The organism is Paenibacillus tianmuensis, from assembly GCF_900100345.1.
GTDB classification, from domain to species: domain Bacteria; phylum Bacillota; class Bacilli; order Paenibacillales; family NBRC-103111; genus Paenibacillus_G; species Paenibacillus_G tianmuensis.
In genome coordinates, this window is the sequence record NZ_FMTT01000006.1 from 115,105 (window position 1) to 156,783 (window position 41,679).

Annotated in this window: 39 protein-coding genes (1 of these 39 only partly in view); all 39 read right to left on the bottom strand. The window is 53.1% G+C overall.

Annotation, left to right across the window (positions count from 1 at the left end):
• Positions 1-50, bottom strand: partial view of a 2-oxoacid:ferredoxin oxidoreductase subunit beta gene (locus BLO51_RS06310; protein ID WP_090668492.1) — the start only. Its footprint begins 817 nt before the window's first position; 50 of the gene's 867 nt are visible here — the first part of the coding sequence; its start codon is at positions 48-50; its stop codon lies off the left edge, out of view.
• Positions 38-1,789, bottom strand: coding sequence for a 2-oxoacid:acceptor oxidoreductase subunit alpha (locus tag BLO51_RS06315; RefSeq protein WP_090668498.1), 1,752 nt, complete (start codon positions 1,787-1,789; stop codon positions 38-40). The genes BLO51_RS06310 and BLO51_RS06315 overlap by 13 nt, the downstream gene beginning before the upstream one ends.
• Before the next feature lie 220 nt (positions 1,790-2,009).
• Positions 2,010-2,954: a dipeptidase gene (locus BLO51_RS06320; RefSeq protein ID WP_090668501.1), complete on the bottom strand. Its 945-nt coding sequence runs from the start codon at positions 2,952-2,954 to the stop codon at positions 2,010-2,012.
• 116 nt (positions 2,955-3,070) lie between these two features.
• Positions 3,071-3,331, bottom strand: a complete 261-nt coding sequence (locus tag BLO51_RS06325; RefSeq protein WP_006286829.1) for a stage V sporulation protein S — start codon at positions 3,329-3,331, stop codon at positions 3,071-3,073.
• Positions 3,332-3,450: 119 nt separating this feature from the next.
• Positions 3,451-4,245, bottom strand: coding sequence for a TIGR00282 family metallophosphoesterase (locus tag BLO51_RS06330; protein WP_090668504.1), 795 nt, complete (start codon positions 4,243-4,245; stop codon positions 3,451-3,453).
• Positions 4,246-4,343: 98 nt separating this feature from the next.
• Positions 4,344-5,888, bottom strand: coding sequence for a ribonuclease Y (gene rny, locus BLO51_RS06335; RefSeq protein WP_090668507.1), 1,545 nt, complete (start codon positions 5,886-5,888; stop codon positions 4,344-4,346).
• A 253-nt stretch (positions 5,889-6,141) separates the two neighbouring features.
• Positions 6,142-6,849, bottom strand: a complete 708-nt coding sequence (locus tag BLO51_RS06340; RefSeq protein WP_090668510.1) for a RecX family transcriptional regulator — start codon at positions 6,847-6,849, stop codon at positions 6,142-6,144.
• A 67-nt stretch (positions 6,850-6,916) separates the two neighbouring features.
• The gene (gene recA, locus BLO51_RS06345; protein WP_090668513.1) at positions 6,917-7,972 is read right to left on the bottom strand and encodes a recombinase RecA; all 1,056 of its coding nucleotides are present in this window, start codon (positions 7,970-7,972) and stop codon (positions 6,917-6,919) included.
• Positions 7,973-8,157: 185 nt separating this feature from the next.
• Positions 8,158-9,405 carry a competence/damage-inducible protein A gene (locus BLO51_RS06350; protein WP_090668516.1) on the bottom strand — a complete coding sequence of 416 codons (1,248 nt, stop codon included), beginning with the start codon at positions 9,403-9,405 and terminating at the stop codon, positions 8,158-8,160.
• Positions 9,406-9,443: 38 nt separating this feature from the next.
• Positions 9,444-10,031 (bottom strand): CDP-diacylglycerol--glycerol-3-phosphate 3-phosphatidyltransferase, encoded by a 588-nt coding sequence (gene pgsA / locus BLO51_RS06355; protein ID WP_010491195.1) that lies wholly within the window; start codon positions 10,029-10,031, stop codon positions 9,444-9,446.
• Positions 10,028-11,356, bottom strand: a complete 1,329-nt coding sequence (gene rimO, locus BLO51_RS06360) for a 30S ribosomal protein S12 methylthiotransferase RimO (protein ID WP_090668518.1) — start codon at positions 11,354-11,356, stop codon at positions 10,028-10,030. Before rimO ends, pgsA begins: the two co-directional genes overlap by 4 nt.
• A 141-nt stretch (positions 11,357-11,497) precedes the next feature.
• Positions 11,498-11,989, bottom strand: a complete 492-nt coding sequence (locus tag BLO51_RS06365) for a YajQ family cyclic di-GMP-binding protein (RefSeq protein WP_090668521.1) — start codon at positions 11,987-11,989, stop codon at positions 11,498-11,500.
• 222 nt (positions 11,990-12,211) lie between these two features.
• Positions 12,212-13,096, bottom strand: a complete 885-nt coding sequence (locus BLO51_RS06370) for a helix-turn-helix domain-containing protein (RefSeq protein WP_090668525.1) — start codon at positions 13,094-13,096, stop codon at positions 12,212-12,214.
• A gap of 40 nt (positions 13,097-13,136) precedes the next feature.
• Positions 13,137-13,916, bottom strand: a complete 780-nt coding sequence (locus BLO51_RS06375; RefSeq protein ID WP_010491203.1) for a DUF3388 domain-containing protein — start codon at positions 13,914-13,916, stop codon at positions 13,137-13,139.
• A gap of 87 nt (positions 13,917-14,003) precedes the next feature.
• Positions 14,004-14,933, bottom strand: a complete 930-nt coding sequence (locus tag BLO51_RS06380) for a hypothetical protein (protein ID WP_245719546.1) — start codon at positions 14,931-14,933, stop codon at positions 14,004-14,006.
• 46 nt (positions 14,934-14,979) lie between these two features.
• Positions 14,980-15,234, bottom strand: coding sequence for a DUF3243 domain-containing protein (locus BLO51_RS06385; protein WP_090668528.1), 255 nt, complete (start codon positions 15,232-15,234; stop codon positions 14,980-14,982).
• A gap of 76 nt (positions 15,235-15,310) precedes the next feature.
• Complete coding sequence (ymfI, locus tag BLO51_RS06390; RefSeq protein WP_090668531.1) at positions 15,311-16,072, bottom strand: elongation factor P 5-aminopentanone reductase; 762 nt, start codon at positions 16,070-16,072, stop codon at positions 15,311-15,313.
• Complete coding sequence (gene yfmH / locus BLO51_RS06395) at positions 16,062-17,354, bottom strand: EF-P 5-aminopentanol modification-associated protein YfmH (protein ID WP_090668534.1); 1,293 nt, start codon at positions 17,352-17,354, stop codon at positions 16,062-16,064. The genes ymfI and yfmH overlap by 11 nt, the downstream gene beginning before the upstream one ends.
• Positions 17,355-18,659 (bottom strand): EF-P 5-aminopentanol modification-associated protein YfmF, encoded by a 1,305-nt coding sequence (gene yfmF / locus BLO51_RS06400; protein ID WP_090668761.1) that lies wholly within the window; start codon positions 18,657-18,659, stop codon positions 17,355-17,357.
• Positions 18,660-18,756: 97 nt separating this feature from the next.
• Entirely contained in the window at positions 18,757-19,563 is an 807-nt protein-coding gene (gene sleB, locus BLO51_RS06405) for a spore cortex-lytic enzyme (protein WP_090668537.1), read from the bottom strand.
• Between the two features lie 127 nt (positions 19,564-19,690).
• A complete protein-coding gene (locus BLO51_RS06410; protein ID WP_090668540.1) occupies positions 19,691-22,264 on the bottom strand; it encodes an FtsK/SpoIIIE family DNA translocase in 2,574 nt (857 codons plus the stop codon).
• 126 nt (positions 22,265-22,390) lie between these two features.
• Entirely contained in the window at positions 22,391-22,627 is a 237-nt protein-coding gene (locus BLO51_RS06415) for a YlzJ-like family protein (protein ID WP_090668543.1), read from the bottom strand.
• On the bottom strand, positions 22,624-23,376 hold the full coding sequence (locus BLO51_RS06420; protein WP_090668547.1) for a ClpP family protease: 753 nt from the start codon (positions 23,374-23,376) through the stop codon (positions 22,624-22,626). Before BLO51_RS06420 ends, BLO51_RS06415 begins: the two co-directional genes overlap by 4 nt.
• Positions 23,377-23,576: 200 nt before the next feature.
• Positions 23,577-25,253, bottom strand: coding sequence for a ribonuclease J (locus BLO51_RS06425; protein WP_090668550.1), 1,677 nt, complete (start codon positions 25,251-25,253; stop codon positions 23,577-23,579).
• 208 nt (positions 25,254-25,461) lie between these two features.
• Positions 25,462-26,337 carry a 4-hydroxy-tetrahydrodipicolinate synthase gene (gene dapA, locus BLO51_RS06430; RefSeq protein ID WP_090668553.1) on the bottom strand — a complete coding sequence of 292 codons (876 nt, stop codon included), beginning with the start codon at positions 26,335-26,337 and terminating at the stop codon, positions 25,462-25,464.
• A gap of 28 nt (positions 26,338-26,365) precedes the next feature.
• Complete coding sequence (dapG, locus tag BLO51_RS06435; RefSeq protein ID WP_090668555.1) at positions 26,366-27,583, bottom strand: aspartate kinase; 1,218 nt, start codon at positions 27,581-27,583, stop codon at positions 26,366-26,368.
• Positions 27,584-27,667: 84 nt separating this feature from the next.
• Positions 27,668-28,708 (bottom strand): aspartate-semialdehyde dehydrogenase, encoded by a 1,041-nt coding sequence (locus tag BLO51_RS06440; RefSeq protein WP_090668556.1) that lies wholly within the window; start codon positions 28,706-28,708, stop codon positions 27,668-27,670.
• Positions 28,709-28,752: 44 nt separating this feature from the next.
• Positions 28,753-29,346, bottom strand: a complete 594-nt coding sequence (locus tag BLO51_RS06445; protein WP_090668559.1) for a dipicolinate synthase subunit B — start codon at positions 29,344-29,346, stop codon at positions 28,753-28,755.
• On the bottom strand, positions 29,343-30,242 hold the full coding sequence (gene dpsA / locus BLO51_RS06450; protein WP_090668563.1) for a dipicolinate synthase subunit DpsA: 900 nt from the start codon (positions 30,240-30,242) through the stop codon (positions 29,343-29,345). Before dpsA ends, BLO51_RS06445 begins: the two co-directional genes overlap by 4 nt.
• 184 nt (positions 30,243-30,426) lie before the next feature.
• Positions 30,427-30,882: a dUTP diphosphatase gene (dut, locus tag BLO51_RS06455; RefSeq protein WP_245719547.1), complete on the bottom strand. Its 456-nt coding sequence runs from the start codon at positions 30,880-30,882 to the stop codon at positions 30,427-30,429.
• Positions 30,875-32,125, bottom strand: a complete 1,251-nt coding sequence (locus BLO51_RS06460) for a M16 family metallopeptidase (RefSeq protein ID WP_090668570.1) — start codon at positions 32,123-32,125, stop codon at positions 30,875-30,877. The genes dut and BLO51_RS06460 overlap by 8 nt, the downstream gene beginning before the upstream one ends.
• Before the next feature lie 70 nt (positions 32,126-32,195).
• Complete coding sequence (locus tag BLO51_RS06465) at positions 32,196-33,236, bottom strand: polysaccharide deacetylase family protein (protein WP_090668573.1); 1,041 nt, start codon at positions 33,234-33,236, stop codon at positions 32,196-32,198.
• 167 nt (positions 33,237-33,403) lie between these two features.
• Positions 33,404-35,506, bottom strand: a complete 2,103-nt coding sequence (gene pnp / locus BLO51_RS06470) for a polyribonucleotide nucleotidyltransferase (RefSeq protein WP_090668576.1) — start codon at positions 35,504-35,506, stop codon at positions 33,404-33,406.
• 353 nt (positions 35,507-35,859) lie between these two features.
• Complete coding sequence (rpsO, locus tag BLO51_RS06475) at positions 35,860-36,129, bottom strand: 30S ribosomal protein S15 (protein WP_010491237.1); 270 nt, start codon at positions 36,127-36,129, stop codon at positions 35,860-35,862.
• Between the two features lie 173 nt (positions 36,130-36,302).
• Positions 36,303-37,262, bottom strand: coding sequence for a bifunctional riboflavin kinase/FAD synthetase (locus BLO51_RS06480; protein ID WP_090668579.1), 960 nt, complete (start codon positions 37,260-37,262; stop codon positions 36,303-36,305).
• A gap of 48 nt (positions 37,263-37,310) precedes the next feature.
• Positions 37,311-38,252, bottom strand: a complete 942-nt coding sequence (gene truB / locus BLO51_RS06485) for a tRNA pseudouridine(55) synthase TruB (protein WP_090668583.1) — start codon at positions 38,250-38,252, stop codon at positions 37,311-37,313.
• Positions 38,249-39,235, bottom strand: a complete 987-nt coding sequence (locus tag BLO51_RS06490; protein WP_090668586.1) for a DHH family phosphoesterase — start codon at positions 39,233-39,235, stop codon at positions 38,249-38,251. The genes truB and BLO51_RS06490 overlap by 4 nt, the downstream gene beginning before the upstream one ends.
• Entirely contained in the window at positions 39,232-39,588 is a 357-nt protein-coding gene (gene rbfA, locus BLO51_RS06495; RefSeq protein ID WP_090668589.1) for a 30S ribosome-binding factor RbfA, read from the bottom strand. Before rbfA ends, BLO51_RS06490 begins: the two co-directional genes overlap by 4 nt.
• A 6-nt stretch (positions 39,589-39,594) precedes the next feature.
• Positions 39,595-41,679 (bottom strand): translation initiation factor IF-2 (infB, locus tag BLO51_RS06500; protein ID WP_090668592.1); only part of this gene is annotated, 2,085 nt, incomplete at its 5' end.

Genomic DNA, 41,679 nt, shown 5'->3' on the forward strand with positions numbered 1-41,679 from the left:
GGGCACCAGTTCGGTTTGATATTGTTACGGAAATCTTTTAACGTTGCCATACAAGGTTCAACTCCTGACAGTATTTAGTGATTTCGGCAGGCAAGAACGGATTACCGTCATATTTCAACATGCTCTTAATTTTATCGGCGTAGCCAACGTTCAGCTTAATCAAGGAAGCAAGCTGACCCGTAGCATTGTTTTCAAGAACAACGACCGTTTTCGCTTTTTCCAGGTACGGCTTGATCTCTTCCACCGGGAACGGATGCAGCAAACGAACGGTGATGTGGTTCGTTTTCATACCTTTGTCGGCCAGACGGCGTCTTGCTTCGTCAATCGTGCCGCCCGTGGAGCCCATACCGATAATGAGCAGATCCGGCTCTTCATGAGGAGCGTCAACCAGAATCGGATTGGTGACTTTCATGTGCTTCATTTTGCCCAAACGTTTGTCCATCATTTTCTTGCGGTTAACCGGGCTTTCCGACGGACGTCCGTCTTCAGAGTGCTCAACCCCGGTTACATGGTGGATGCCGTATTTTTGACCCGGCAGCGAACGCTTGGAAATCCCGTTCTCGGTGAATTCGTAGCGTTTAAACATTTGGTTCTCGCCCGGAGCAGGCAGTTCGCCGGTTTGCAGCTCGCCGCGTTTAATCTGGATTTTATTGTAATCGAGCAATTCGCTTGATTGTTTACCCAAGGAAAGCTGCAGGTCCGTCAGCAAAATAACTGGTACCTGATATTCTTCTGCCAAGTTGAACGCTTCGATCGTGTCGTAGAAGCATTCTTCGATGGTCGAAGGCGACAGAACGATTTTCGGAATTTCACCGTGCGTTCCGTGAATCATAGCAAGCACGTCGGATTGCTCCTGCTTCGTCGGAAGTCCCGTACTCGGACCGCCGCGCTGCGTATCGACGATAACGACAGGCGTTTCCGTCATACCGGCCAAGCCGATCGCTTCCATCATCAAGGAAAGACCAGGGCCTGCGGAAGCCGTCAGGGTGCGAACGCCGCCGTAGTTGGCCCCAATGGCCATCGTACATGCTGCGATCTCATCTTCGGTTTGGATAACCGTCCCGCCGAATTTCGGCAGCGTCTTGATCAGGTATTCCATAATTTCGGAAGCCGGCGTGATCGGGTAGGCAGGCATGAAGCGGCAGCCTGCGGCGACTGCGCCGAGAGCGATAGCGTCGTTGCCGATCATGAAAAGCTTTTGCTTGCCGTCGGCAGGCTCCAGTTGGAATTCAGGCAGCGGACCGCCCGTCAATTCGAGAACGAACTCGGCAGCTTTGCGAACCGCTTCCACGTTTTTCTCCACCACGGCAGCGCCTTTACGGCCAAACTCTTCTTCTACTGCTTTATTAAACACTTCAAGCGGCAAACCAAGCAAAGCCCAAGATGCGCCGGAAGCAGCCATATTCTTAAACAAGGAAGTGCCAAGCTCTTCCGCAATCGCCGTAATCGGCACCGGGAACAGTCTTGCTTTCACGCCTTCCGGAACGACCGGATTAACCTTTGCGTCGGCGATGATTACACCGTTCTCGCGCAGCTCGTGCGCATTCACATCAATCGTTTCTTGGTCAAAGGCCACGAGAATGTCCAAATCGTCGGAAATGGAGCGAATCGGCATCGTACTGATTCTGATTTTATTGTTTGTGTGGCCGCCTTTGATCCGCGAGGAAAAATGACGGTACCCGTACAAGTAGTACCCCAGTCTGGTCAATGCCGTGGAAAAGATTTTGTCGGTACTTTCCACGCCTTCCCCCTGTTGTCCTCCGACCTTCCAAGATAATTGGCTAATCAACGTTGTCCACTCCTTTTAAATTCGCTGACATGCAGCAAAACCATAAACTGTAAAGATTTCATATAAAAAAAATCTTTCAGTTGTCTCATCAAATTCTATGACTAATACACGTAAAAAGCAAGGGTTTTCGACAAAATGCATAGATAGCTTTTTTAGATCAAATCCATATCGATTAGAGAATAATTTAGTTGTCTTGTATCTATAAATCAGATGTTAACTTTTAATGAATCGGCAAGTGACGATGAAGGAACGTAAACCAGTTGCGGTACATGAACCCTCTCACCAGCTCCTCCGGAAACTGTCTAAGCAAAGCTTCCGTCAGATACGGGATCTTCCCCGCATGCTCCAGTCCCGGGATCCATTGATCGATGCCGTCAAAATCCGATCCGAACACAAGCTGACCGCCGCCCCCCAGCGAGCAAATATGCTCAACATGCTGCAGGACGCCGTCAATAGAAGCTTGACGGCCTTGGTGTACGAACCAGGGAACGAATGTTACACCGATGCGTCCGTCCTGCCGGACAATTTCCCGGATCTGCCCGTCGTTCAGATTTCTCGGATGGCCGCACACGGCCCTTGCATTGGAATGCGTCGCCACGAACGGCTTGGCCGAAGCCGCCGCCAAATCCCAGAACGCCGCCTCGGACAAATGGGACGCATCCAATAGCATACCCAAATCGTTGCAGTCTTTAATAAACGTTTTGCCGCGCTGCGTAAATCCGCCCTGCCTTGGCTCAAGCACCCCATCTGCCGCCCAATTGGCGTAATTCCATGTCGCTCCGATCATTCGGACGCCCAGATGGTATAACGTCCGAAGATATAAAGGGTTTCCCTGCAATGCATCCGCGCCTTCGAGCGTGAGCATCGCTCCGGTCTGATTGCCCGTCAGGACCGCTTCCAAATCAGCGCGGTTTTTTACCTGCCGCATGCGCGGGTCCCGCATCACTTTCTGATAAAAAATATTTATATATTCCAAGTAATGGTCAAAATGCGGCTGAGTTATACGTTCAGGCAAGTAAATCGCAAAAAATTGCAGTTTTACGCCCCCTTGCGCCATTTTCGCATAAGATACGTCCAATGCGTTCGCATGAGGATCGAAGAAATCAATGGCCGGGTTCTCAACCATCTTGAGCAAAGCATCACAATGCCCGTCGATAACATACATCAGCTATCCCCTCCTCGGGAGTAGGCTTGGCTGGGCCAAAATGAAACAAAACCAAAAAAACCTGTCTACAAAAGTAAACAGGCGCTTTGGTCATTCGGTTATAAGCTGCAAAGCCATTATCTCGGTTCTACAATCAGCTTAATGGCTGTCCGGTCTTCGCCGTCGATGACAATATCGGTAAATGCTGGTATGCAGATCAAATCAACCCCGCTGGGAGCCACAAATCCTCGCGCGATGGCTACGGCTTTGATCGCTTGGTTGAGGGCCCCTGCCCCGATGGCCTGGAGCTCAGCAGCCCCGCGTTCACGCAATACTCCAGCCAACGCGCCTGCGACGGAATTTGGGTTGGATTTTGCTGACACTTTTAATACTTCCATGAAAAGTACCTCCTCGGGAATGATGATTGCTTCCAGTACTAATCATATTCTAGGAATTTGCGGTTAATTCCTTCTACCCGAAGATGGTATTTTCAAAAAAATTTGAATTGTCCGTCAATTTAATCAAACAAGATCGTTTCTTCATCCATGCGAATCAATTGAATCTTTTTTCCGAGCCCTGTAGCCAGGTCCAATTCCATGCTGACGGCATGAAAATGCCATTTGCCTTCATCTACGACAAAGCGGACGGGAAGCTGGGTTTTAAATTTTTGCAGCACGGCGTTCCGCTCCATCCCGAGAATACCGTCCCGCGGGCCGACCATGCCTACATCCGTCACATAAGCCGTGCCTTGGGGCAGCAGCCGTTCGTCGTTCGTCTGTACGTGTGTATGTGTCCCGACGACGGCGGATACTTTGCCGTCCAAATGCCAGCCCATCGCCAGCTTCTCCGAAGTCGCTTCAGCATGGAAATCCACAAAGACGTACTTCGTTCTCTTTTTAGCTTGCTCTACCAGCTCATTCGCTTTCTCAAACGGACAGTCGAGCGGAGGCAAAAAGGTGCGTCCCTGCAAATTGATGAGGGCTAGCTCGATGTCTTTTACTTTGATAAACGTCATCCCTTTTCCGGGCGTTCCCTTCGGGAAATTGGCCGGCCGAACCATTCGGTCTTCCTTGTCGATAAAATCGAAGATTTCTTTCTGGTCCCACGTATGATTGCCCATCGTGATCCCGTGCACGCCAAGCTCGAAGAAGTCTTTGGCGATAGCAGCCGTGATGCCCCGCCCTGCTGCCGCGTTCTCTCCGTTCGCGATGATCCAATGCGGGTTATATTTATTTTTGAGGGTCGGTAAGCACGTTTTCAACGCTTTGCGGCCGACCGAACCGACAATATCTCCAATGAACAGTATTTTCATCGGACTCTCCCCCTACCTCACTTTAAATTTACTGCAACTTTCCGCTGAATTAGAGAGGGAAGTGGCAAAATCGCCACTTCCCTCTGTCGTGTATGCAATTATTTGGCGTATTCTACAGCACGCGTTTCCCGAATGACCGTGACCTTGATGTGACCCGGATAATCGAGCTCGCTTTCGATTTTCTTCGTAATGTCTCTTGCCAGTCGGAATGCCTCGGTATCGTCCACCTTCTCAGGTTGAACCATTACGCGCACTTCGCGTCCGGCTTGGATCGCATACGATTTCTCGACGCCTTCGAACGATTCGGAGATCTCTTCGAGCTTCTCGAGCCTTTTGATGTACGTTTCGAGCGTTTCCCGGCGCGCGCCCGGTCTTGCTGCAGACAGCGCATCAGCCGCGCCGACCAGCATAGCGATGACCGAAGTCGCCTCACAGTCGCCGTGATGCGAAGCGATACTGTTAATGACCACCGGATGCTCCTTGTACTTCTTGGCGATCTCAACGCCGATCTCGACGTGAGAGCCCTCCACTTCGTGATCCAGTGCTTTCCCGATGTCATGAAGGAGACCGGCACGTTTCGCCAATGTCACGTCTACTCCGAGTTCTCCTGCCATCAGTCCGGCGAGGTAAGCCACTTCCATGGAATGCTTGAGCACGTTTTGACCGTAGCTTGTACGGAATTTGAGTCGGCCCAAAATTTTGATCAAGTCGGGGTGAAGACCATGTACGCCGGTTTCGAACGTTGCTTGCTCCCCGTATTCGCGGATCCGCTCGTCGACTTCCTTTCGGGACTTCTCGACCATTTCTTCAATGCGGGCCGGATGGATTCGTCCGTCCGCTACAAGCTTCTCAAGGGAAGTTCGGGCGATTTCCCGACGAATCGGGTCAAACCCGGACAAAATGACGGCTTCCGGCGTGTCGTCGATGATCAAATCGATACCGGTGAGCGTCTCCAAGGCCCGGATATTGCGGCCTTCGCGGCCGATAATCCGGCCTTTCATCTCCTCATTCGGAAGCGCTACGACTGATACGGTCGTTTCGGCCACATGATCGGCCGCGCAGCGTTGAATGGCGAGTGTGATGACTTCTCTAGCCTTTTTGTCGCCTTCTTCTTTGGCTTGCTGTTCGATTTCCTTGATCAATTGAGCGGTTTCATGGCGAACTTCCTGTTCTACGTTGGTCAAAATGATTTGTTTGGCTTCGTCCATCGTCAACGCAGAAATTCGCTCCAGCTCGGCAACTTGATCTTTATAAATCTGATCAATTTGCGCTTGGGTTTCTTCGATTCGTTTCTCCTTGTTGGCGACCTGCTCCTCTTTTTTCTCAAGAGATTCTAATTTTTTATCCAGCGATTCCTCTTTTTGCAACAATCGTCTCTCTTGTCGTTGAGTTTCATTTCGACGGTCACGAATGTCTTTTTCAGCTTCGGTTCTGAGCTTGTGAATCTCGTCTTTCGCCTCCAGAACCGCTTCTTTCTTCAGTGCTTCTGCCTCTTTACGGGCATTTTCCTTGATCTGCTCGGCAGCATGTTCAGCACTGGAAATCTTCGCCTCTGCAAGGGACTTGCGGATAAAATAACCGATCCCGAAGCATAGAACACCAACAACGAGAACGACTATGATCCAGATGACTGTCGTAGGCATCCAGTTCACCTCCTCGTTGTTTCTCCAAGGGGTAAGCTTGGGATAATCAGGTTGTTTAATCCATTCTACAAGCGCTAGTAAAAAGTAAAAATTGGCGATTTTACTTTGTTCGAATCTTCCTCAGGCTGCTCAGGAAGATTCTGTGTATCGCATTCACATAATTATTTTATCTTTTGATAAAGAAGCTTGTCAAGGTGTTGGGTCCGAATGAGTCGATATTCCGTCCGTCGCTTGATTACGTTTTCCATATTTGCTAGAATTGCTCTTCTTCCGGGAACATCTCTTCGTCCCAATCCCCTTCCGGTCCTTTTCGAGGCAAACGCGCCAGCACTTTGCTAACAACCTTCCCCGGATAACCCCGGCGCTGAAGGAAGCCGGCAATTTTCCGCCTGGCCTTCACCGGATCCTTCTCCAGCTCTGAACGATACCGTTTCGAGGCAAGACTGTACGCCATCGCAAATTCCGTTTCTTCGTCCACCTGCTCCATCGCCGCTAGAATATGATCTTTGCGAATCCCTTTTTGCTGCAGCTCCTGCTTGATCCAATGCCGCCCTTTTTTTTGCGATTCAAGACGCTGCTTGGCGAGCTGCTCGGCAAATTGCTCGTCGTTCAAGTAGCCTTCCTTCGCTAAACGCTCGACCGTCGATGCCGTGATTTCCGGCGTATACCCTTTTTGCTTCAGCCGGGCCTTCATTTCGTGTTCGGACCGGAGCCGGCTGGACAGCAGACGGATTGCGTCCAAATAAGCTTTTTGCGCCTCGTCTTCGGCCAAAATCTGCTCAAGCCGCGCCGCTTCAACGGCTTCGCCTTTGAGCAGCCTGTGCTTGATCATCAAATCCTCATGGACCGAGAACGCAAAGGTCTCGTCGATATAAATGTTATAACGGTGCGGCCCCTTGCGCTGCCGTTCCACCTTCGTAATCAGCCCCGATTGAAGCTGCGGCCTTTCCTGCTCGGTCATGAATCCAAGTACCTCCCTTGAAAATGGCAAAAGGCACCTTTAATCTGGATTAAAGGTGCCGGAACGTTTATTCTTTCTCTTCAAGCAGCGCCAATTCTTCCTCTTCGTCCTCATCGTCCGAATTCGGCCCGATCACCGGAGCCAGGTTGCAGTTCTCACGAATTTTCTTCTCGATGGTGTCGGCAATGTGCGGGTTTTCCTTCAGGAACTGCTTCGCATTTTCACGTCCTTGGCCGAGGCGATCGTTATTGTAGGAGTACCACGCACCGCTCTTTTGGATGATATCCATCTCGCTAGCAATATCGACGATACTGCCTTCTTTGGAGATGCCTTCGCCGTACATAATATCGATATCCGCTTGCTTGAACGGAGGCGCTACTTTGTTCTTGACGACTTTGATCCGGGTCCGGTTACCGACCATATCATTGCCTTGCTTAATCGTCTCTACGCGGCGTACATCAAGCCGGACGGACGAATAAAACTTGAGCGCGCGGCCCCCTGGAGTCGTTTCCGGGTTGCCGAACATGACGCCGACCTTCTCGCGCAATTGGTTGATAAAGATAGCGATTGTTTTGGACTTGTTGATCGCCCCGGACAGCTTCCGCAGTGCCTGCGACATAAGGCGGGCTTGCAAGCCGACGTGGGCATCGCCCATCTCGCCTTCGATTTCGGCCTTCGGTACGAGAGCCGCAACCGAGTCGATGACGATGATATCGACCGCGCCGCTGCGCACCAGCGCTTCCGCAATTTCCAGCGCCTGCTCGCCCGTATCGGGCTGGGAAAGCAGCAGCTCGTCGATGTTGATGCCGAGCTTGCTCGCATACAGCGGGTCCAGCGCGTGCTCCGCATCGATGAACGCCGCGGTGCCGCCGGCTCTCTGAACTTCGGCGATCGCGTGAAGCGCTACCGTCGTTTTACCGGACGATTCCGGTCCGTATACCTCTATAATTCTACCTCGCGGAAATCCGCCGATGCCCAGAGCGATATCCAAGGCCAGCGATCCGCTTGGGATCGTCTCTACCTGCATATGGGTCGATTCGCCCAATTTCATGATCGAACCTTTCCCGAATTGCTTTTCAATTTGACGAAGGGCATTTTCCAAGGCTGCGCGCCGATCTGACAAAAGAATCACGTCCTTTTTGATTTATCTGTTGATACCATATTACCGTGTTTTGAATCGGCTGACAAGCATTTTTCCGAACATACATTCGCTTGCTTGGCAAAAGAAAAACCGTAACACGTTTGGTTCAAAAATGTTACGGTTCTTCCGCTAACATCTATTATACTTTATTTTGGGTCTTCTGGCAACTATGATTTTATCGATTTCCACAAATGATAGAGTGCGCTTTTCGCTGCCCGAAGCTTGATCGTTTCGCGGTTGCCGGACAGCTGGAGCTTGACGGCGAAGACTTGACCGTTCCGGCGCGCGAGACCTACGTAGACCAAGCCGACCGGCTTGCCTTCCGACTCGCCGGGCCCTGCGACGCCAGTAATCGATACAGCAACGTCCGCATCCAGCAGACGAAGCGTATTGCGCGCAAGCTCCGCCGCGGTCTCCTCGCTGACAGCGCCGGGCGCCCCCGGACCTTCCAGCAGCTCCATCGGCACGCCGAGCAACTTATGCTTTAACGCCACGGAGTAGCAAATGACGCCTCCCAGAAACGATTGCGAGCTCCCTGGAACAGCTGTCAGCAAATCGCTGAGCAGGCCCCCCGTGCAGCTCTCGGCTACGGCAAGCTTTTGCCCGCTTTCCGCAAGCATACGCAGCACCTGCTGCTCCAGAGTGAGGTCCTCCGCCGCGTAAATATGCTCGTCCAGCCGGCTACGGATTTCCGCTTCCAGCGGACGCAGTCTGGCCATCGCCTCGTCAGCTGAAAAGGCGCGCGTCGTAAGCCGGATCGCCACCTCGCCCTCCTTGGCATAAGGGGCAATGGTCGGGTCCGTCTGGGCTTCGATTAAATCAATCACGGCATGCTCCAGCGCCGACTCTCCGATCCCTGCGAACTTCAGCATGACCGAGTAAAGCGGCTGCACGTCATCCATCTTGGATTCAATCCAAGGCTTGGCATACCGGTCGAACATCGGCTTCATCTCTTTGGGCGGGCCGGGAAGCAAAATGTAATGCGTACCCTCGTACGTTACCGCTACGCCAACCGCCAGCCCCGTGTCGTTCGGCAGCGGATCGCTATGCTCGGGCATCAGCGCCTGCCGCGCATTGCTTTCCACCATCGGGATGCCCCGCTGCTGGAACATCTCGGTCATTTTGTTCATCGAAGGTTCATGAATGACAAGCTTTTGCCCGAGCACCTCGCCCAGTACGTCCTTCGTCAAATCGTCCTGCGTCGGTCCGAGTCCGCCCGTGCAAATAATGAGATCCGCGCGGCCCTTGGCGATATGCAGCGATTCTTTGATCCGCGAGACGTTGTCGCCGACGACTGTCTGGAAATAAACGCCCACGCCGATATCCGCAAGGCCTTTGGCCAGGTACTGCGCATTCGTATTTACGATTTGTCCCATCAGCAGCTCAGTGCCGACGGCTATGATCTCAGCTCTCACGGTACGCCTCCAAACAGCACAAAAACAATAGGCTGTCCCTACTGTTTTTGATCGCTAAAATTAATGACATGTTTGTTTTTGATAAAATAGTCGAAGCCCGAATAAATCGTAATGATAGCGGCAATCCAACTGGCCACGATGTCGAAGCGGAAGTTGATGAACGCAAACGGAAAATTGTTGATAAGCAGTGCGATAATGGCCGTAATCTGCGCCGCCGTCTTCCATTTCCCCCATTTGCTGGCCGCTATGACGGACCCTTCGAGCAAAGCGATCTGCCGCAAGCCGGTGACGGCGAACTCGCGGCTGATGATCACGATGACGATCCAAGCGTCAACCTTGTTCATTTCAACGAGCGAGATCAATACGGCAGACACCAAAAGCTTGTCGGCCAGCGGATCCAGAAGCTTGCCCAGATTGGTGACAAGCTTCCGTTTTCTGGCGATATACCCGTCCAAACTGTCGGTACTGGCGGCTATGATAAAGATCAGCGCCGCAATGATCTGGTTGTACGTAATGCTGAACTGCTCGATGCGAATGTGCGGAAACTTAACGTTGACGAGCAGAAATAACATGATGATCGGAACCAGAAATATTCTCGCCAGAGTGATCCGGTTGGCCAGATTCATGCCACGACCTCCCCGGACAAGTCAAACTCGAAGGAGTGCGTGATGCGAACCTTGGCAATTTCGCCGATTTTGAGCTGCCCGCCGCCGACAAACACTTCGCCGTCGATCTCGGGAGCATCGTATTGCGAACGGCCGACATAGACGTCGTTGTGCCCGTCGTATTTTTCGATCAAAACGTCGATCACTTGACCGATCCGCTCGCCGTTGCGTTCGTTTGCAATCTCACGCTGCAGCTCCATGAGTACGTTCGAGCGGTACTCTTTAACATCGTCCGGCACTTGGTCCGGCAGACGGGAAGCCGGCGTATCTTCTTCCTTGGAATAAGTGAACACGCCTAGACGGTCGAATTTCATTTCTCGGATAAACGATTTCAGATTCTCGAAATCTTCCTCCGTTTCCCCCGGAAAACCGACAATAATCGACGTGCGAAGCGATACGCCTGGAATGCGGTCGCGAATTTTGCGGATCAGCTCCCGTGCGTCCCGCTGACGTCCCGGACGCCGCATCCGCTTCAAAATGCTGTCTTCGCTGTGCTGCAAAGGCATATCGACGTATTTGCACACTTTAGGGTTGTTCGCGATGACGTCGATCAGCTCGTCCGTAAAGAAGCCGGGATACGCGTAATGCAGCCGCACCCATTCGATGCCCGGCACGGCGCTTACCCGGTTCATCAGCTCCGGCAGCATAAACGTATCGTACAGATCCGTCCCGTAGTTGGTCGAATCCTGCGCAATCAGGCTGATTTCACGGACGCCCTGCGAAGCCAGCTGGGCCACCTCGTCCAGAATTGATTCGATGGAACGACTGCGGAACTTGCCACGCATGATCGGAATGCTGCAGAACGTACAGGCGTTGTCGCAGCCCTCCGCAATTTTCACATACGCCGTATAGCGCGGAGTCGCCATTCGTCTCGGCAGCTTCTGCTCGTAGTTGAACACCGGATTGCCGACCATCACAGGCTTGCGGCCGACCAGCGCTTGGTCGACAATGTCGTTAATGTTGTGGAAATCCCCGGTTCCGACGATTCCGTCGATCTCCGGCATCTCCTTCATCAATTCTTCCTTATACCGCTGGGTCAAGCACCCTGATACGATCAGCGCCTTAAGATTGGCCGTCTGCTTCAACTCCGCCAAATCGAGAATCGTATTGACCGATTCCTCTTTGGCCGCATCGATAAATCCGCATGTATTTACAATAATGACGGTCGCTTCTTCTTTATCGTTAACCAAAGAATACCCGCGCTCATGCACGAGTCCGGACATGATCTCCGAATCGACCAGGTTTTTCTCACATCCTAAGGTAACCACTTTCACTTTCTCTGTCATGTCAAAATCCTCCACCATGGTTAGTACCTTTTACTACTAAACGGTTGCTTCAAGTATAATATACCGTATGAAAAGGTGTCAAAAGCAGTAAAAATACCTTACAGGCCCGTTTCCGTAAGGCAGCCGAACCGTTCTTTGGCCTTACCTGAAATTGATAAACTGAAGATCGAGCGAAAGATCCGCCTTCCGGAGCAGCGCCATAACCTGCTGCAGGTCGTCTTTGCTTTTTCCCGTTACGCGAATTTGGTCCCCCTGGATCTGGCTTTTTACCTTCAGCTTGGAATCGCGGATAAGCACGTTGATTTTTTTTGAGTTGTCTTGGTCGACCCCCTGCTTAACTTTAATGCGTTGACGCACCGTACTGCCCGCAGCAGGCTCGACTTTGCCGTAATCCAAATTTTTAAGCGATATGCCGCGCTTCGCCATCTTGGACTGCAAAATGTCCAATACGTTTTGAAGCTTGAAATCGTCGTCGGAGATGACCACCAGCTCTTCTTTTTCCAACGAGATACTGCTTTTGCTTCCTTTGAAATCAAAGCGTGTCGCGATCTCCTTTTCCGCCTGGTTAATGGCGTTGTTCATCTCCTGAAGATCCAGCTTCGATACGATATCAAACGAGTTTTCACTGCTCACAAAATCCGCTCCCCTTTCATATCTAAATTCCACGCCCTCTATTGTAACAAAAAAGACACCCTCAGCACAAAGCTTTCGCGTGTCTTGAAGCCGTATTGTTCAAATGCGCCAGAAATTTAAGCATTATCGCTGTCGGCCGACCGGCAAAACATGTCAGTCCTTCAAGCGAAAATGAACGAGATGCATACGTTGTCCAGTATTTCCGTTTTTCCGGCGGCTATGCTATGACTTTTGAATATCGACTTGAATTTTTTTCACGTTCGGCTGATCGCCTACGACAACCGGCGAGCCGTTAACGCTCAACTCGACCGCATTGGCTTTTCCGAAAATCAAGAAAGCCGTATCAGTCAAATCCCACGTTTTCGTTTCCCCGTTTTTGAACGTCATGGAATCGATCACCGTTTTATTCGGGCCAGGCGGCGAATCGACTTCGACCCAGCAGGAATCCCCGGTCACTTTCATCTCGATTTTCAGCTTATCCGTCCCCGTAACCGTGTAATAATCGGTTCCCCGTTCGCTTTTGACCAGCTTAACCTCCGTTGTCGGAGTCGGCGCCGGGGGCGGCGTAGGCACCTGCTGAACCGGCTTATTATCCGCAAGCGCTCCATTCGTTCCGTTAGTTCCATTCGCTCCGGTATTTCCGGGATCGGGCGTCTTAGCGGCAGGCTCGACCTTTTCGGTAATTTTCTTCGGCAAATCTTTGGTCGCATCATTCGTTCTGCCGCTATAGTTTTGGCTTACGTAGTAGTAGATGACCCCAAGAATAAGCACGACGAAGGAAATAACCATTACATTGGACGCCCATTTTCCGAGCCATTCCGTATTGCGGGTCGTCCGTTTGGTGCGAACCGGTTCGATTTGCTCCGGCTCCGGTTGCGGGATGACATTCTGATACATGTTCAACACTTCGTTCGGATCCATCCCGACCGCTTCGGCATAGCTCTTTATAAAAGCCCGGACGTAAAAATTCCCGGGCAGCACTTTGTAGTTGCCATCCTCAATCGCTTCCAGATACCGTTTGCGAATCTTGGTTGTTTCCTGCAGGTCATCGAGAGATATTTTCTTTTCAATTCTGGCTTTTTTTAGCAATTGACCGAGATCGGACACGTGGTCACCCCTTTCCGACGCTCAGAACCTGGACAGGGCATTAATATTCGTCAAATCCGGCCGTGAACGTCTCGTATGTAATTTCTTCGTCCGGTGTATTTCTAAGCTCCACGATGCAGTCAAAATGATCGTAGGTATACTGCGATTCCCGGATGAAAATATCCGGATGCTCGATCACCTTGGTGGAAGGCATCGCCATAATTTCCTGCAGCAGCATATGATGCTTCTCGTTGGAACGGAGCGTCGAGACGATCCCGTCGATAATAAATACGTTATTCGGATTCATTTCATCCTCGGAAAGCTGGCTGCGCACGGTCTGGCGGAGCAAGGTTGAGGAGACAAATGTCCAGCGCTTGTTGGAGCAGACGCTCCCGGCAATAATCGACTCAGTCTTGCCGACGCGCGGCATCCCGCGCAGCCCGACGACATGGTTGCCGTCACGTTTGAACAGCTCGCCCAGAAAATCGACCAGAAGTCCCAGTTCGTCCCTGGTGAAGCGGAACGTTTTCCGGTCGTCGGAGTCCCGCTCGATATAGCGGCCGTGACGGACGGCAAGAATATCGACCAGCTTGGGCGGACGCAATGCCGTTATAGTTATATTATCCACTTTTTTCAACATTTTACCCATTAATTCAACTTTTTCTTCATCGTTCGTCTGCAAAAGCATGCCGCGGGTACGGTTATCCACCCCGTTGATGGTGACGATATTGATATCGAGCATCCCCATCAGGGAGGCGATGTCCCCGAGAAGCCCCGGACGGTTTTTGTGGATCCGGTATTCCATGTACCACTGCTTGATTTCATTTGTTTCCGCTATCATCCGTCGTTCTCCGATCCTAGGTTTGTGATGGGCTACAAAAGAATTCTACAATATTCGATAAAATCCTCCCCGTTTCAGGGCATAAAGTCACAAATTTTTATTGATTTTCGCTTCGGCGTTCGAATACGGCTGAATCCCCGGCGTCCAAGCTTTTTTAGCCATCATATCTTCAATGGATGCAAATATGCCTCCCCACTGCAGCTCGATGCTGGTGGAAGCCATGTTAATCACCGGAACCTGCATGGTCTTCAGTCTTTGTAATTGCGCCGCTTCCAGCGGGGCGAATACCGCGATCCACAACGGCCCGTGACTGCGTACCTGGAATTGAAACTGCGTATACCAGCCTTCGGCGTCGGCCAGATTGATATACTCCGCTTCTTCGGAAGGCGCCCATTCGGACGGAATCGGATAAGCGGATGTCGTCACCCATTCGATCGCCCGGCCATTATCAAGCTGCTGCCCTACCCAATCGTTCCATTCCTGCCGGAACCGGTCCTCCGGGACCAGCTTCACCATGATGTTGCTGCCGCTAACAACAGGGGACTGTCGCGCCAGCCGGTCGTCCAGCATCACCCATTTGCGTTCCGGGATGTTCGCTGCGGCGGGAAGCATATTTTGTACTAAATTATGTCCGGCAACAAGGATATAGTCATAAGATCTGGTTTTAATTTTGGTCAGCTGTTCTTCGGTCAGTGTGGTCGTGTTGTCCATCCACTCGAAGGTCGTCTGCTTTTTATCGCGCCAATTGACTAGTGTCGTTTGCAGAGCGGCTTTTACATTGTCCGGCATTTCCTGTCCCGTTACGACGAGAATCGACGATTTTGCTTCAAGCAAGACAGGATCGATCGCTGGGATGTTTTTGCCGCAGCCGCTAAGCAAACCTAGAATGCCTATTCCTACAAACAAACGTTTCAGCTTCTTCACTTGCGGTTCAACCTCTTTCTCCCGTTCGTCTATACCAGTATATAAGAAAACTGGGCGCGAAGCCAATTCGACAAGCGACGGTGCGGGAAACAAAAGAAAAGCCTCCCTGAACAGGAGGCTCGTGTACAATGCCGGATAATTATTGATGTGCTTTAGCCAATTTGACCATGACCCGGGCCATGACCTTGCGCTCCTCTTCATCGCATACGTCCCACAGATCTTTCAGCACGCGTTCTTCTTTATTTTCCGGATCGACTTTGTCAGACAAAAATTCACCGATTTGAAAAGCGAGCTGCGAGATCGTTTCTTCCGTCATCCCTGCCCGTTCCGCTTGCTCCACACGGTCTCCCAAAAATTCTTTCCAACGATCGAACACTTTAAGCATCGTAGCCATGTATGCATCCTCCTTATCGAAATGAATGTCGTTACGACGTTAATGTTTGCATTTCGGTAAGGATTTATACGGGCCGTCAGGTCAGCCAGCCTCCGTTGGGACTGATGATTTGACCTGTGATGTAGCCGGATTCGGGAAGCGCAAGGAAATAGACGAGCGACGCAATCTCATCGGGCTTGCCGAAGCGGCCGACGGGAATATCATTCTCGATCATCTCTTTCTCCCGCTTGTCAAAGCCTGCCATCATCAACGTATCGACCGCGCCGGGAGCGACGGCGTTCACGGTGACCCCGGACGGGGCAAGCTCCTTCGCCAACGCCTTCGTAAAAGCATTGATGCCTCCCTTGGCGGTCGAATAGGCAACCTCGCAGGAAGCGCCGGAGATGCCCCAGATCGAGGATACGTTGATGATTCTGCCGTACTTCTGACGGATCATCGCCGGCATAAATTGACGTGTCATCAGAAACGCGCCCTTCAAGTTAATGTCCATAATTTCGTCCCACTGAGCCTCCTCCAGATCGGAGAACAGGCCGTAATGCGAAATGCCCGCATTGTTGACCAAAATATCCGGAACGAAGTCATGCTGCGCCAGCTTCTCCTGCATCCGCTCGATCTGTTCCCTCGACCGCAGATCTGCCGTTACCGTTAACACGCGGCTCCCCATCTTCATGCAGCTGCGGGCCGTTTCATTGGCCCCTTCATGCGAATTCAGGTAATGAATGACCACATTCATGCCCACCGAAGCGAAACGGCTGGCGATCGCGGCGCCAATCCCGCGGCTCGCCCCCGTGACGAGCACCGTTTGCTCCGGAAACGGCTTGCTGTGACTAGGTTCCATTCGCTTCACTTGTCACAATCGAAGCCGCCAGACGGCTCCAATCGAAATGCGCTCGCAGCCGCTCGTTGACATCCGCCAAGGTCAGCTCTTCATACACCGGCAGAATATCGAATAAATCGATGCCCTTAAACCGGTATTTCGTAAATTCATTGGCGATCGCTTCAGGCGAGTTGAGCTGGCGCAGGAAAGCGCCGATTTTTTTCTTCTTGCTGCGCTCGAAATCGGCGGAGGCAACGCTGTCCGCTTTGACCCGGTCGATTTCTTCCTGCACGCGGCCGATCAAGCGTTCGGGGTCCTTCGTATCTCCACCGATCACGGTGAACGCATAATTTTCGGCAATATTGTACTCGGAGCCGAAGCTGTCGGAAATCAGCTGCTCGTCGTACAGCTTCTGATAAATGGCCGAGCTGGGGCTTACCAGCACGTCAAGCAGCACCTTCATGGTCAGCTCCCGCTTCAGCAGCTCCCGCCCCTGCAAAGGCTGATCCGGCTCCTTGCAGCCGAACAAGCACTTGGGCAGCGAGACTGGCAGCACCGTCACTTTGCGCGCGGACTTCACATGGTGCGGCTCGTCTTCAAAATAACGGTTGATCGTTCCCTGCGGCTTGAACGTTTTCCCCGCTTGGTTCCGTTTAACGAGTTCCATAATTTCCTGCGGGTTAACCCCACCTACGACAAACAAGCTCATATTGCGCGGATGATAAAACGTATGGTAGCACTCGTACAACATTTCTTTCGTAATTTCACCGATGGATTCGATCGTTCCGGCGATATCGATATGAACCGGATGGTTATGGTACATCGTTTCGATCAGTCCGAAATACGCCCGCCAGTCCGCATTATCCCGGTACATGTTGATCTCCTGGCCGATAATGCCTTTCTCCTTCTCGACGTTTGCATCCGTAAAATACGGATTTTGCACAAAGTTAAGCAGCGTCGACAGGTTGTCCTCGATGTGTTCGGTCGCTGAAAATAAATAAGCCGTACGATCGAAGCTTGTGAATGCATTGGCGGAAGCCCCTTGGGCAGCGAACACGGAAAAGATGTCCCCTGTCGGTTCCTCGAACATTTTGTGCTCCAAAAAGTGCGCGATGCCGTCGGGCACTTTGCGTCGCGCTTCGCCTTCGACCTGAAAATCGTTATCGATGGAGCCGTATTTTGTCGTAAAGGTGGCGTACGTTTTCTGGAAGCCTTCCTTCGGTAAAATAAAGACGCTCAGTCCGTTCGGAAGCTCTTCGGCGTACAGCGTTTCCTTCACATGCGGATAAGGGATCGTGCGCATTTATTGCCCCCCTTTGTTGTCGCGTAAAAAATATATCGTATCCAGCTGCACTTGGCGAGCAATCCGGCGGATCTGCTCTGTATCCGTTTGCTCCACCGCTTCGATCAGCGCTGGAACCGTACGGTCGGCGCCGGACAGACGGTTGTTGAAATCGAAAGCGATCAGCTCGAAGGCCGAGTCCTGCAGCTCGCGCAAATGTCCCGTAATCATCGCTTTCGTCTGCTGCAGCTCCGTGTCGCTGATTTGCCCCTCTTCCATCGCTTTCAGCTGCTCCTTAATAATCGAGACGGCTTTCTCGTAATTTTGGATTTCGATACCGGATTGGATCGTCAGAATGCCTTTGTGCCCGTCCAAGCGGGAGGAGGCGTAATAGGCCAAGCTCGCCTTTTCACGGACGTTGGTGAACAGCTTGGAATGCGGATATCCGCCCAAGATACCGTTATAAAGCAGCGCCGAAGGGTACGAATCGTCCGCATACGAGGTTCGCACGCGAAGCCCCATGTTCAGCTTTCCTTGATTGACATCGAGACGCTCGACGACTTCTTTCACTTGACCGACGCTGCGGTGCTCGGCTCTGAGCGAATAGTCCGAAGTACGCTCGCCCCTGACAGCAAAATAGCGTTTGATCAAGGGCATCACCTGCTCCAGATTCGTGTGGCCTACCACATAAATATCAATCGGCGACTGCCGCAGCAAGGCTTCATACCGTTCGGTTAAACCTTCCGCCTCGATCGAAGGGATACGCTCGATCGCGCCGAGCGGATGGAGCCGGTAAGGCTCGTTGCTGCACATTTCGGCGATGCACCGTTCCGCAGCGTAGCGGATTTTGTCGTTAACGATGGATTCCAACCGCTTCTGCAGCGTCGTTTTCTCGGAATCGATATATTTGCGGACCAAGGTCCCGCCTTCCATCGCTGGCTGCGTGATCGCTTCGCCCAAAAATTGAATGGCTTGACCAAGCATCGGCTGCGGACTGGAAACAAAATCGTCCTGAATGACATCCATGCGGAATTGAAGCATCTGGTAATCCCCGCGCTTGTACACGTCAAACCCGAATCCGGCCCCGTACAAATCGTCCAGCTTCTCGCGAAACTGCTTCGTTTCCGGGTAAGCCTTGCTGCCGCGCCGCAGCACAAAAGGAATAAGCGCATTAGGCGTAACCGTATCCTCTTGAAGCGGACTTCCCACATAGACGGATAATGCAAAAGTTTTGAACTGCTCCGTCGGCAGCACGTGCACACGCACGCCCTGCACCGTTCCCCGTTCGAATTGTATTTGCTTCAAAGACGAAACAACTCCTCTCATCATCATGGCTTTACTTTCGCCTTCCCGGGTATATTCCATTATATTCCTCTATAAACAGAAGAAGCAACCGTGAAGATGGTTACTTCTACTACATGCGCTATTTGCAGAAAATATGTTTGCCGATTTGCTTAACTTGCGGACGGGACCAAATCCACTTGGACGTGGCCGTTACCGGATTGAAATAATAAATGCATCCACCGGATGGGTCCGAACCGTTCAGCGCGTCCTGAACCGCTTTTCGGGACGTTTCGTTCGGCGTAAGCCAGATTTGTCCGTCCGCTACGGCCGTAAAGGCTCCTGGCTGGAAAATAACACCAGAGACCGTATTCGGAAAGCTTGGCGATTTGACGCGATTGAGAATAACGGCGGCAACGGCGACTTGGCCGATATATGGCTCCCCGCGCGCCTCGCCGTGTACCGCATTGGCCATCAAGTTCAGGTCCTCTTCGGAAAGTCCGAGACGGTTGGAGCGCGGTATACCTGCGTTCGCCGGCGGCGCAGCGCTTTCGGGCGCGACTCCGCCTTCGGCGGCTTGCCCTTGACCGGCGCCGGTTACCCAAGGAGGCAGCTCTTCGGCTTTGGCCTTCCACCCTTTCGTGGCTTCCCACAGCTTCAGCTTCGATTTGTCCCCGGCGATGCCGTCGACATTCAACCCGAATTCGGATTGGAACCACTTGAGCGACTTTAAGGTCTGATAACCGAAATCGCCATCCACTTTGCCGTAATAAAACCCGAGATGCTTCAAACGACCTTGGAGCTCGTAGACGTCGGCCGTGCCGGACGCTCCGTAGCGGATTTCGTTCTTGCTGAATGTCTGCTGCACCTTCAGATGCTGCTTGAGCTGAAGTCCGGCGAACAGAATAAATACTAGGCCAAGCGTAATGAAGATCAATCGTTTATTCATTCTGGCAACCTCACCTTTCCCGCCTTCGTTGCGGCAACCTTTTTAAGGTTATTATGAGAAAGGGAGTCAGCTTCTATTCAGCCTAAACTGGGAATCGCTGGGCCTGGATAACGCATCCGGAAGCCGCTCAGGAGCTCATTCGGTTCATTTGATACTGCTCAAGCGACATCAAGACTTCACGCGGCTTGCTGCCCTCATACGGACCTACGATACCGCGCGCTTCCATCGTATCGATCAACCGGGCGGCACGCGTATAACCGACGCGCATACGGCGCTGCAGCAGGGATACGGACGCTTGCTTCGCTTCAAGAATAATTTGGACCGCCTGATCGTACAATTCGTCCTCAAATTTTTCCATCTCTTCCTGCTTATCCTCGACATGCGGAACCATGTCTTCCACGTATTCCGCCTGTCCCTGCGTCCGGACGAAGCCAACGACCGATTCGACCTCCTGATCGGAGAGGAAGGCTCCTTGAACCCGGACAGGCTTCGAAGCGCCCATCGGCAAGTAAAGCATATCCCCGCGGCCAAGCAGCTTCTCCGCGCCCGCAGAATCAAGGATTGTACGTGAATCTACCTGCGAAGAGACGCCAAAAGCGATCCGCGAAGGAATATTCGCTTTGATGACGCCGGTAATGACATCGACCGACGGCCGCTGCGTAGCGATGATGAGGTGGATGCCTGCGGCGCGCGCCATCTGGGCGAGGCGGCAGATCGCATCCTCCACGTCGTTGGCCGCAACCATCATCAGGTCGGCCAACTCGTCCACGATGACGACGATAAAAGGCAGCGGCGCTCCCGTCTGTGTTTCCACCAGCATCGAGTTGTAGCCTTCGATATTACGCGTACCGCTTTTGGAGAAAAGCTCGTACCGCTTTTCCATCTCAACGACGACTTTTTTGAGCGCAAGCGAGGCCCGCTTCGGATCGGTCACAACCGGAGCCAGCAGGTGCGGAATGCCGTTGTACACGTTCAGCTCAACCATCTTCGGGTCGATCATCAGAAATTTGACTTCATCGGGCTTTGCTTTATAAAGAACACTTGTGATGATCCCGTTAATACAAACCGATTTCCCCGAGCCGGTCGCGCCTGCAACGAGCAAGTGCGGCATCCGAGCGAGATTGCCGACGATCGGCTGCCCGGAAATATCGCGCCCCAGCGTGATCGACAATTTGGACGCTGCGTCCTGAAAGGCCGGGCTTTCCATAACTTCGCGCATCGTGACCACGGATACCTCGGTATTCGGCACCTCGATCCCGATGGCCGACTTGCCCGGAATCGGCGCTTCCATACGGATATCCTTCGCAGCCAAGGCAAGGGCAATATCATCCGTCAAGCTGACGATGCGGCTCACCTTTACGCCGACGTCCGGCTGAATTTCATAACGGGTAACCGCGGGGCCGCGGACGACTTCCAGTACCTTGGCGCGCACGCCAAAGCTCTCAAGTGTCGCCTCCAGCTTGCGGGCAACCGCCTTGTAATCCAGCGAGTCGTTTCCTTTGCCCGAAGCGGGCTTAGCCAGCAGCTGCAAGGAAGGCAGCTCGTACGGGATAGCGAGCGGTTTATTTTTGATATCAAAATCGTTTGATCCTTCCGCTCCTTCTTGCTCATTGGCCGCCGAGTCAGGTTTTCGGTCTGAGACATTTTCGGCAGAAGCGGAACTGTCGGATGTTCGCGCCGCCTCCTGATAAACCGCCTCTTGAAAGTCGCGGATCACCGGAATGGCTGGTTCGTGCTCTTTCTCGTAAGGAATTTTCTGCTCCGGGAAGCCGGAATCGTTGTCGTACGAATTGGGGACCGCCGAATAGACCGGGACCGCCGAATCTTCCGCTTCCGGTTGAACGCGCCCCTTTTTCGGCTTGTCTTCCGTCTTGATCTTCTCCTGCGTTTCAGACGGATTAAGCAGTTCGAAGAACAAGCTGCGCAGTTTTCCCGGCTTCCGTTCCTTGCGCTCCGGCTTCAACGTCTCCTCGTCGAACTCGTCCCCCGGAGATGGTACGTAGACGGATGCAACAGACGGCTTCTTCTTGCGCTGCGCGCTCGCGGCCGCCGCCTTCGCACGGCTTCTCTCCAGCAGCTTGCGCTTTATGTATTGACCAAGGAGTGTCTCGGCAAACGGCTTGCGGCTGCTTATTTTGTTCATAATATCGCCGATCGACAATCCCGTAATGAGAATGAATCCTATGGCGAACAGCGTGTATTGAATCAGACGGGCGCCCGGGCTGCTGAACAAAAAGTGCAGCACCGCGTAAAGCACCGCCCCGATCATTCCCCCGCCGACGCCGTCGGTCAGGATCGTCATTCCTTTTTCCGTCGGATCCAATCCGTCCACCATGCTTGCCCAAGTTTGGGACAGCACTTGGCCTTCCGTGAAATTCCTATTCGGGTAAAGCTGCGAGAACAGACTGATATGGCTCATCAGCAGCAGCGACAGGATGATCAGAAGCACCCCGAACTTGCGGTGCGTCCGCCAAACCGGCCATTCCCTCTTCATCATCGCGTACAATCCGGCGTATATAAACACGAGCGGAATGAGAAAATCCCAAGTTCCGATCACAAACCGAAACAAATAGGTTAACGAACGGGCTACCGAACCTTCGCGGGATAAAGCGATGATCGAAAAAATCAAAATAACGATGCCGTACAGTTCAAATTTGAGATTTGATTTGATTCCCTTGCCCTTTTTCCTTTTCCTGGCCAAGGCCGCTCACCCCCGAGCCTTTATTATACCATAAACTGGGGTGAAGCTAAACGAAAAATGCGAAAATATATTCCCCTCCGGCAAATAAAGAGCCGGGAAAAGCATCGATCCGTTGCGCAGCTCCCTTTATTCACCGGATTCCCGGACCATCGGCTGAAACTCAATCATTCGCCCTGGAGCGTATTGGGGGTTCAAAAAATCCTGCGGATTGCAGCTGATCAGCCGGACGATCTTCGCTTGCTGCCCGTTGACCGGTTCAACCTGCATCCTGACCCCGTTCATCACAATATCGACGGTGGACGATTTCATCGCTTCGATTCCTTCATAGACGGTTTCCAGCGGCAGTATCGAATAATGAATCATTGGATCATGCCTCCCCCATTGTTGGCGCGCCGCTCGTCGATCAAGGCGTTGAGCTTACGGATGGCTTCCCCAATACCGCCCAGCGAGTCGATGAGTCCGTATCGGACCGCATCCGCACCGATGACCGTCGTGCCGATGTCGCGCGTGAGCTCGCCCGTTTTGAACATCAGTTCTTTGAATTTGTTCTCGTCTACCCGGGAATGCCGTGTTACGAATCGGATGACCCGCTCCTGCATTTTGTCCAAGTATTCGAAGGTCTGCGGTACGCCGATCACCAGACCGTTCAGACGGATCGGATGAATCGTCATCGTTGCGGTTTCGGCAATAACCGAATAATTGGCCGAGACGGCAATCGGAACTCCGATGCTGTGCCCGCCGCCGAGCACGAGCGTTACCGTCGGCTTGGACAACGTAGCGATCATTTCGGCGATCGCCAGCCCGGCTTCCACATCTCCGCCTACCGTATTCAAAATAATAAGCACGCCTTCGATTTTCGCGTTCTGCTCCGCGGCTACAAGCTGCGGAATCAAATGCTCGTACTTGGTCGTTTTGTTTTGCGGCGGCAGAACGATATGACCCTCGACCTGACCGATAATGGTCATGCAAAAAATATTGGATTCGGTGGTAGGCGCGGCTGTCTGCCCCAGCTGCTGAATCGCGTCGACCGTTGCGCTTTTGCGTCCTTCTTCCGTCGTCGGCGCTTGGGGCGGCTGCACCGGCTGCTGCTCTTGTTTATCGTTGGTTTGCATGAAAGAACATCCCTCCATTAGCTGAAATGTCCTTGTTAGTATGGTGCAGTCGGCCAAAACTATGCGGGGCGCCGAGTACGGATATACGGAAAAAGACCGCGTAAAGCGCGGGGGATATCCCCCGCGCTTTACGCGGTCTTTACAAAATGCTTCTTCTTCCACTTTATTCTCAAGTGAGTTCGTATGACTGGTGGGAAGTTTTACACTTCCATGATGATCGGCAAAATCATCGGTCTTCTTCGGGTTTGCTCATATAAAAATCGGCCTAGCGCGTCTTTGACATGGGTTTTAAGCGAAGCCCATTCATTGACATTTTCGTTCATTAAGCGATGGAGCGTGCTTGTCACGATCCGGTTTGCTTCTTCCAGCAATCCTTCCGATTCCCGTACGTATACGAAGCCGCGGGAGATGATGTCCGGACCGGACAGAATCGTCCCATCCTGCTTGCTGAGCGTTACGACGACGACCAGAATGCCGTCTTGGGACAACAGCTTGCGGTCGCGCAGCACGATGTTGCCGACATCGCCGACACCGAGACCGTCAATGAGCACGTTGCCTGCCGGCACTTTGGAGCCTTTGCGGGCGACGCCCTCCTGAATTTCCACCGTATCGCCGTTATCCACGATAAAAATATCTTCGCGCGCGATGCCGACCGACTCGGCAAGCATCCCGTGCTGACGAAGCATCCGGTACTCTCCGTGAATCGGGATAAAATATTTCGGACGCATAATATTCAACATCAGCTTTAATTCTTCCTGGCTGCCGTGTCCGGATACGTGTACCCCGGTGATCGAGCCAGGCCCGTAAATGACATGCGCGCCAATGCGCATCAGTTCGTCCACCGTCCGCCCTACATACCGCTCATTTCCGGGAATCGGCGTAGCGGCAATGATGACAGTATCGCCGGGTAAAATGTCCATCTTGCGATGCGTGGAGCGGGCCATCCGCGTCAACGCCGACATCGGCTCGCCTTGGGACCCTGTAGATAGAATGGCTACGCGGTCGGCCGCGAGTTTGTTCACTTCCTCCGGTTCGATCAGCATGCCATCCGGAACATGCAAGTAGCCCAGTTCGCTGGCAATGCTCACGACATTCACCATGCTCCGCCCGATTACGGTCAGCTTGCGGCGGGTCGATTCGCACGCGTCAATGACCTGCTGAATCCGGTGAATGTTGGAAGCGAAGGTTGCGATAACGACACGCTGCTTCGCTTTGCGGAATACGTCTTCGATTTCCGCGCCTACGCTGCGCTCCGAACCGGTATAGCCCGGACGCTCCGCATTCGTACTATCCGATAACAGTGCAATGACGCCTCTGCGGCCGATCGCTGCCATCTGGTGAAGATCCGCGTACTGCTCGTTGACCGGCGTCTGATCGAACTTGAAGTCGCCGGTATGAACCACGTTGCCTTCCGGCGTTTCCAAGCATACCCCTACCGAGTCGGGAATACTATGGTTCGTCTTAAAGAACGTGGCGGTCATGCAGCCGAGCTTCAATTCCGAATCAGCCGTAATAACGATCCGTTTCGTTTCCCCGAGCAGATTCGCTTCCTTCAGCTTCATCTCGATCAGACCCATCGTCAGCCTTGTCCCGTACACCGGAACGTTCAGGTTCTTAAGAACGTAAGGCAAGCCGCCGATATGGTCTTCGTGGCCGTGTGTAATGACGATTCCGCGCACTTTATCGCGATTTTCCGTCAAGTAAGAAATATCGGGAATGACGATATCGATCCCGAGCATATCTTCCTCCGGAAATTTCAAGCCGCAGTCTACAACTACAATATCGTTCGCATATTGAACGACATACATGTTCTTCCCGATTTCACCCACGCCGCCCAGGGCGAAAATCGTTAATTTGTCTATATTTTTTTTGGACAAGTAACTAAACCTCCTCAATGTAATTGACGACGATTTCCATATGATTATTCAAACCAAATTTTAACCGCACCAGTCACTTGACATCATTATACATGAAAAAAATAACTTTTTACAAGTGAGCAGGTCAACTCAACCCTTCCCCTTGCGCAAAGCGTATTATTCCCAAAACAAGAAAACCGATGCCGCAGGGCACCGGTTGTCGTAAAGCTTATGCAAAAAGCGAAGCGATAAATTGTTTTTCTTGTTCCGTGACGTCCACAAGCGGCAGGCGAACCCCGCCCACATGCAATCCTTTCAGGTTAAGCGCATGCTTGACCGGAGCCGGGCTCGGTACGCGATGAGGGCATAAGAACAGCCCGCGGAACACCGGAAGCAGTTGACCATGAAGCCTCGCGGCCTCTTTTACTTCACCCCGCAAGTAGCAATCGATCATCGTTCTCATTTCTTTGCCAATGACATGGCTTGCAACGCTGACGATGCCCCGCGCTCCGACTGCCAAAGCGGGGAGCGTGGCGCTATCGTCGCCACTGTAGACCAGAAAGCCCGGGGCGGCGCCGGTAATGATCTGCGTCAACTGGTCCGTATCCGCGCAGTCCTTCGTCGCTACGATGTTCGGAATGTGCGACAAACGAATCGTCGTTTCCGGATCGATATTGACACCGGTCCGCCCAGGCACGTTATAAAGGATGATCGGGATGTTAACCGACTCGGCAATGGCTTTGTAATGCTGATACAGTCCTTCTTGCGAAGGCCGGTTGTAGTACGGCGCCACCAGCAACAGCGCATCGACACCCAACTTTTCGGCCGCTTGCGACAAATGAATGGAATGAGCGGTATCGTAACTGCCGGTCCCTGCAATAATTTTGCAGCGGCCGCGCGCGTACTTTACGGCCCTTTGAAAACTTTCGAGCTTCTCTTCTTCCGTTAGCGTAGGAGATTCGCCGGTTGTGCCACAGATGACGAGACTGTCGCTTTGCTGCTCCTCAATCAAGTAGTCCATCACGTTCTCAAATTGCGTCCAGTCGATGTTAAGCTTGTCATCGAACGGCGTAACCATAGCGGTTATCATTGTGCCAAAATCCACGTGTTGTCTCCTCCTAAAACATTATGCGTTATCTATGGAGCTCGAATTTGCGATGCAGCGCACGGACGGCTTTGACCATGTCGTCGCCTTGCACCAATACCCAGATGGTCGTATTCGAATCGGCAGATTGCAGAATTTGGATGTCCTCTTCCGTAAGCGCTTCGACAATGTGGGCCATGATGCCGGGTACGCCGTTCATTCCGGCCCCAATGATCGAAACTTTCGCGCAGTTTGGCGTGATGTGCGGCGTATAGCCGAGTCCCTGAAGCGTTTCGGCTGCCCGCTCCGCCTCATGGTCAAAGACCGTGTACACGACGCCGGATGGGTTGACGTTAATAAAATCGACGCTGATCCGCTGCCGCGCCATAGCTTTAAACACGTTAAGCTGAAGATCGTAGCTGCCCTCCTGAGGCGCTACCCGAATTTGCGAGATATTCGGCACGTGAGCGATGCCTGTGACAAACCGGTCCTGCACGGCGCCGGATTCGTTCCGAAGCGCGTCGGCATGCGTAACAAGCGTTCCTTTATCCTTGGAAAACGTGGAGCGCACCCTTACCGGAATTCCGGCATTCATAGCGACTTCTACCGCTCTGGGATGTATGACCTTGGCACCTAAATGCGCCATGTTGCAGATTTCCATATAAGAGACGACCGAAAGCGGTCTTGCTTCCTCCACGATCCGCGGATCTGCCGTCAAAATCCCGCTCACATCCGTGAAAATTTCGACGAGCTCCGCATTTAAAGCCGCTCCAAGCGCGGTAGCCGACGTATCGCTTCCGCCCCGGCCGAGCGTTGTGAAATCACCTGTCGCCGTCTCGCCTTGAAAGCCGGCAACGATGACGACGTTCCCCTGCTCCAGTAGTTCAAGCATCCGCCCTGGCCGTATCGAGACGATTTGGGCATTGCCGAACTCGTCATTCGTTAAAATTCCTGCCTGCGCGCCGGTTAAAGCAACAGCAGGAATCCCCTCGGCGTTCAGTAAGCTGCATAACGTAGCGGCCGAGATGAATTCGCCGCAGCATAGCAGCATATCTCTTTCGCGCGCAGGCAGCGTATTTCCATTTTGACCAATCCAATCCAGTAGCGTGTCCGTTGCGTAAGGCTCTCCTTTGCGACCCATAGCCGAAACAACAACAACCGTTTTGTATTCTTGGTTCAATGCGTCTTGGATGTGTTCAATAACGTGTGTTCTAGCCTCGGCTGTGGAAAGAGATGTGCCTCCGAACTTCTGCACCAAGATCCTCATGCGATCTCTCCCCTTATCCATATGCCATAGTGAATAGCAAAATTCTGGCTTCCTGAGTGTCTCAGAAAGCCAGTCTAGTTCCAATTATTGCTGCTCGATCGCGATGTATTCGGCAATTTGGACGGCGTTCCAAGCCGCTCCCTTGAGCAGGTTGTCGGATACGATCCACAGATTGAGGGCTCTCGGGTTACTAAGATCGCGGCGAATACGGCCGACGAACGTTTCCAGCTTACCTGCCGCTTCCGTAGCCAGCGGATACAGCTGTTCGGCAGTGTTATCCTGTACGACGATCCCCGGTGCGTCAGCCAGCAGGCGTTTCACCTCTTCGATATCGAAATCTTGCTTAAGCTCGACATAAACCGATTCGGAATGGCCGTACACGACCGGAATCCGCACGCAAGTCGTGGTAACTTCCAGCGTGTCGTCACCCATAATTTTTTTCGTTTCGTTGATCATTTTCATTTCTTCGTAAGTAAAGCCATTGTCCACAAATTTGTCGATTTGCGGAATAGCGTTGAATGCGATTTGATGCTTGACCGGCAAAGAGCCTACCGGCAAAATTTGTGGCTCCACAGCGTTTCCTTCCAGCACTTCGCGAGACTGGCGAAGCATCTCGTTAATCGCGCTGACGCCCGCGCCGGATACCGCTTGATATGTGGAAACGATGATGCGGGAAATGCCGAAACGGTCATAAAGCGGCTTTAACGTCTGCACCAGTTGAATCGTGGAGCAATTCGGGTTGGCAATGACGCCTTTGTGGTCGCTGACTTTGTCGATATTTACCTCAGGCACGACAAGCGGCGTTTCCGGGTCCATCCGGAACGCGCTGGTATTGTCGATGCATACGGTTCCGTGCTTGATCGCTTCCGGAACCAGTGCCCGGCTGACGTCGCCTCCTGCGCTGAACAGGGCAATGTCCACGCCTTTGAAGCTGTCCGGTGTTGCTTCTTCAATCGTCACTTCACGGCCTTTGAACTGAAGTTTCTTGCCTGCGGACCGGGCCGAGGACAAGAGCTTCAGCTCTTGGATGGGGAAATTCCGTTGAGCCAGCAAACGGAGGATCTGTTCTCCTACGGCACCTGTCGCGCCTACTACTGCGACGTTAAACAACTTTTGATTCGACATGTATTGTCCTCTCCCCTAAAGAATAAATGATAAAAAATGCAGGATCAGTAATGAAACCGTTCAATCAGCATCGGCTGCAGCTGCTTGCCCTGAAGGGCTGCCTCGCAAGCTTCCATGATCAAATCCATGCGCGCTACAAGCGAATTCGGCTTGACGTTCGGCGCATCCTGTCCGAACGGGACAAAATAAATGTTTTTGGTAATCAGCAGCTTACCGATATTCGTGGCGTTCAGTCCCAATCCGTCATTTGTCGAAATCGCCAGCACAAGCGGTCTCCCGTTGCGCATCTGCGCTTTGGCCGCCATCAGCACGGGACTTTCCGTCATGGCGTTAGCAAGCTTGCTGGTCGTATTCCCGGTACAGGGAGCAATCACCATTATGTCGAGGAGTTTCGAAGGACCGAGCGGTTCTGCATCTACAATTGAAGAAATAATATCATTTCCTGTGATCTCTTTCAACTCTTTTCGCCAATTTGCCGATGTGCCGAACCGCGTGTCCGTGGTCATGATCGTATTGGATACGATGGGCACGACTTTGGCCCCGGCATCGACAAAGCGCCGGATTTGCGGCATCGTTTCGGCAAACGTGCAGTGAGACCCGGTCAACGCGAAGCCCACCGTCAGTTGATCCCAATTCATTCCCCGTTCCTCCTTCGTCTTGCGTCCTCCATGATGATGCGGGTCAGCGTATCGGCAATGATGCGCCCGGCGGTTTTCGGAGCGACAATGCCGGGCAGCCCCGGCGCAAGCATCGCTTTCACCCCGCGTTTTTCGGCATAGCGGAAATCAGTTCCGCCCGGCTTGGAGGCTAGATCGATAATAATGGCGCGATGCGGGATATTGGCGATGACTTGAGCGGTAACGACCATGGCCGGGATGGTGTTGAACAGCAAATCCACTTGGGATACGTGGGAAATCAGCTCTTGGGTATAAAAGGGATTCATTCCCATCTCGATCGCGCGGGCATAATATTCAGGCTTGTTGACGCCTACCCTGACTTTCGCGCCCATGCCTTGCAGCGTGCGGGCAAGCGTCGCTCCGGTTCTTCCGAAGCCAAGCACCATGGATTCCGAGCCGTGAATGGTGATATCCGTGTTCTGAATCGCCATCATCACCGCACCTTCGGCTGTCGGAATGGAGTTGTAAATGGCCACATCGTCACGGTCGAACAATTCGATCAGCCCGATGCCTTCGTTCGAGCATAATTCGCGTAAGTAAGGTTTGGCCATGCCCGTAAAGACGATGGCATGTTTCGGCAGAGCAGCTATATGTTCATGGGTAAGTCGCAATTCCTTGGATGAAAACAGACTGTCCACATTTCCTTGATCGTCCGTCCCAACAGCAGGTAAAATGACGGCATCCAAAGCCACAAGCGCTTCGGGCGTCAATTCTGCCTTGGTAATCCCGCTTGAACCGTTCTGCAAATTATCAAAGCCGAACAAAACGACGGATGCGTCGAGTTCGGAGCATTTTTGAATCACCTCGAGCTGCCTGGCATCGCCGCCGATCAACGCTACTTGAATCCCGGTCAGCATTCATTCTCACCTCTTTCCATGTCGCTCTCGATAAATCATCTTATGCGACAGCCCAAAGATGGGTTCCAGCAGATCAAGCCCCCAAACGCCGACGGCACGCATCGTTCGATAGCCAACAAAAAAGCGCTCTTCCGTCAGGCCTAATTGCCGGCCTGTGGAAAAGCGCTTAGATCGTCCGTCTTCCTTATTTTGTTCCCGTGTGCCCGAAGCCGCCCGCTCCGCGTTCCGTCTCGTCCAACTCGCTTACCTCGGTCAGTGTAATGAGCGGCACCGTTTGGAACACCATTTGCGCGATGCGCTCGTTACGGTTGATGGTGAACGTTTCTTTGCCGTGATTGATCAGCAGCACCTTGACTTCGCCGCGGTAATCGGCATCGATCGTGCCTGGCGTGTTCAAGGATGTGATCCCGTGTTTAAAAGCAAGCCCGCTTCGCGGACGAATTTGGGCTTCCAGCCCTCCCGGCATGGCAAGCGCAAATCCGGTCGGAATGAGAATCCGTTCGCCCGGCACGAGATCGATTGGCTCGCTTACAGCCGCATACAGGTCGAAACCGCTGGCAAGCTCGGACATTTTTTGTGGCAGCGCAATATCCTCGTTCCCCGGCAGCCGTTTAATGAACACTTCGATTCGTTCAGACAAGCTGATCCCTCCTAAATCCGGCGATGGCATCATTCGTCTGCCCGACCATAGCCAATGCGAAAGGCACGGACAGCATCTCCGCCGTCAGCGCTTGAACATGCTCCATCTTCACGCTCTCGATACGTTGTATCATTTCATCCAGATTGTAATGTCGGCCGAGCATCAACTCATTTTTCCCGATCCGGTTCATTCGGCTGCTGGTGCTCTCCAGGCTCAAAATCAAGCTGCCTTTCATTTGTTCCTTGCCTTTCTTCAGCTCGGTTGGGGTCAATCCCTTCTCCTTGATGTCGGCCAGCAGCTCCAGCGTCACCTTAAGCACTTCTTTAGTCTGCTTAGGCGCCGTACCGGTATACACGGTAAACAGGCCGCCGTCCTGGTAGGAAGAATGATAGGAATATACCGAGTAGGCCAGCCCGCGTTTCTCGCGGATTTCCTGGAATAACCGGGAGCTCATGCCGCCGCCGATCGCATTGTTCAGCAGGATCATCGCATACAACCGGTCGTCCTTCGCAGCCAGCCCGGGCAGCGATAAGCAAATATGATTTTGCTCGGTTTTCTTCTGGTGATACGCGGAATCGCTCCGGAACGCCAAAGGCTCAAGCGGGGCCTGCGAGCCCGCATTCACAAAGCTGCCGAAATGCTTCTCGATCAAGCCGACAACATCGTCGTTAATATTGCCGGCGATGCTGATGACCGTATTGGCAATCGTATAGTGCGACTTCATGTATTCCTTGAGCGTATCGGAGGTCATCGCCGCCAGATTGCTTTGCGTGCCGATGATGGTACGTCCGAGCGAATGCCCGCCGAATGCGGCCCGGGCAATCAGATCATGCACCATATCGTCCGGGGTATCTTCATACATCGCGATTTCTTCATAGATGACATTTTTTTCTTTTTCCAATTCCGTCTCATCGAATACCGAACCGAAAAACATATCGGAGAGCACTTCCACCGCGAGCGGCAGATGCTCGTCCAGCACTTTGCAATAATAGCATGTGTACTCCTTCGAAGTGAAGGCGTTCACGTTGCCTCCGATGCCGTCGAAAATTTCGGCGATATCTTTGGCGGAGTATTTTTCCGTGCCCTTGAAGAGCATATGCTCGATAAAATGCGAAATGCCGTTGTTCGTCTCGTTTTCGCTGCGCGATCCGGTTTTGACCCAGATGCCGAAAGCAACGGAGCGGCACGTCGGAATTTTCTCGATGACGAGCCGCAGTCCGTTGGTAAGTGTGTATTTGTCCAAACGCTTTAAGCCTCCTCGGTACGGCGAAGTCTTGATTCCCCTGTACAGGTATAACATTTTGATATTACCATTATTGTCCGGCGGACTCAACCTTCGGAACCCGCGCGGGCGAGATGACCTCGCTGACGGTACCCAAAGACAGCCCTTTGGCCCGGATGGCGCGAATCATGCCCTGCAGCGCGGCGCTGCTCGAAGACGTAGGATGCATCAGGATCAGCGAGCCGGGCTCGATCCGTGTAGCTACTTTATGCACGATGGAAGAAGGCTCTGGCTTTTTCCAATCTACCGTATCGATCGTCCACAAAATGGTGCGCAGGTTCATCTCGTACGCGACATCTACGGTCATTTGATTGTAATCTCCCGAGGGCGGGGCAAACAGACGGTTCTGCGCGCCCAATTCCTGCTTCAGCATCGTCTCGGTCTTGCTGATTTCGGCAGCGGTTTGCGTCCGGCTGAGCTTGCTCATGTCCCGGTGAGAGTACGCATGATTGGAGACTTCGTGTCCTTCCGCCATAATTTTGCGGGCGGTCGGAATATTTTTTTTCAGCCACATCCCGTCGAAAAAAAAGGTCGCATGCACCTGCTCCTTACGGAGAACGTCCAGCATTCGCGGCAAATACTCGTCGCCCCACGCCACGTTGATCATAAGCGCTGCCATTGGCTTCGCCGGGTTGCCCTTATAGATCGGATTCGGTCCGAGTTGATCCAGATCGACTTGAGGCGGCACTTCGCGGAACACGAGCTGCGGCGTTTCCGGAAACGACTGCCGCTCCGCCAGCTCCAGCGACTTCTCGACATCGACCTCCAGCCCGTTGTACCCCGGTATCGCTTTCCAGACGCGGTCGATCTTGGCGTTCACCGGCGGTATATTGCACTTCGCCGCCTCGGCCTTTATTCTCTCAAGCACTCTGGCCCGCCGCTCTCTCCCTTCGTCACTCCATACCCTAAGCGACAGCAGAGAAGACAGCGTTCGTGCATCGTCTGCAGCTCGTTCATGACCATTCTTCTCTCTGGCATGCTGTACGAATCGGTCGACCGCCGGAGAGAACTGCAAGCCGAGCAGCAGCGCTCCAAAGCATAATGACGCAGCTAACCATCGTTTGCGTTTCATGCCCATTCTCCTGTCCACACCTGTTTGTCCCCATCTTATGCCCTGCAGGACAGGTTTAGACCATCGTATAGAGAGCCGCGGCAGTAATCCGGATTTTCGGGCAAACAAAAAAGAGACAGACTACTCTGGCTCTTTCTGCATGCTCGCTTGAAAACTCAAGCGTTAAATTAGGTTTGGGCTGGAACCTCCGCCGTCAATACCGCTTTACGCGACAAATTGACACGGCCTTGGTTGTCGATCTCCGTTACTTTCACGGTAATCGTATCGCCGATCTTGACGACATCTTCCACCTTGCCTACGCGCTCGGTCGACAGCTGGGAAATGTGTACCAAGCCTTCTTTGCCCGGTAAAATTTCGACGAAAGCGCCGAACTTTTCGATCCGCTTCACGGTGCCGAGATACGTTTCCCCGACGATGACTTCGCGGACGATGCCTTCGATGATTTGACGCGCTTTTTCGTTCATCTCGCTGTTGGACGAAGCGATGAAGACGCGGCCATCCTGCTCAATGTCGATTTTCACGCCGGTTTCTTCGATGATCTTGTTGATGATTTTGCCGCCTGCTCCGATGACATCGCGGATTTTGTCCGGGTTGATCTGCATCGTGACGATTTTCGGCGCATAAGGCGACAGGTCCGATTTCGGCTGCGAAATGCGATCCAGCATTTTGTTCAAAATGTGCATGCGGCCTTTTTTCGCCTGCTCCAGCGCATCCGTCAAAATGGCCCGGTCGATGCCGTCGATTTTGATATCCATCTGCAGCGCGGTAACCCCTTTGGCCGTACCGGCCACTTTAAAGTCCATATCGCCGAGGTGGTCTTCCATCCCCTGGATGTCCGTCAAGATCGAGTAATGCTCACCGTCTTTGATCAGACCCATAGCTACGCCCGCTACCGGAGCTTTGATTGGAACGCCCGCATCCATCATCGCCAGCGTGCTCGCGCAAATGCTCGCCTGCGAAGTCGAGCCGTTCGATTCCAGCACCTCGGAAACCAAACGGATCGTATAAGGGAAATCGACTTCGGAAGGAATAACCGGCTCCAGCGCACGTTCGCCGAGCGCCCCGTGTCCGATTTCGCGCCGTCCCGGCGCACGCAGCGGTCGGGCTTCGCCTACGCTGAACGGCGGGAAATTGTAATGATGCATAAACCGCTTCGATTCTTCCAGGCCGAGACCGTCGAGAATTTGCACGTCGCCGAGCGCTCCGAGCGTACATACGCTGAGTGCCTGCGTTTGGCCGCGGGTAAACAAGCCGGAGCCGTGTGTACGCGGCAGCAGGTTGATGTCGCATTCGATCGGTCTGATTTCATCGAGCCCGCGTCCGTCCGGACGAACTTTATCGTGCGTAATCAAGCGGCGCACTTCTTCTTTCACGATATCGTACAGCGTTTCTTTGACGTCGGCCATTTTCTCCGGCGTTTCGGCGTAGACCGCGGCAAAATGCTCCTTCGCTTCGCTGTTGATCGCATCGATCGCATCTTGTCTTGCATGCTTCTCCGAAATCTTGACCGCTTCCACCAAACGGGCTTGAGCGAAATCGCGAACCGCTTGATTCACGTCGCTCTCGACGCTGTGAAGCTTGACTTCCATTTTCGGCTTGCCGACTTCCTGCACGAGTTGTTCCTGCACGGCAACGATTTTGCGGATTTCGTCATGACCGAACATGATCGCTTCCAGCATCACTTCCTCCGGCACTTCTTCCGCACCGGCTTCGACCATCATGATAGCATCCTTCGTACCCGCCACGACGAGATGGATATCGCTTTTCTCCGACTGCTCGACAGTCGGGTTAATGACGAACTGCCCGTCCACCCGTCCGACAATGACTCCGCCCACCGGTCCGTTAAACGGCACGTCGGAAATGCTGAGCGCCGCGGAGGTCCCGATCATGGCCGCAATTTCCGGCGCGCATTCCTGATCCACACTCATGACGATCGAAACGATCTGCACGTCATTGCGGAAGCCTTCCGGAAACAACGGACGAATCGGACGGTCCGTCAAACGGCTGGACAAAATCGCTTTTTCGCTGGGACGACCTTCCCTTTTAATAAAGCCTCCGGGGATTTTACCCACCGAATAAAGACGCTCCTCATAGTTCACGGTTAGAGGAAAAAAATCCAAATCTTTCGGCTCGGCGGAAGCCGTTACCGTACAAAGCACGACGGTTTCGCCGTAGCGTGCAACGACAGCTCCGTTCGCCTGCTTCGCCAGACGTCCGGTTTCCAGAATCAACGGACGTCCGCCGAGATCCATCTGCACTTGCTTCTCCATATTCAACCTCCTCAAATTTCATTCACAGCTTTTGAAATTTCATACCCGGATTTCGTTATGTACAATTATCACTCGAAGCCGGGTCCCCGCACTACCGCCATTGCCTGGCTACCGATCAGGGCAAACTTGCCTCCGGATCGCCAAAACGCTGGTCTTCCTTAACCATTCTGCATATTAGTCAGTATTTCCTGCTTTTTATGAAAATAGTAACTCAAAAGTACAGCTTGCGCAGTGAGCTGCAACGACAGTATCCCGATATTTTAAAAAAGCAACCCCGCAGCCCGTGCATCCGTACGCCAGGCGTTCCGGCGTGCACAAAGGACAAACGTGGTTGCTTTAGTTGTAAGACTGAATTAACGGCGCAGACCGAGTTTTTCGATCAAAGCGCTGTAGCGTTTGACGTCCTTGTTTTTCAAGTACGTCAGAAGCTTACGGCGTTGGCCGACCATTTTGAGCAGACCGCGACGAGAATGATGATCTTTCTTGTGCGTCTTCAAATGGCTGGTCAGGTTCACGATGTTTTCCGTAAGAATTGCAACTTGCACTTCAGGAGATCCTGTGTCGCTTTCATGCGTCTTATGCGTTTGGATCAGTTCCTGCTTGCGTTCTTGTGTCAATGCCATGATTGAGTCACCTCCAAAAATAATAAGTATATCCCCTGTGGCCCAGAGACCGATGGAGTACTCGATTCTCCATGCCAAGGTTCATGCGATGTCCTGAATTCCTCATGCGATAGCATGTTGAATCGACAACGTCTCATAGTATACCATAGTTTGTTTATAAAAGTAAAATAAAATTACGAGTTTTGAATCGTTTTCCGAGCCGCAAGGATCGAACGCGCTTGATCCGCATCTTGACCGATCTGGGAAATCAGCTCTTGAACTGAAGCGAATCTCCGTTCTTCACGAATAAACGCGAGCAGCTCCACCTGTACGTTCTCTCCGTAGATCGTTTCGTGAAAATCGAACAAATGCGCCTCCAGCGCGGGCTTCGTCAGGCCGGTAACGAAGGTAGGCTTCACCCCGACATTCATGACCCCGCCTACTTTGCGCCCCCCGACCGTGACCTGTACGGCATAGACGCCATTGGCCGGAATGACATAAGGCTGACTCACCTCAAGATTCGCGGTCGGGAAACCGATGGTACGGCCTCGCCCGTCTCCGTGCACGACCGTCCCTTCCAGCCGGTAAGGCCGGGCAAGCAGCGCATTCGCTTCGGCAATATCGCCGCGCAGCAAGCATTCGCGAATCAATGTGCTGCTGACTTTCTCGCCGTTCCTGTGAAACGGACGAACCACCTCTACCGCAAATCTCCCCTTGGCCAAATCGCACAACGTATCCGGCGTCCCAGCGCCCTTGTAGCCGAAGGTGAAGTCAAATCCGACGAAAACCGTACTGACCTTCATCGGCACAAGCATGTGCTCGACAAACTGTTCGGGCGTTACGCGCATAAACGATTCGCTGAAATCCACGACATAGGTCGCATCGACCTGAAGCTGCCGCAGCAATTCCTGCTTGGCCGCGGGCGGCGTAAGCAGCTTGGTGTATTTGTCCATCCCGAGCACTTGTCTGGGATGCGGATGAAACGTCATGATGGCAGCCGGCAGTTGAAACTCGGCCCCGCGTTCGACCGCCCTCCGGATCACTTCCCGGTGACCGAGGTGAACGCCGTCGAAATCGCCGATCGCCAGCACCTTGGCGGAATCGTCCAGACGGCCGTCCTGCGGCAGCGGATACGATAGCTGTACCGTTTCCATGGGTGTGTCCTTCACCTACATTTCTTTGGTGCGTTTGACCGCTCAAGCTCAAGAAAATATTTTGACCGGCAGCAGCAATTCCGGTTCCGAATCCCATTCAAAAAGCCCGATTAACGCGCCCGTTTCTTCCGTGAAGCAGGCGACCGCCTGCTCGCCGGTGGACAAAAAGGCGTTTAATACGGCCTTCTGCCCTTCGCTGACGCGAATCTTCTGACCCTGCAGCGCCTTCTGTGCTTGAACGGAAGAAAGCCGGACGGACGGCAAATGGGCAACCGCCTGCTCCATCGGAATCAACCGCCCAGCAAGCTCTCCGTTTTTGTGGAGAGTTTCGATCTGTTCAAGCGTCAGGCATCGTTCCGGCCCGATATGTCCGGTTGCGATTCGCACCAGCTCCGCCATAACGGCAGGAACGCCGAGAGCTTGTCCGATATCCGCACACAGCGTACGAATATACGTTCCCTTAGAGCAGTTGACGCGAAACTTGACTTGCGGATAATCTCCAGACCAGTCCGTCTCCAGCACATCGATGCCGTAAATGGTGACCGTTCGGGACTTCCGCTCCACTTGAACGCCCTGCCGCGCCAGCTCATACAATCGTTTGCCGTCCACCTTGACAGCAGAATACATCGGCGGCACCTGCTCGATGTCGCCGATAAAGCGTAAGACCGCTGCAGTCACTTGCTCCGGCGTCAACCGTTCTCCAAGGCACTCCACCCGTTCCAGCACTTCCCCCGACAAGTCCTCCGTATCAGTAGCAAGTCCCAAAAGCAGCGTCGCTTCGTACGCTTTTGGCAGCTCCTGGATGTACTCGACAAGCCGGGTCGCCCTGCCGATGCAAAGCGGCAGGACGCCTGTCACTTGGGGATCGAGCGTTCCCGTATGGCCGATCCGCTTGATTCTCACGATGCGGCGCACTTTAGCCACCACATCGTGGGAAGTAAAGCCTTTCGGCTTCCATACGGGCAAAATGCCTTCCAATTCCGTTGTCATGCGAGCGCCATCCCTACTTCCCTAACGACTCGCTCAACCGCTTCGGACATCGAACCGCGAATCGTACAACCGGCCGCTTTGACATGCCCGCCGCCGCCGAATTTTTGGGCAGTTGCCGCAACATCGGCCAAGCCTCCGGAACGGAAGCTGACTTTAATGATTCCGGGCTCTTTTTCCTTAAACAACATGCCGACTTCAACCCCTTCGACATTGCGGGCATAGTTGACGAGTCCGTCCATATCTTCGCTGGATGCATCGGTAGCCGACAAATCGTCCAAAGTGACGGCCAGCCAGGCAACCTTGTTGTCATGGGCAAAGGACAACGTATTGAGGCTTCGCTTCAGCAAGCATACCTGACCTAGCGTCATCGTTTCGAGCAGCCTTTCGGCAAGCTCGTGCCCCTTCACACCGCGCGCCAGCATATCTGCCGCAATCTGCATCACTTTCGGCGTCGTGTTGGAATAACGGAAGCCTCCCGTATCGGTCAGCAAGCCGGTATAAATACAATCGTTCAGCTCCGGCGTGAACTCCAAATTCAACTCCAGCGCGAGATCGTACAGCACTTCCACGGTAGCCGCGGCATCGGAACGCACCAGATTAACGGTGCCGAAACCGTCATTGGTAGCATGATGATCGATGTTCAGCAGCTTCCGCTCCGGCTCGAAGCATTCGCTCACCGAGCCGATTCGTCCGAAATCCGCGCAATCGACCGAGATCACCGCCGCGAATTTGCGTTCGGGCGGAGATTTCTCGTATTCGATGACCGCATGAGGCCCGGCCATGTACATGAACTTGTCCGGGATCGGGCCTTCGTTGATCAGCGTGAACCGTTTGTTTAACGATTGCAGCATCCAAGCGATCGCAAACGTGGACCCGGCGGCGTCGCCGTCGGGCTGCACGTGGGCTACGACCAGAAAATCATCCTGCTCGCGGATAAACCCGGCCGCCGCTTGAAGCTGAACGGCATATTCCGCTGCGGTCATGCTTCGGTATTCCCGTCGTTAATTTGGTGAATCAGCGTTTCGATCTTGCTTCCGTAATCGATCGAGGCGTCGAACTTAAACAGCAGTTCCGGAATTTTGCGCATCCGAATTCGTTTGCCGAGCTCGGAGCGAATAAAGCCGGTGCCGCGGGCGAGCGCCTTCAGCGTTTCTTCCTTCTGTTCATCGCTGCCAAGCACGCTCAAGAATATTTTGGCTTGGGAAAAATCATTCGTCACATCGACGCCGGTCACGGTAATGAAACCGATGCGCGGGTCTTTCAGTTCGGATTGAATGATCTGGCTTAATTCTTTCTTGATTTGTTCCCCGACTCTGCCCACGCGAATTTTTGCCATAGCTGATCACCTCTCTACAGTTTCCATAACGAAGGCTTCAATCGTGTCTCCCTCTTTAAGATCATTAAAACGCTCCAAAGATATACCACATTCGTAGCCTTGTGCCACTTCTTTCGCATCATCCTTGAATCGTTTCAGCGAGTCGATCTTGCCTTCGAATACGACGATTCCGCTGCGGACAATCCGTACTTCGGCAGAACGGACGATTTTGCCGTCCGTCACCATGCAGCCCGCAATCGTGCCGACCTTGGACACTTTAAAGATGTTGCGTACTTCGGCATGCCCGATAACGACTTCTTTATATTCCGGATCGAGAAGCCCCTTCATGGCCTGCTCGATTTCTTCCATGACTTTGTAAATGATGCTGTGCAGACGGATATCGACTTTTTCTTGCTCGGCGGTATTTTTCGCTTGCGGCTCCGGACGGACGTTAAAGCCGATGACGATCGCATTGGAAGCCGATGCCAAAATGACGTCCGACTCAGTGATCGCCCCTACGCCGCTATGCAAAATTTTAACGCGAGCGCCTTCGACGTCGATTTTTTCCAAGGAGCCTTTGAGTGCTTCGGCAGAACCTTGAACGTCCGCTTTAATGATGACGTTAAGATCCTTGACTTCGCCTTCTTTAATCTGTTTGTACAGATCGTCCAGCGTAACGCGGGCGTTTGCTCCCATCTCGGATTGACGCAGCGTGATGGCACGCTTCTCGGCGATATCTCTCGCTTTGCGCTCGTCCTCGAAGACCAGGAACGGATTGCCGGCCTGAGGCACTTCCGTCAAACCGGTAATTTCCACCGGCGTCGAAGGCCCGGCTTCTTTCAGCTTGCGTCCTTTATCGTTCATCATGGCCCGCACACGTCCGAAGCAGACGCCTGCGACGAAGCTGTCGCCCACTTTAAGCGTACCGTGTTGGATCAAGACACGCACCACCGGCCCTTTGCCTTTGTCCAGCTCGGCTTCGATGACCGTTCCTCTGGCACGCTTGTTCGGATTGGCTTTAAGCTCCTGCACTTCGGATACGAGCAAAATCATATCGAGCAGATTTTCCAGCCCGATCCCTTGCTTCGCGGAAATGTTGCAGAAAATCGTATCGCCGCCCCACTCTTCAGGAACAAGCTCGTATTCGGTCAATTCTTGCTTGACCCGGTCCGGGTTCGCATCCGGCTTATCGATTTTGTTCACCGCAACGATAATCGGCACTTTCGCCGCTTTGGCGTGACTGATCGCCTCGACCGTTTGCGGCATGACGCCGTCATCGGCAGCAACCACGATAATGGTGATATCCGTCACCTGTGCGCCGCGGGCACGCATGGACGTAAACGCTTCGTGACCCGGCGTATCGAGGAACGTAATCTTTTTGTTGTGCGTTTCTACTTGGTAAGCGCCGATATGCTGCGTGATACCGCCCGCTTCGCCTTCGGTAACGCTTGTCTTGCGGATCGCATCGAGCAGCGTCGTTTTACCGTGGTCGACGTGACCCATGATGGTCACCACCGGAGGACGCTCCATCAGATCCGCTTCTTCGTCCTGTTCTTCGAATTGTTCGAATTTGTCTTCCTCGACCGGAATTTTCAATTCGACTTCCACGCGGTATTCAGACGCAAGCAGTTGGATCGCATCCAGTTCAAGCTCCTGATTGATGGTCGCCATGACGCCGAGGAACAGAAGCTTCTTAATGACTTCGGAAGCGTCCTTATGCAGCACTTTGGCCGTCTCGCCTACGGTCATCGTTCCGCGCACGATAATTTTCTTCGGCGTATTGTCGATCTTCGGTTTCGGCGGCTCCTGATTCCTGCCACCCCGACCTTGGGCTTTACCGCGGTTTTGTTGACCCCTTCCGCCGCCACCCCGGTTATCTTCAAAGCGTTTATTGTTATTCGGTTTCTTCGCGCCTCTGTTCACTGCCGAATCGTTTAATTCCTGACCCATGGTGGCTGTCGTCGGTTTCGGAGGAATGGACGCCTGGCGGTTGCGATCGTTATTGCGCTGCTCGAAGCCTCCGCCTCTGCGTTGATCCGGCCGCTGGCCTTGTGGACTTCCGCCTTGGCCTCCACGATAGCCGCCGCCCTGGCCTCCTTGACCCTGACCTTG

Bases quoted from the DNA above. Each gene is read 5' to 3' on its own strand.
- BLO51_RS06320 (WP_090668501.1), bottom strand. From the start codon at position 2,954: ATGTATGTTATCGACGGGCATTGTGATGCTTTGCTCAAGATGGTTGAG.
- BLO51_RS06325 (WP_006286829.1), bottom strand. From the start codon at position 3,331: ATGGAAGTATTAAAAGTGTCAGCAAAATCCAACCCAAATTCCGTCGCA.
- BLO51_RS06330 (WP_090668504.1), bottom strand. From the start codon at position 4,245: ATGAAAATACTGTTCATTGGAGATATTGTCGGTTCGGTCGGCCGCAAA.
- rny (WP_090668507.1), bottom strand. From the start codon at position 5,888: ATGCCTACGACAGTCATCTGGATCATAGTCGTTCTCGTTGTTGGTGTT.
- BLO51_RS06340 (WP_090668510.1), bottom strand. From the start codon at position 6,849: ATGACCGAGCAGGAAAGGCCGCAGCTTCAATCGGGGCTGATTACGAAG.
- pgsA (WP_010491195.1), bottom strand. From the start codon at position 10,031: ATGAATCTGGCCAACCGGATCACTCTGGCGAGAATATTTCTGGTTCCG.
- rimO (WP_090668518.1), bottom strand. From the start codon at position 11,356: ATGACAGAGAAAGTGAAAGTGGTTACCTTAGGATGTGAGAAAAACCTG.
- BLO51_RS06375 (WP_010491203.1), bottom strand. From the start codon at position 13,916: ATGATAGCGGAAACAAATGAAATCAAGCAGTGGTACATGGAATACCGG.
- BLO51_RS06385 (WP_090668528.1), bottom strand. From the start codon at position 15,234: ATGGCTACGATGCTTAAAGTGTTCGATCGTTGGAAAGAATTTTTGGGA.
- ymfI (WP_090668531.1), bottom strand. From the start codon at position 16,072: ATGGAACCTAGTCACAGCAAGCCGTTTCCGGAGCAAACGGTGCTCGTC.
- yfmH (WP_090668534.1), bottom strand. From the start codon at position 17,354: ATGCGCACGATCCCTTATCCGCATGTGAAGGAAACGCTGTACGCCGAA.
- yfmF (WP_090668761.1), bottom strand. From the start codon at position 18,659: ATGAGAGGAGTTGTTTCGTCTTTGAAGCAAATACAATTCGAACGGGGA.
- sleB (WP_090668537.1), bottom strand. From the start codon at position 19,563: ATGAATAAACGATTGATCTTCATTACGCTTGGCCTAGTATTTATTCTG.
- BLO51_RS06415 (WP_090668543.1), bottom strand. From the start codon at position 22,627: ATGATTCATTATTCGATACTGCCGCTGGAAACCGTCTATGAAGGAATC.
- BLO51_RS06420 (WP_090668547.1), bottom strand. From the start codon at position 23,376: ATGCAAACCAACGATAAACAAGAGCAGCAGCCGGTGCAGCCGCCCCAA.
- dapG (WP_090668555.1), bottom strand. From the start codon at position 27,583: ATGAGGATCTTGGTGCAGAAGTTCGGAGGCACATCTCTTTCCACAGCC.
- BLO51_RS06440 (WP_090668556.1), bottom strand. From the start codon at position 28,708: ATGTCGAATCAAAAGTTGTTTAACGTCGCAGTAGTAGGCGCGACAGGT.
- BLO51_RS06445 (WP_090668559.1), bottom strand. From the start codon at position 29,346: ATGAATTGGGATCAACTGACGGTGGGCTTCGCGTTGACCGGGTCTCAC.
- dpsA (WP_090668563.1), bottom strand. From the start codon at position 30,242: ATGCTGACCGGGATTCAAGTAGCGTTGATCGGCGGCGATGCCAGGCAG.
- BLO51_RS06465 (WP_090668573.1), bottom strand. From the start codon at position 33,236: ATGAAACGCAAACGATGGTTAGCTGCGTCATTATGCTTTGGAGCGCTG.
- pnp (WP_090668576.1), bottom strand. From the start codon at position 35,506: ATGGAGAAGCAAGTGCAGATGGATCTCGGCGGACGTCCGTTGATTCTG.
- rpsO (WP_010491237.1), bottom strand. From the start codon at position 36,129: ATGGCATTGACACAAGAACGCAAGCAGGAACTGATCCAAACGCATAAG.
- BLO51_RS06480 (WP_090668579.1), bottom strand. From the start codon at position 37,262: ATGGAAACGGTACAGCTATCGTATCCGCTGCCGCAGGACGGCCGTCTG.
- truB (WP_090668583.1), bottom strand. From the start codon at position 38,252: ATGACAACGGAATTGGAAGGCATTTTGCCCGTATGGAAGCCGAAAGGC.
- BLO51_RS06490 (WP_090668586.1), bottom strand. From the start codon at position 39,235: ATGACCGCAGCGGAATATGCCGTTCAGCTTCAAGCGGCGGCCGGGTTT.
- rbfA (WP_090668589.1), bottom strand. From the start codon at position 39,588: ATGGCAAAAATTCGCGTGGGCAGAGTCGGGGAACAAATCAAGAAAGAA.